Annotated in this window: 50 protein-coding genes, 1 tRNA gene and 1 pseudogene; 19 read left to right on the plus strand and 33 right to left on the minus strand. The window is 60.7% G+C overall.

Annotated elements, in window-relative coordinates:
* Window positions 1–10 precede the first annotated feature (10 nt).
* Together RG836_RS02060 and RG836_RS02065 are read right to left on the minus strand one after the other, a co-directional pair.
* Window positions 11–721, minus strand: a complete 711-nt coding sequence (locus RG836_RS02060; protein WP_310842796.1) for an HPP family protein — start codon at window positions 719–721, stop codon at window positions 11–13.
* A 149-nt stretch (window positions 722–870) separates the two neighbouring features.
* Window positions 871–2,052: an MFS transporter gene (locus RG836_RS02065; RefSeq protein ID WP_310842798.1), complete on the minus strand. Its 1,182-nt coding sequence runs from the start codon at window positions 2,050–2,052 to the stop codon at window positions 871–873.
* A 199-nt stretch (window positions 2,053–2,251) separates the two neighbouring features.
* Here RG836_RS02065 and RG836_RS02070 point away from each other — a divergent pair.
* Window positions 2,252–2,435: pseudogene (locus RG836_RS02070) on the plus strand (LysR family transcriptional regulator); the annotation flags it as partial.
* A gap of 260 nt (window positions 2,436–2,695) precedes the next feature.
* Here the strand turns inward: RG836_RS02070 and RG836_RS02075 are convergent.
* From RG836_RS02075 to RG836_RS02110, 8 genes are all read right to left on the minus strand, one after another.
* Window positions 2,696–3,412 carry a DUF4225 domain-containing protein gene (locus tag RG836_RS02075; RefSeq protein ID WP_310842799.1) on the minus strand — a complete coding sequence of 239 codons (717 nt, stop codon included), beginning with the start codon at window positions 3,410–3,412 and terminating at the stop codon, window positions 2,696–2,698.
* On the minus strand, window positions 3,400–3,894 hold the full coding sequence (locus RG836_RS02080) for an Hcp family type VI secretion system effector (protein WP_310842801.1): 495 nt from the start codon (window positions 3,892–3,894) through the stop codon (window positions 3,400–3,402). Before RG836_RS02080 ends, RG836_RS02075 begins: the two co-directional genes overlap by 13 nt.
* Window positions 3,895–4,006: 112 nt before the next feature.
* On the minus strand, window positions 4,007–5,386 hold the full coding sequence (locus RG836_RS02085) for a UDP-glucose dehydrogenase family protein (protein WP_310842803.1): 1,380 nt from the start codon (window positions 5,384–5,386) through the stop codon (window positions 4,007–4,009).
* A 258-nt stretch (window positions 5,387–5,644) separates the two neighbouring features.
* Window positions 5,645–5,896, minus strand: coding sequence for a transmembrane sensor/regulator PpyR (locus RG836_RS02090; protein ID WP_310842804.1), 252 nt, complete (start codon window positions 5,894–5,896; stop codon window positions 5,645–5,647).
* A 78-nt stretch (window positions 5,897–5,974) separates the two neighbouring features.
* Window positions 5,975–7,177, minus strand: coding sequence for an NAD(P)/FAD-dependent oxidoreductase (locus RG836_RS02095; RefSeq protein WP_310842805.1), 1,203 nt, complete (start codon window positions 7,175–7,177; stop codon window positions 5,975–5,977).
* A gap of 236 nt (window positions 7,178–7,413) precedes the next feature.
* Window positions 7,414–7,788, minus strand: coding sequence for a response regulator transcription factor (locus RG836_RS02100; protein WP_310842806.1), 375 nt, complete (start codon window positions 7,786–7,788; stop codon window positions 7,414–7,416).
* Window positions 7,789–7,887: 99 nt separating this feature from the next.
* Complete coding sequence (locus RG836_RS02105) at window positions 7,888–8,538, minus strand: response regulator transcription factor (protein WP_310842808.1); 651 nt, start codon at window positions 8,536–8,538, stop codon at window positions 7,888–7,890.
* A gap of 101 nt (window positions 8,539–8,639) precedes the next feature.
* Entirely contained in the window at window positions 8,640–10,184 is a 1,545-nt protein-coding gene (locus RG836_RS02110; RefSeq protein ID WP_310842810.1) for a sensor histidine kinase, read from the minus strand.
* A 512-nt stretch (window positions 10,185–10,696) separates the two neighbouring features.
* On the opposite strand from RG836_RS02110, the gene RG836_RS02115 reads away from it, so the two are divergent.
* Together RG836_RS02115 and RG836_RS02120 are read left to right on the plus strand one after the other, a co-directional pair.
* Window positions 10,697–11,635, plus strand: coding sequence for a LysR family transcriptional regulator (locus tag RG836_RS02115; protein ID WP_310842812.1), 939 nt, complete (start codon window positions 10,697–10,699; stop codon window positions 11,633–11,635).
* Window positions 11,636–11,653: 18 nt separating this feature from the next.
* On the plus strand, window positions 11,654–13,084 hold the full coding sequence (locus RG836_RS02120) for a mechanosensitive ion channel family protein (RefSeq protein WP_310842815.1): 1,431 nt from the start codon (window positions 11,654–11,656) through the stop codon (window positions 13,082–13,084).
* Between the two features lie 124 nt (window positions 13,085–13,208).
* On the opposite strand, the gene RG836_RS02125 is transcribed toward RG836_RS02120, so the two are convergent.
* A complete protein-coding gene (locus RG836_RS02125; protein WP_310842817.1) occupies window positions 13,209–14,228 on the minus strand; it encodes a GlxA family transcriptional regulator in 1,020 nt (339 codons plus the stop codon).
* A gap of 348 nt (window positions 14,229–14,576) precedes the next feature.
* Between RG836_RS02125 and RG836_RS02130 the strand changes: the two genes are divergently transcribed.
* Complete coding sequence (locus RG836_RS02130; RefSeq protein WP_310842820.1) at window positions 14,577–15,746, plus strand: patatin-like phospholipase family protein; 1,170 nt, start codon at window positions 14,577–14,579, stop codon at window positions 15,744–15,746.
* Between the two features lie 60 nt (window positions 15,747–15,806).
* Here the strand turns inward: RG836_RS02130 and RG836_RS02135 are convergent, their stop codons facing one another.
* Complete coding sequence (locus tag RG836_RS02135) at window positions 15,807–16,370, minus strand: helix-turn-helix domain-containing protein (RefSeq protein ID WP_310842822.1); 564 nt, start codon at window positions 16,368–16,370, stop codon at window positions 15,807–15,809.
* Window positions 16,360–16,767 carry an AraC-like ligand-binding domain-containing protein gene (locus tag RG836_RS02140; protein ID WP_310842825.1) on the minus strand — a complete coding sequence of 136 codons (408 nt, stop codon included), beginning with the start codon at window positions 16,765–16,767 and terminating at the stop codon, window positions 16,360–16,362. Before RG836_RS02140 ends, RG836_RS02135 begins: the two co-directional genes overlap by 11 nt.
* A gap of 323 nt (window positions 16,768–17,090) precedes the next feature.
* On the opposite strand from RG836_RS02140, the gene RG836_RS02145 reads away from it, so the two are divergent.
* Together RG836_RS02145 and RG836_RS02150 are read left to right on the plus strand one after the other, a co-directional pair.
* Entirely contained in the window at window positions 17,091–17,867 is a 777-nt protein-coding gene (locus RG836_RS02145; protein WP_310842827.1) for an alpha/beta hydrolase, read from the plus strand.
* 109 nt (window positions 17,868–17,976) lie between these two features.
* Complete coding sequence (locus RG836_RS02150) at window positions 17,977–18,519, plus strand: cupin domain-containing protein (RefSeq protein ID WP_310842828.1); 543 nt, start codon at window positions 17,977–17,979, stop codon at window positions 18,517–18,519.
* Window positions 18,520–18,593: 74 nt separating this feature from the next.
* On the opposite strand, the gene RG836_RS02155 is transcribed toward RG836_RS02150, so the two are convergent.
* From RG836_RS02155 to RG836_RS02165, 3 genes are all read right to left on the minus strand, one after another.
* Window positions 18,594–20,879: an Orn/Lys/Arg family decarboxylase gene (locus RG836_RS02155; RefSeq protein ID WP_310842829.1), complete on the minus strand. Its 2,286-nt coding sequence runs from the start codon at window positions 20,877–20,879 to the stop codon at window positions 18,594–18,596.
* A complete protein-coding gene (gene potE, locus RG836_RS02160) occupies window positions 20,876–22,285 on the minus strand; it encodes a putrescine-ornithine antiporter (RefSeq protein WP_310842831.1) in 1,410 nt (469 codons plus the stop codon). Before potE ends, RG836_RS02155 begins: the two co-directional genes overlap by 4 nt.
* Before the next feature lie 81 nt (window positions 22,286–22,366).
* Window positions 22,367–23,269: a LysR substrate-binding domain-containing protein gene (locus tag RG836_RS02165; RefSeq protein ID WP_310842832.1), complete on the minus strand. Its 903-nt coding sequence runs from the start codon at window positions 23,267–23,269 to the stop codon at window positions 22,367–22,369.
* A 157-nt stretch (window positions 23,270–23,426) separates the two neighbouring features.
* On the opposite strand from RG836_RS02165, the gene RG836_RS02170 reads away from it, so the two are divergent.
* Together RG836_RS02170 and RG836_RS02175 are read left to right on the plus strand one after the other, a co-directional pair.
* Window positions 23,427–24,731, plus strand: a complete 1,305-nt coding sequence (locus RG836_RS02170; protein ID WP_310842834.1) for an MFS transporter — start codon at window positions 23,427–23,429, stop codon at window positions 24,729–24,731.
* A gap of 37 nt (window positions 24,732–24,768) precedes the next feature.
* Window positions 24,769–25,626, plus strand: coding sequence for a class II aldolase/adducin family protein (locus RG836_RS02175; RefSeq protein ID WP_310842835.1), 858 nt, complete (start codon window positions 24,769–24,771; stop codon window positions 25,624–25,626).
* A 109-nt stretch (window positions 25,627–25,735) separates the two neighbouring features.
* On the opposite strand, the gene RG836_RS02180 is transcribed toward RG836_RS02175, so the two are convergent.
* On the minus strand, window positions 25,736–26,365 hold the full coding sequence (locus tag RG836_RS02180) for a LysE family translocator (protein WP_310842837.1): 630 nt from the start codon (window positions 26,363–26,365) through the stop codon (window positions 25,736–25,738).
* 99 nt (window positions 26,366–26,464) lie between these two features.
* On the opposite strand from RG836_RS02180, the gene pdxR (RG836_RS02185) reads away from it, so the two are divergent.
* The gene (pdxR, locus tag RG836_RS02185) at window positions 26,465–27,934 is read left to right on the plus strand and encodes a MocR-like pyridoxine biosynthesis transcription factor PdxR (RefSeq protein WP_310842839.1); all 1,470 of its coding nucleotides are present in this window, start codon (window positions 26,465–26,467) and stop codon (window positions 27,932–27,934) included.
* 37 nt (window positions 27,935–27,971) lie between these two features.
* Here pdxR (RG836_RS02185) and RG836_RS02190 read toward each other — a convergent pair whose 3' ends face one another.
* The 5 genes from RG836_RS02190 to RG836_RS02210 all read right to left on the minus strand — a co-directional run bounded on the left by RG836_RS02190 (window position 27,972) and on the right by RG836_RS02210 (window position 33,789).
* Window positions 27,972–28,976 (minus strand): hypothetical protein, encoded by a 1,005-nt coding sequence (locus RG836_RS02190; RefSeq protein ID WP_310842841.1) that lies wholly within the window; start codon window positions 28,974–28,976, stop codon window positions 27,972–27,974.
* Window positions 28,977–29,139: 163 nt separating this feature from the next.
* On the minus strand, window positions 29,140–30,303 hold the full coding sequence (locus RG836_RS02195; protein ID WP_310842843.1) for an XdhC family protein: 1,164 nt from the start codon (window positions 30,301–30,303) through the stop codon (window positions 29,140–29,142).
* A gap of 17 nt (window positions 30,304–30,320) precedes the next feature.
* Window positions 30,321–31,010: a hypothetical protein gene (locus tag RG836_RS02200; RefSeq protein WP_310842844.1), complete on the minus strand. Its 690-nt coding sequence runs from the start codon at window positions 31,008–31,010 to the stop codon at window positions 30,321–30,323.
* Window positions 31,011–31,012: 2 nt separating this feature from the next.
* Window positions 31,013–33,301 (minus strand): xanthine dehydrogenase family protein molybdopterin-binding subunit, encoded by a 2,289-nt coding sequence (locus RG836_RS02205; protein ID WP_310842845.1) that lies wholly within the window; start codon window positions 33,299–33,301, stop codon window positions 31,013–31,015.
* Window positions 33,298–33,789 carry a (2Fe-2S)-binding protein gene (locus tag RG836_RS02210; RefSeq protein ID WP_310842894.1) on the minus strand — a complete coding sequence of 164 codons (492 nt, stop codon included), beginning with the start codon at window positions 33,787–33,789 and terminating at the stop codon, window positions 33,298–33,300. Before RG836_RS02210 ends, RG836_RS02205 begins: the two co-directional genes overlap by 4 nt.
* A gap of 375 nt (window positions 33,790–34,164) precedes the next feature.
* Between RG836_RS02210 and RG836_RS02215 the strand changes: the two genes are divergently transcribed.
* A complete protein-coding gene (locus tag RG836_RS02215) occupies window positions 34,165–35,040 on the plus strand; it encodes a LysR substrate-binding domain-containing protein (RefSeq protein ID WP_310842846.1) in 876 nt (291 codons plus the stop codon).
* A gap of 99 nt (window positions 35,041–35,139) precedes the next feature.
* On the opposite strand, the gene RG836_RS02220 is transcribed toward RG836_RS02215, so the two are convergent.
* A complete protein-coding gene (locus RG836_RS02220; RefSeq protein WP_310842847.1) occupies window positions 35,140–36,147 on the minus strand; it encodes an NADPH:quinone reductase in 1,008 nt (335 codons plus the stop codon).
* 117 nt (window positions 36,148–36,264) lie between these two features.
* Between RG836_RS02220 and RG836_RS02225 the strand changes: the two genes are divergently transcribed.
* From RG836_RS02225 to RG836_RS02245, 5 genes are all read left to right on the plus strand, one after another.
* Window positions 36,265–36,627: a winged helix-turn-helix transcriptional regulator gene (locus RG836_RS02225; protein WP_310842848.1), complete on the plus strand. Its 363-nt coding sequence runs from the start codon at window positions 36,265–36,267 to the stop codon at window positions 36,625–36,627.
* A gap of 439 nt (window positions 36,628–37,066) precedes the next feature.
* Window positions 37,067–37,141 (plus strand) — tRNA-Lys (locus RG836_RS02230).
* 55 nt (window positions 37,142–37,196) lie between these two features.
* A complete protein-coding gene (locus tag RG836_RS02235) occupies window positions 37,197–39,485 on the plus strand; it encodes a hypothetical protein (RefSeq protein WP_310842850.1) in 2,289 nt (762 codons plus the stop codon).
* Between the two features lie 383 nt (window positions 39,486–39,868).
* On the plus strand, window positions 39,869–40,168 hold the full coding sequence (locus RG836_RS02240) for a DUF7693 family protein (RefSeq protein ID WP_310842851.1): 300 nt from the start codon (window positions 39,869–39,871) through the stop codon (window positions 40,166–40,168).
* 621 nt (window positions 40,169–40,789) lie between these two features.
* On the plus strand, window positions 40,790–44,056 hold the full coding sequence (locus RG836_RS02245; RefSeq protein ID WP_310842852.1) for a hypothetical protein: 3,267 nt from the start codon (window positions 40,790–40,792) through the stop codon (window positions 44,054–44,056).
* Between the two features lie 50 nt (window positions 44,057–44,106).
* Here the strand turns inward: RG836_RS02245 and RG836_RS02250 are convergent, their stop codons facing one another.
* The 3 genes from RG836_RS02250 to pdxR (RG836_RS02260) form a co-directional block, all read right to left on the minus strand.
* Window positions 44,107–45,573, minus strand: a complete 1,467-nt coding sequence (locus RG836_RS02250; protein ID WP_310842853.1) for an ATP-binding protein — start codon at window positions 45,571–45,573, stop codon at window positions 44,107–44,109.
* Window positions 45,574–45,822: 249 nt separating this feature from the next.
* Window positions 45,823–46,023 carry a YbdD/YjiX family protein gene (locus RG836_RS02255; protein ID WP_310842854.1) on the minus strand — a complete coding sequence of 67 codons (201 nt, stop codon included), beginning with the start codon at window positions 46,021–46,023 and terminating at the stop codon, window positions 45,823–45,825.
* Window positions 46,024–46,153: 130 nt separating this feature from the next.
* On the minus strand, window positions 46,154–47,566 hold the full coding sequence (gene pdxR / locus RG836_RS02260; protein WP_310842855.1) for a MocR-like pyridoxine biosynthesis transcription factor PdxR: 1,413 nt from the start codon (window positions 47,564–47,566) through the stop codon (window positions 46,154–46,156).
* Between the two features lie 141 nt (window positions 47,567–47,707).
* Between pdxR (RG836_RS02260) and RG836_RS02265 the strand changes: the two genes are divergently transcribed.
* From RG836_RS02265 to RG836_RS02275, 3 genes are read left to right on the plus strand one after another with little or no spacing between them, the layout of a single operon-like run.
* Window positions 47,708–48,193, plus strand: coding sequence for a carboxymuconolactone decarboxylase family protein (locus tag RG836_RS02265; protein WP_310842857.1), 486 nt, complete (start codon window positions 47,708–47,710; stop codon window positions 48,191–48,193).
* Window positions 48,186–48,638 (plus strand): GNAT family N-acetyltransferase, encoded by a 453-nt coding sequence (locus tag RG836_RS02270; protein ID WP_310842859.1) that lies wholly within the window; start codon window positions 48,186–48,188, stop codon window positions 48,636–48,638. The genes RG836_RS02265 and RG836_RS02270 overlap by 8 nt, the downstream gene beginning before the upstream one ends.
* Window positions 48,635–49,237 carry an FMN-dependent NADH-azoreductase gene (locus tag RG836_RS02275; RefSeq protein ID WP_310842861.1) on the plus strand — a complete coding sequence of 201 codons (603 nt, stop codon included), beginning with the start codon at window positions 48,635–48,637 and terminating at the stop codon, window positions 49,235–49,237. The genes RG836_RS02270 and RG836_RS02275 overlap by 4 nt, the downstream gene beginning before the upstream one ends.
* Window positions 49,238–49,437: 200 nt before the next feature.
* Here RG836_RS02275 and RG836_RS02280 read toward each other — a convergent pair whose 3' ends face one another.
* The 7 genes from RG836_RS02280 to RG836_RS02310 form a co-directional block, all read right to left on the minus strand.
* Window positions 49,438–50,736 (minus strand): MSMEG_0569 family flavin-dependent oxidoreductase, encoded by a 1,299-nt coding sequence (locus tag RG836_RS02280; protein ID WP_310842862.1) that lies wholly within the window; start codon window positions 50,734–50,736, stop codon window positions 49,438–49,440.
* Window positions 50,737–50,781: 45 nt separating this feature from the next.
* The gene (locus RG836_RS02285; RefSeq protein ID WP_310842863.1) at window positions 50,782–51,105 is read right to left on the minus strand and encodes an MSMEG_0570 family nitrogen starvation response protein; all 324 of its coding nucleotides are present in this window, start codon (window positions 51,103–51,105) and stop codon (window positions 50,782–50,784) included.
* 1 nt (window position 51,106) lies between these two features.
* Complete coding sequence (locus RG836_RS02290) at window positions 51,107–52,120, minus strand: sll0787 family AIR synthase-like protein (RefSeq protein ID WP_310842864.1); 1,014 nt, start codon at window positions 52,118–52,120, stop codon at window positions 51,107–51,109.
* Window positions 52,113–52,673: an MSMEG_0567/Sll0786 family nitrogen starvation N-acetyltransferase gene (locus RG836_RS02295; protein WP_310842865.1), complete on the minus strand. Its 561-nt coding sequence runs from the start codon at window positions 52,671–52,673 to the stop codon at window positions 52,113–52,115. The genes RG836_RS02290 and RG836_RS02295 overlap by 8 nt, the downstream gene beginning before the upstream one ends.
* Window positions 52,674–52,684: 11 nt before the next feature.
* A complete protein-coding gene (locus RG836_RS02300; protein WP_310842867.1) occupies window positions 52,685–53,767 on the minus strand; it encodes an MSMEG_0568 family radical SAM protein in 1,083 nt (360 codons plus the stop codon).
* Entirely contained in the window at window positions 53,754–54,719 is a 966-nt protein-coding gene (locus tag RG836_RS02305) for a Nit6803 family nitrilase (RefSeq protein WP_310842868.1), read from the minus strand. The genes RG836_RS02300 and RG836_RS02305 overlap by 14 nt, the downstream gene beginning before the upstream one ends.
* 191 nt (window positions 54,720–54,910) lie before the next feature.
* On the minus strand, window positions 54,911–55,393 hold the full coding sequence (locus RG836_RS02310; RefSeq protein WP_310842870.1) for an MSMEG_0572/Sll0783 family nitrogen starvation response protein: 483 nt from the start codon (window positions 55,391–55,393) through the stop codon (window positions 54,911–54,913).
* A gap of 249 nt (window positions 55,394–55,642) precedes the next feature.
* On the opposite strand from RG836_RS02310, the gene RG836_RS02315 reads away from it, so the two are divergent.
* Window positions 55,643–57,535 (plus strand): sigma 54-interacting transcriptional regulator, encoded by a 1,893-nt coding sequence (locus RG836_RS02315; RefSeq protein WP_310842872.1) that lies wholly within the window; start codon window positions 55,643–55,645, stop codon window positions 57,533–57,535.
* The last annotated feature ends 136 nt before the right edge of the window (window positions 57,536–57,671 follow it).

The following is a 57,671-nucleotide window of genomic DNA, read 5'->3' on the forward strand; positions in this document are numbered from 1 at the left end:
ACTCAGAAGCTCAAACGCCCCTGCCGGCCAATACATCGCCGATGATCCGGCGCTTGGCATAGCGCTCACTGGCGTGGATCACTTGCTCCAGATCTTCCGGGGTGACGTCGATAAAGGCTTCCATCTCGGCCAGGGCCTGTTTCAGGTCTTGGGCGGTGATCGCCAGGGTGTCGCCAGGCGGGTGGTCGGCGGGGATCATCGGCACCGGCTCGTTTGGACGTTTCGGGTAGCGCACCCGCGTCAGGTTGTTGTACGCCAGGGCGCAGAGCAGCAGCGACGCCGCGCCGAGCATCACCGGGCCGAGTTCCTTCCAGTCGAGGGCGACGGTCAGCGGGTCGGCCAGCACCAAGGTCAGCGCCAATGCGCCGGCCGGTGGATGCAGGCAACGCAGCCAGCACATCACAATCAGCGCCATGCCCGCCGCCAGGCAAGCGCTGCCGAGGGTGCGGCCGAGCACGTGGGCCACCAACAGCGCAATCACCCCGGCACTCAGGTAGCCGCCGAGAATCGACCAGGGCTGGGCGAGGGCGCCGGACGACACGGCGAACAGCAACACCGCCGACGCTCCCAACGGGCCGACCAGGTGCTGGGCGATTTCAATGCCGAATACCTGGCCGCACAGCCAGATACTGAACATCGTGCCGAAGGCCATGCCGATCGCGGCACGGCTCCATTCCGAAGGGCGTGTGTTGATGGCAGCGGGGAACCAGCGTTTGAACATGGGCCGACTCAAAACTCAGGGCAAAAAAAGGGGGCTCGTCTGCTGTCCAGATAAGCCCCGCCAAAGGGTTCCAACTATTGGGGGAGGAACGAGGCACAGTCTGCCCAAGGCCGAGGCGTTGTTCCAATGCATATTAGTGCAGGTTGAATTCACGAATTCTGATGCAAAGCCACTCGACGCCCGCTCATGTAGCACAGGCAACCGCCGACCGCGGTCAATGCGCTCAGGGCATAGAACATGGTCGGCGCTGGCGTGTGCATCAGCAGGAAGCCGCAGATCACCGGGCTCAAAGCGCCGCCGAGGGCCGCCAGGTTCTGCGCGCCGTAATAGCTGCCGCGCAGTTCTTCCGGGGCCAGGGTGTCGACGAACAGGAATTCCGCCGGATAGATGATCATCTCGCCGAGGGTGAACACGAACATTGCCACGCACCACGACACTAGGCTATCGGCGACGCTGAAACCGATCATGCCGAGGATGAACAGGCTGGTGCCGCCGGCGATCCAGTAACGCAACTGCTCGCGCTTGAGGAAGCGCCCAATCTGGTATTGCAGCAGGATCACGCTGATCGCATTGCAAGCCAGCAACGCCGCCATGATCTGCAGCGCCCGTTCGCTGTTGTGGGTCACCAGCAGGTATTGCGACAGGTACAGGGTGTAACGGCCATGGACCACGGTGCTGAGCAGGCAACCGGCGGTGAACATGATCAGCGTGCGGTCGTTCTTCAGGGTGATCAGGGTCTTGAGAAAGCTCTGCGGCTGGCCGATGGCCGGGATTGCGGCCGAGTCCCGGGGAATGCCGACCATCAGGAAGATGCTGGCGAACGCGATGGCCCCGGCGATCAGGAATGGCGCAATCGGGTACACCCCGGCAATCACCACCCCGAGCATCGGCCCGGTCGCGTAACCGACATTGGTCAAGGTGTAGCGCAACGAGAACGCCTTGGCCCGCTGGCCCACCGGCAGGTTCTCGCTGAGAATGGCCTTGGAGCCAATCAGGAACAACGCCGAAGCGGTTTCGGTGATCACCAGCGTGGCGGTAGTCAGGTACAGGTTGCTGGCGAACGTCAGCAGCACGAAACCGATGCCGCTGGAGAGCATGGCAAGGATCAGCAAGCGGCGCTTTTCCAGGCGATCGATGATGTAGCCACCGTACAACGCCAGCAACGTGGCGATAAACACCGCAATCCCGAGCAACAGCCCGACGTCCTGCTGATTGAGGCCGAGCTTGGTGCTGAGGAACAGGGTCAGCAAAGGGCTGGTGATCGCGCGGCTGACGACGATGGTCAGCGAGCAAATCATCAAGCGGCGGATCACGAGCGAGTAAGTGGCCACGGTGGGGCGAATGTCCTTATTCAGTTTCTGGTGGTGTGTCGCATCGACTGACGCCTTCGCGGGCAGGCTCGCTCCCACAGGAGCCTGATGTCTCCGTGGAGCACTCAAAACACTGTGGGAACGGGCTCGCCCGCGATGAGGCCCGGACAGTCAATGCAACATTCACTGCAAGTAATCCCGATAATGCCGCTCATACACCGCCGCCTACAACAGCTTGTCCGCCTCGCACCCCCAAGTCGAGGCGGTGGCGTTGCTGATCAAAACGGACACTTCCTCGGCTTCCTGCCTCAACACTACGCCCAACGCCGTTCCACTTGATCCTGCGGCATAACGTTGTACGCAGCCCGTTGACCAAGACGTACGCTCGACAGTATGGAAGTTGATTCGTAGACGGCTATTTGAACGAGAGACTAATCTCGCCCTTCGAATTTCCGAAGCTTTCTTGGCATCGCTTTGAGGCCATAAGTTAATACAAGGGCGAAGCATATAATGCCAATAAGTTTATTGGTAAGAACGTCCGTATCGAAAAATTCAAAAATTATAAAAAGTATCCAGCATGTATGAAATATTGAGCATGCAACTATCAAGAGGTATAGCCGGATGTCTAACAGTATTACTATCAAGCGGTTTTTTTGTTTTGCGCTCACTTTTTGCTTTCCATTTGTTCCACCATATCTTTTACGGTAATGGTGTCAGCCGTTCTTTCCAGCAGAGAAATTGACTTCGGTGTGTTTTGGTACGCTCTTACGTAATCTTTACGAACGTACCGATATAGACGCCAGGCGTCAGGCTTCAAAACAAGCCTGCCCGCTCCATAGGCCGACATTATTAAATCAGCAGAGCCATACATCAAATTGCCTTCGACATCACTTTTATTAAGTCCCTTTGCGATCCGGTGATAAACCTTTCTGACGGGACCCTCGACGTCCGTGCGATTCTCCCAAAGATTTCTACCGTTCTCATAGATGTTGTTGCTGCCATGGAGCACCATTGGTGCACCTATGAATACACAGAGAGTACCTGCCGACCCATAACAAATTCCGGCACCGCCGACGACCTGAAGCGCGCCGGCAATTACGCCGACACCTCTCTGAGCTACTTCCTTTGACTGGCTCAGCAAGCTCCGCTGTTCCGCTTTGATGGCGTCGAGACCCTGCTCAGCGGTTTTCCGCCCTTGTGCCACGTCATTGACAATCCCCCTCGCGTAATAAGAAACCTCACGGTTGAATTGCAGGCGCAAGGATCCATCAGTGATATGCCGGGCGGCAACAGTACAGGCCTGGTTGGAAAGTGCTACCGCCGCTTTGCTTACCGCCCAGTAATCGCAACTTCCTGGTTTGCAGTCCTTTAACTGTCCCATTCGTTGTTACCCCATATGCCGTAACCGCTGGTTCCGGCGATATGGTGCGTCCAGGTGATTTCGCGATAGCGAATGGCGACGTGCTCTTGAGGTTCGGTGTCGTTCTGCAGAATGACGTGAGGCATATCGAGGGTCAGGTCGGCGATAACGCCGCCCTCGATTTCAACAGTGAAGAATTTCTCCTGGAAGCCAAACGAAGAAATCCGATAAAAACTGATGGAGCAGTTTAATTCTTCTTGAGTGGACAGGGCCTGCGCCAGTAACGGCGATGATTTGTCGACGTTTTTGGTGATCACTATGGGGTTATGAGTGGGTTTGTTGATGTTGCCAATGTTGGCCATGTTATGGCTGTAAGAAAGCACCATGATTTCATCGGTATGGCCCAACTGACACTTATTGCCGATGGACGCTTGCGTAGAACAACCTGCTGATATCAGCCCTTGAGCTTTGCCTTTGATCGTCATGTAACCGTAATTCGCCATACCGCCACTCCCTTCATTTGTCGGCGAATCCTAGTGCAGGCGATCTACGGAATATGTAGGGCGTTTCTGAATTTCACCGAAGAGCGGCGGCAGTCAACGCAAGGACGACTGATCAAGCCACGTCCGACGCCGCCTGCCACTGCTGATAAGGCATCGGCAGTTTGCAGGACTCGCCGCGGCCCATCGGGAAGTACAGGAAGCCGTTGCGCGCCAGGCGCTCGGCGTCGTACAGGTTGCGGCCGTCGAAGATGACCGGGGCGCTGAGGCGTTGGCGGATCAGTTCAAAGTCCGGGGCCTTGAAGGGTTGCCAGTCGGTGCAGATGATCAGCGCGTCGGCGCCGGTGAGTACCGATTCCGGGGTGCCCATCAGCGTTAACTGCGGTTGGTCAGGGTAGAGCTGCTGCGTGGCTTGCATGGCTTCCGGGTCGAAGGCGCGGACGTGGGCGCCGGCGGCCCACAATGATTCCAGCAGAACCCGGCTCGGGGCTTCGCGCATATCATCGGTATTGGGTTTGAAAGCCAGTCCCCAGAGGGCGAAGGTTTTGCCGCGCAAATGGCCCTGATAGAACGCCTTGATCCGCTCGAACAGCTTGTGTTTCTGCCGCTCGTTGATCGCTTCCACGGCTTGCAGCAGGTCGCTGGAACAATGCGCCTGTTCCGCGCTGTGGATCAACGCGCGCATGTCCTTGGGGAAACACGAGCCACCATAGCCGCAGCCGGGGTAGATGAAGTGATAGCCGATCCGCGAGTCGGCGCCGATGCCCTGGCGTACCGATTCGATGTCCGCGCCCAGGTGCTCGGCCAGTTCGGCGATCTGGTTGATGAAGCTGATCTTGGTCGCCAGCATGCCGTTCGCCGCGTACTTGGTCAGCTCGGCGCTGCGCAGGTCCATGAACAGGATGCGATCGTGGTTGCGGTTGAACGGCGCGTACAGATCGCGCATCACCTCGCGCACCTCTTCGCGGGCGCAGCCGATGACAATGCGGTCCGGGCGGCGGCAATCGGCGAGGGCCGACCCCTCCTTGAGAAATTCCGGGTTGGAGACGATATCGAACTGCAGCAGCCGCGCCTCGGCCTGCAAACGGCTGTCGATGTGCGCCCTCAGCAGGTCGCCGGTGCCCACTGGCACCGTGGATTTTTCCACCAGGATCAGCGGTTGTTCGCGATAGCGCGCCACCGCGTCACCCACCGCCAGTACATGGCACAAATCCGCCGCACCGTTCGCGCCGGACGGCGTGCCCACGGCGATGAACAACACCTGGCCATGTCGCACCGCCAGGCGTTCGTCAGTGGTGAATTGCAGACGCCGGGCTTCGAGGCCGTCCTTGACCAGACTGGCCAGACCCGGTTCGAAAATGCTCACCTGGCCCTGTTGCAGCAAGGCGATCTTGTGCGCATCGACGTCCATGCACACCACATCGTGACCGACTTCCGCCAGCACAGCGGCCTGCACCAGACCGACATAACCGCTACCGAACACACTGATTTTCATGGCGCTGCTCCTTCAGGCGAGAGGGTCGCGCATCAGTTCGCAGGTGTCTCAACGCTGGGCAGACGCCCGGCGAAGCTGACGGCACTGGACATGAGGGTAAGCAGGGCATGTTTCAGTTCGGTGATTGACACCGCGCTGGCCGGGGCCGTCGGTCGGCGTCCGGAATAAAAAAACGCCCGCCAGAATTCAAGTGGCGAGCGCTTGGGAAACACCCGGAGGCAAAGGAGGAAGCCGACCGGGAGGTGTGACGGAAACTGATTACAGCGCCGCGTGGTGCAACTGATCCACGCGCAAACGGTTGAAGGCCAGCAAGCGCATCACGTAGCCAATCTTGATCGCGGTCGGGCCGAGGATGGTCATGGCGTGCGAGCCCACCAGTGCGGGCAGCGACAGGTACTGATCGAGGCCGTAAGCCAGGACGATCCCCGCCAGCAACATCACCAGCCCTCCCACCAACAGCACGTGGGATGCCATCAGGACCCGATAGGGACTTTCGAAAAAATCCAGCATGTCGATCACCTCAGAGAGTGCGGTTGCAAGCCTTCAGCGGCGAGGACCGGGTTGCGGCCAGGTCCTCGCCGGAGTGCATCAGGCCACTGGGATCGATGGGTCGGCGGCCGCCAGGGCAATCGCGCGATCCGCTACCGGCGGGTAAATCCACACGGTATTGATTTGGGTCTTGAGGTCCTTGGCTTCCTGGCCCACCAGCTTCAACTGGCGGTCCCAGCCTTCGGTGAACACCGCGCCCCAGGCGCCGAGGTCGAGACACGTCACGTACTTCGGCTGGCTGTATTGGATCGGCTCGACGCCCAGCAGGTCGGCGGCGACGTTGTTGCCGGCGTAACGGCCCAGGGCAATGGCGTGTTGGCACGACATGGCGGCGTAGTTGCCGAGGTCGTCGGTGGCGGCGTAGGCCACGTCACCGGCGGCAAAGATATCCGCTTGGCCCAGCACTTTGAGGTTGCCATCGACATGCAGGCGGCCTTGCGGGTCGCGGGTGGCGTTGACGTGCTCGGTCAAGGCGTTGGCGCGGAAACCGACGGTCCAGATCACGGTTTTCGACTCGATGCGCTGGCCATCGGCAAGGGTCACGCCTTCTGCATCCACCGAGGCCACGGAGGCGTTGAGGATCCAGTCGATGCCCAAGTGTTCGGACGCCTCGACGATCGAAGGACGAATGCCATCACCCATGGACGCGGCGATTTGCGGGCCACGGTCGACCACGATCACCCGGATATCGGCGTCGTCACCCAGCACGGCGCGCAGACGGGCCGGCATTTCAGTGGCGGTTTCGATGCCGGTGAAGCCACCACCAGCGACGACGACGGTGTTGCGCGCGGCGCTGTCAGGCAAGTCCTTGAGCGACTTGAGGTGTTTTTCCAAGCGCGTGGCTTCTTCGATCTGGTCAACATCGAACGCGTGCTCGATCATGCCGTTTAGTGCTGGACGAATCAGTCGGCTGCCGGCCGCCACCACCAGGCGATCGTAGCTCAGGGTGCCTTTGCTGCCGTCGGCGGCGAGGTATTTCACCTGCTTGTTGGCAGCATCGATGTCATCGGCGCTGCCCTTGACGAACGTCACGCCGACGGCGGCGAACAGGTCATCCAGTGGGGCCAGCATGGTGTGCACGTCCGGCTCGTAGAAGCGCGGGCGGATGCGCAGTTCGGCCTGCGGCGCCAGCACCGTAATCTGCACACTGTGGTTGTCGTGTTTGTCCAACAGACGGGCAGCGCTCAAGGCGCTCCAGACGCCGCCGAAACCGGCGCCGATAATCAGGATATTCTTTTTCATTGTGTGCTCCAGATGCAAAAGAAGCCGACTGTGTTATTTGCTACGCCAGTTTAACGTTCAACCGTTTCAACAACTAGCGAGGCAACTAAGTGGGTCGGGGTTGGCGATGAGGTCATGTTAGGCAGGTCGCACTCTCTGCACACTTCTACACAAGGTCAGTTCAGGCATGCGTAAGTCTGATGGCGTAACACCAAAGTATTAAGGGAGGTTGTGCGGGCAAGACAGGGAAGGAGAGATCAACGAGCGCGGTGCAAGGCCCTTTCGATGCAGGCGATCAATTCGCCAGCCTGGAAGGGTTTGCTGAAATAGCCTTCGGGACGCCGCACGATGGGGTTCAGCACCGGCGGGGCGCCGGGGTTGCCGGTGATGAAGATGGTCGGGATATGAATGCCGCGCGCAGCCAATTCTTCATACATTTGCGTGCCGCACATACCGGGCATTTGAATATCCGAGACCAGGCACGCGGTAATGACCGGCCCCTCGGAGTCGAGAAACGCGAAGGCGCTCTCATAGACATTGACGGTGTAATCATGCGCGCGCAATAAACTGCTGACCGCTGTTCGAACGGACTCGTCATTATCGACAACGGAGATCACCGGCAGGGTGGACATAGCACAACCTTGTGTCAGGCGGAGGCGTTTAAAGAGCCAACCGTCGTTGCAAGATACGCTGTCCACCCGCGCGGCCTAGTATACGTGGGTATATAAGCCCTATTTGACTGGGGTTATTTCCAGGGCGCTGGCCATCAGCACCAGATCGGCAAAAGAGCGCGCATTCATCTTGCGCATGGCGTGGCCACGGTGGATCTTCACGGTGATTTCGCTCAGGCCGATCTCACCGGCTATCTGCTTGTTCATCAGCCCCGACACCGCCAGCGCCATCACGGTTTGTTCGCGGGCGGTGAGTGTCTGGAAGCGGCCGCGCAGTTCGTCGTTGCCGCGTTCCGATTCACGGCGTTGCTTGTCACGGTTCAACGCGGCGGTCACTGCGTCGATCAGGTCCTGCTCGCGAAACGGCTTGGCCAGGAAGTCCACGGCGCCGGCCTTCATTGCGCGCACGGTCATGGCGATGTCGCCGTGACCGGTCATGAACACGATCGGCACATGAATGTTCGCCGCCGCCAGTTCGTTCTGGAAGTCCAGGCCGCTGGCCCCTTGCAGACGCACATCCAGGACCAGGCAGCAGGGGCTGTCGGGGCGGCTGAATTTCATGAAGTCCGCCACTGACCCGAACAGCTCGACCCGCATGCCGATGGAGCGCAACAGGCTGCCCAGGGATTCGCGCAGCGGCGCGTCATCGTCGACGATAAAAACGAAAGGCTCGCGGTTGAGCGGTTTGTTCATCGGGTGGTTATCGTTCATCTGCAATTCCATTGGAGAAGTGTTCTGAATCGGCGAAGCGCGCCGGTGAGACGGGCGCGCTTCGGCAAAAAACAATCACGGCGCGCAAGGCGCGCGGGACGTCAGCCGTCCGGGCCGTCGCCCAGCAACGGCAGGGCGAAGCAGAACGCCGCGCCGACGGGCGCATGGCTGATGGCCCAGATCCGTCCACCGTGAAATTCGATAATCGACCGGCAAATCGACAGGCCCATGCCCAGGCCACTATCCTTGGTGGTGAAAAACGGGTTGAACAGCGAATCCATCAACTCGTCGGCGATGCCGCCGCCCTGGTCGAGCACCTCGAGGTGCGCCTGGTTGTCCTGCACCCAGGTACGCACTTGCAGGGTGCGGTCAGGCGCGTTGGCCGACACCATCGCCTGGCACGCGTTGATCAGCAGGTTGATGATCACTTGCTGCAATTGCACGCGGTCGACGTCGACCTGGGTGCCGAAAGTGGTCAGTTCGATCTGCGGGGTGATGTTGTGGTGAGCAATGTCGTGGCGCACCAGGCGCAGGGTTTCACTGACGATATCGTCCAGCGATTCGGTCTGGCGCACCGGCCCGCACTTGCGCGACAGGGCGCGGACGCCGCTGATCACGTCGTTGGCGCGGCCGGCAGCACGAATGATGCGGTTCAGCGCGTCGCGGGCCTCGTGCAGGTTCGGCTCCGGGCGGTTGATCCATTGCCGGCACGCTTCGCCGCTGCTGATGATGGCGGTCAGCGGCTGATTGACTTCATGAGCAATCGACGCGGCCAGCTCACCAAGGGAGGTGACGCGCGTGACGTGGGCCAGTTGCGCCTGGGTTTTCACCAGGGCTTCTTCGGCCTCGCGGCTGGCGGTGACGTCCATCACCGCGCCGAAGTATTCGCGGCGCGCAGGATCGGGGAATACCGGGCTGGCGATCATGTGGATGTGCTTGATTCGCCCGTCCGGCATCAGCAGTCGATGCTTGACCTCGATCAGTTGCTCGTTGCGTGCGGCCTGGGCGAACGCCTCATGGAACATCGCCACGTCGTCCGGGTGGGTGCGCGCCAGCACCATCGCCGCCGTGGGTGGCACGGCGTGCGGATATTCAAAGATCCGCGCGGCTTCCTCCGACCAGGACATGGCTTCACCGTCGCCGCAAAAACCGACACTGCCGGTCTGGCTCAGGCGTTGCGCGCCGGTCAGGTACGCCTGGTTATGCCGCAAGCTGTCGCCGGCGTATTTGCAGCGCACCGCCAGGATCGACATCGCCGCCAGGCCCACCAGGCAGCGGAAGTAACCGTTGGCGGCGTCCCAACTGTGGTAACCGCTGTCGATCAGGAACATCAGCGTCAGCAGAGCGATGCTCAACGCCGCCGCGATAATCACCAGGTTGATTGAAAACAGGTTGGCGGCCATCAGCAGGACGCTGAGGTAAAGCAGGGTCGGCACCAGGTCCGATTGCCCTGAATAGTTGACCAGCACAACGCCCAGCGCGACGACGATCGCGGCGATCAGGCCGATGGTTTTGTCCAGGCCTCGCAGGTTCAGCCCGAAAAAGGGCCGCGAAACATTGGGCGTCACGCGATAGCGAAGCGCGCTGAAGAGCCCTTTGGCGCGAAAGGGACTTTGGCGAATGCCGGCTGACCGGAAGATTTTCATGTCAGTCTCGCCCTTATTGTGAGTAGGGTTGCGGTACACCCGTGCCGAAGCGTGCGCTTCACACCAATCTGTGTGATTTTTCAGTCAGTTAGCGGCTCTTGGACATTGCCATCGTAGAAGCAGCGGGCCACGGTACATAGGACAAAAAACCCCGAATTACAGCCAAAGTCCTGCGCGGTGCCAGGACCGTCGAACATTTTTACCGGAATCGGCGCCCGGCTTCTTCATACCAAGGTATGAGCGACTAGCACTGAGGTAGGCCTGTGGCGCCACAGCTCCAGCGCTTACAGTGCGCAGGCCTGTCGAAACACTGGAAAGCGCCGGTCCAGCGGCCTCCAGACACGCCCGGCATACCCCGGTATAGCGCGGCACACCAAGGCATTAACAGGCTGTACCTATGTACAAGAGACGTACCCAGGCAGCCTGCCTAACCTGTTCTCACTGCGGATCTGCCTGGCGGATCGGCCATTCACCTTCACTGACCTCAATGGCCCTGGGCCTGGGTGGCGAAAATGATGAACAGAAATGACCTGCGTCGTGCCGACATCAATCTGTTGGTGGTCTTCGAAACCATGATGCACGAGCGAAACGTCAGCCGTGTCGGCGAGAAACTGTTTCTCGGCCAACCGACCATCAGCAGTGCGCTAGGCCGTTTGCGCCTGATGTTCAACGATCCATTGTTCATCCGCTCGGGGCGCTTGATGGAGCCGACCGCGCGGGCCGAAGAGATCTTCTTTAACCTCAGCCCGGCCCTCGACACCATGGCCGCCGCGCTCAGCCGCAGCCAGGCGTTCGACCCGGCCACCAGCGAGGCGACCTTCCACATCGGCCTGTCGGACGATGTCGAGTACGCCTTGCTCCCGCGTCTGTTGCAGTGCCTGCGCCGTGATGCGCCAAACATCAGGTTGGTGGTACGCCGCGCCGATCACTGGCAGATGTCGCAATTGCTGGCTGCGGGAGAAATATCCCTGGGCATCAGCCACACTCACGACTTGCCGGCCACCGCACGGCGCAAATGCCTTCGCACGATTCAGCCAATGCTGTTGCGTTCACACGGCAGTAACGGCGCGCTCAACCTTGACGAATTCTGCCGGCGCCCGCACGCAGTGGTATCGTCGATGGGCAACGTGATCGATGACACCGACCACGCCCTGGGCCTGCTCGGTCGCCAGCGCAAAGTGGTGCTGACGGTGCCACAATTCAGTGCGTTGCCGATGTTGCTGGCGGACAGCGAAATGATCGCCATCGTGCCGGATTACGTGGCGCTCGCCATGGCCAGCAAAGAAGGTTTGAAGGCCGAGTTTGCGCCCTTGCCGTTGCCCGTGCTGGAACTGTCGATGGTGTGGCGCGGGGTCACTCACGCCGACCCTGGCGAACGCTGGTTGCGTTCGCGCTTCAACCAGTTCCTCAGTGAAACACCCGCGCAACGCCCAGCCCTGGCCGTTGCCTGACGCGCCCAGGAGGTACCGATGCTGGCAACGTTGCAGGCCCATCCGCTGATTGTCGGGGTGATCCTGATCACCCTCGACCTGACCCTCTGGCAGTGCCTCGGCGCGCAGCGGCGTCATCTGCAACTGTGCGTGCGCTTGCTGATTTTCCTGGCGTTCTGCTGGGTGATGATGTCGGCCGGGATCAGCCCCTTGCAGCCGCCGTTGTGGCCGGACGACGCGATTCTCAACCTGATGGGTACAGTGCTGGGCATCGCCTGGTGGCTGTTCGCGGCGCGGACGATGACGGTGATCATGGCCCACGGCCTGATGTCGCGCCTGGGCCACAGCTCGCGCCTGCTGCACGATCTGATGGGGGCGGTGATTTTCCTGATCGCGATTGTCGGTGCTGCGGCCTATGTGCTGCAGTTGCCGGTCAAGGGCTTGCTGGCCACTTCCGGGGCGATGGCAATCATTGTCGGCCTGGCGTTGCAAAGCACCTTGAGCGACGTGTTTTCCGGGATCGTGCTCAACACCACCAAGCCTTATCAGCTCAATGACTGGATTTCCATCGACGGCATTGAAGGCAAAGTGGTGGACATCGACTGGCGCTCGACGCACCTGATGACCGAGATGGGGAGCATGGCGGTGTTGCCGAACTCGATGGCCGCCAAGGCGCGGATCCTCAATTTCAGCCGCCCGGGCAACAAGCACGGGGTCAGTGTGATCATCGCGATCCCCAGCAGCGTACGCCCGCGCCGTGCCATCGACGCGCTGGAAAAAGCCCTGCAAGGCACCCGCGCGTTGCTGCCGGGGTTCAAGCCGAAAGTGTCGGTAAAAGGCTCGCACTTGGAATACAACGAATACGAACTCAAGGGCTTCATCGAAAACATCAACCAGAAAACCGAGGTGCGCAACCTGATGTTCGACCTGGCGCACCGGCACTTGGAATCGTCGGGGGTGAGTTGGGCGGTGGGCCCGGATCACCAACCCTGGAGTCGCCAGCGGCGCCTGTTGGAGGACGTGCGGATCTTTCGTTCGCTGGGCATCGAAGAACGCGATCGCTTGGCGACCGACATGAAACCGGTGGACTACCAGGCCGACCAGGTGATTCTGGCGTTCGACGAGGTTGCCGATTGCCTGATGATCATCAGCACCGGCGTGGTGTCGGTGGCGATCCACGACGGCGAGAAAATGATCGAAGCCGGGCGCCTCGGGCCGGGCGAAGTGATGGGCGAAGAGGGCATCCTCAACAGCGCGCCGTCACGCGGCGAGTTCCGCAGTATCAGCAGTGGCCGGTTGTTCCGCATCGAAAAAGAAGCCCTCGGCGTGCAACTGGAACACCATAGCGAGCTGCAAGTGGCGCTGAATAATTTGCAGGAACAACGGGAAGACATTCGCGAGACGGTGGTGACGAAGAAACCGCTGGAAGTGAAGAAAGGCGGTTTTCTGCAATGGTTGCAGCGGCGTTGAACAGGTCTTTTCTGGATGAGCTTTCGAAGGGCGGGGCCTGCTGGGCAGGCCTCACCACAGAGTTAGGGGATGACGTCGCCACAGGGGTCCCCTCACCACAGGGGGCTGTTTGATTGTGTGCAGGTCAGCGGGAAAAGCGGTTGCGGTAGTCCCGTGGCGAGATCGACAGGTGCCGCTGGAAGGTGTGGCGCATCCGCTCTTCGTCACCAAAACCACAGAGCCGGGCGATCTGGTCAATGTTGCGCTCGGACTCTTCAAGCAGGCGCCGCGCCGCTTCCATCCGCAGCACCTCGACCGCTTTGGCCGGCGTGCGGCCGGTCTTGAGCTTGTAGACCCGGGCAAAATTACGCGGGCTCATTTGCGCCTGGGTCGCCAACCGCTCCACCGACAGGTTTTCGTCGGCCAAATGCTCGCTGATCCACAGGTGCAGGCTTTCGAACAGGGCGCTGTCCTGACTCTGCGATTGCAGTAGCACGCTGTACTGCGCCTGACCGCCGGGGCGTTTGAGAAACACCACCAATTCCCGCGCCACTTCCATGGCCACTTCCCGACCGCAATCGGCTTCCACCAGCGCCAGGGCCAGGTCGATGCCGGCGCTCACCCCGGCGCTGGTCCACACATTGCCTTGCTGGATGAAAATCGCATCGTGGTCGACTTCGATCAGCGGGAAACCGCTGCGCAGCATGTCGCACATCGCCCAATGAGTGGCGGCGCGGCGGCCATCGAGCAAGCCGGCCTGGGCCAGCAAGAACGTGCCGCTGCACACCGACGCGGTGCGCTGGGCCTTGGTCGAGGCGTCCCGCAGCCAGTCGACCAGGGCGACACACTCGTGCATCGCCTGTGTGATGTTGGGCGCGCCGGGGACGATCAAGGTGTCGATGGTCGCGGGGTCGAAGTTGTTGAGCGCTTCGGTGTTCACCGCCAGGCCTTCGGCGGTTTGCATCAAGCCGCCGTCCAGGCTGCCGGTGTGCAGGCTGTAACCGGGCAAACCACGGGCGGCCATGGCTTTGCCCGCGGCCCAGAACACGGTTTGCGCGCCGGTGAGGTCGAGCAGGCCCATCTCGGGATAGGCGAGAAACACCACCTTGCGTGGTTGATTGAATTGCAGCGCGCTGAGGGCCGGGGCATGGTTCATTTCTTTCATGGGAGACACTTCGCTGATCGACACATTCGGGCGTCGATTGGTTTTAACAGTGGCAAGGGAAGTCGGCCCTGATTTCACCTGCCGGTACAAAAAAAGCGCTGCTGAATAAGGCTTGGGCACAAGCCTTGTCAAGCAATCGCGGACCAATCGTCACATTTGCGGCAACACGCCTGCAGTCTGGCAGAAAATCCGGGAAAGTTGTCCTGTTTGGCGGCGATCTGGCGCGACGAGTTAAAGTGCGGCCCAACCGGGCAATTCTGTGCGCAGGCGCCATCGGCAGTGCGCCTTCATTGCGCTATTCTTGCTGCCTGTTTTCCAAACCAACCTGCCTTCATCGAGTGTTTGATCATGGGATTTCGTCCATTGCCCTGGCTCCTGTTGGCCGCCGGCTTGTCCATTGGCGCCTGCGGTTCGCTGACTCGGCCGATGATCGACACCGTCGCCACCCCGCAAGCCACCCGTGAGTTCTCTTCGCTGAAGCGCTTTCGCTTCGTGGCCGATAACGCCGAACAATCCCTGGCGTTCATGCAGGCCTGGGACGCCGACCGCAAGCGTGCCGGGCGCCAGCGCATCACCGCGCTGGCGATTTCCGGCGGTGGCGCCAATGGTGCGTTCGGCGCCGGCGTGCTGGTGGGGTGGAGCCGCAGCGGTACGCGCCCGGAGTTCGACCTGGTGACCGGTGTCAGCACCGGCGCGCTGATTGCGCCGTTGGCGTTCGCCGGCAAGTATTTCGATCAACGCCTGATCAGTGGCTACCGCAGTGCCGGCGCCACGCAGTTGACCGAACGCGGGATTGGCATGCTGGCGCGGCCGTCGCTGTACAGCGGTGAGCCCCTGGCGCAGTTGATCGAGCATTACACCAGCCCGGCGTTGCTGCACACCATCGCCGACCAACACAAACTCGGCCGCCGCTTGCTGGTGGCCACCACCAACCTGGACACGCAGGAAACCATCATCTGGGACATGGGCGCGATTGCCGCGTCGGCCCAGGAACCGGGCAACGAGCAACAGGCGCTGGCCTTGTTCCGCACGATTCTGACGGCGTCGGCCAGCGTGCCGGGGATTTTCCCACCGGTGGCGATTGCCGATGGCGAGGCCTCCGAAATCCATGCCGACGGTGGCATCAATGCGCCGTTCCTGCTGTTGCCGGAAGCACTGGTGCAATGGCAGATCAACCAGCCGTCACTGATGCCGGGGCGGATCTACATCATCATTAATGCGCCCATGAACCCGCATAACTCGCAGCTCAATGGTGGTGCGGTGGCGATCATGGGGCGTTCTTTCGACTCTCTGAGCCGCGCTAACCTGCGCATGCACATGGCCATGGCCACCGCGTTCGCCTATCGCCATCACGTGTTGATCAGCTATGCGGCGCTGCCCTCGGACATGCTGGACGCTGATCCACTGAATTTCGAAGCGACGCGCATGGCCCGGCTGTTCGATCTCGGCACCGAACGCTACACCGACCTCAGCCGCGAACGACTGTCCACCGTGCCCATGGCCGTCGGCGAGCCGTAAGTAAGCAAAAAGCCGGGCCCGCTGCGCGCGCCGACGGGGGCAAGCCCCCTCACCACAGGGCTATGAGTTATCGAGGCTGGTATTGCGCCAGTCGGTCGGTGACTTGCCGTAACGCGCCTTGAACACCCGGCTGAAATGCGCCAGGTCATTGAAGCCCCAGGCGTAGGCGATTTCGCCGATCCGGCGGTGAGCCTGGGCGCTCAGGCTCAAGTCCTGGGCACAGCGCTCCAGGCGACTGGCCAACAAATAATGCCGAAACGAAGTCTGCTCATCGGCCAGCAAACTGTTGACGTAGCGCCCGGATATGCCCAACCGCGCACCCACGCTGTCCAGCGACAGGTCCGAGTCACTGAGGTGCTGTTTGATGCAGGCCTTGACCCGGTACAACAGCGTCGAGCGATGGCTGGAGGGGCTCAACACTTTGGTGTGTTGCCCGTCCAGCAGCGACAGCGCCAGCAAATCCAGACCCTGGGCCATCAGGCGTTGGGTCAGTTCCGGCGCCATGTCCGCCGCGTTATGCGCCAAGGTCCGTAGAAAGTCATACGTCATGCGATGCACCGGCCGTTCCGAGGAAAACGGCGTTGCGGTGTAGTGGCCGACCGGGCCGATTCGATTAAGGATCATCTCGCGCGGTACCTGAAACACGATCTGCTCGCTGCCGACGCTGTTTTTCCAGCTCATAGCTGCGGAAGGTGTCGAACAGCACGAAATGCCCTGGTTCGACGCGGGTCTGGCGGTCGTTTTGAATCACCACGGTCGAGCCGCTCTCGATCAGTAGCACCCCGACGCAGTCCTCGCTGCCCCGGGCAATCAGCGCTGGCGTGCGCGACAGGTGCTGTTGCGCCGAAGCGTTGCGCGCGCACATGACCTCGCCGAGCATGGTCCGCTGCACCTGCATGCGAAACGCCTGGCGGTCCTCGGTGGTGGCCTCCAGCGCAACGAACAGCTCGGCCACGGCGTCCTGCCAATGTGCAAAACCGGTTTGACCGGTGGCTTGTCCAGAGTCGAAGACGTGTGACATGGCTGAGGCTCCTGCGGCTGACGCAGTGCGGGGATGAGCGACCACTAGACACCGCCGATGCCCGGCAAGTAAACCCCTCCAGTGAAAAATAACTGGCGCGCAAAATATTTGCGCAGAAATACAAGCCTTTGTTCCGGCGCGGACAAGTGCGCACCAGGAATCTGGTTAAGGTTTGATCCAACAGGGCCAGGCCTGTGCCGCAGCCCGTTAACAGCATCGAACCCTCAGTCATGGGCAATCCTCTTCAGGAGTCAACCGCACAGCGGCGCCCACTGAACCACCGATGCGCACCCCTTGATACTTTTTGCTTCTGGAGAATTAGCGTGTCGAAATCATTCTTGAAAACCGTACTGTTGAGTTCGTTCGCCTTATGGGCCGTTGGCACCGCGCAATTGAGCGCCGCGGCCAGCAACCCGTTGGCCGATACCACTGTGGTGCTGGTGCACGGTGCCTACGCCGATGGTTCGAGCTGGAATAAAGTCATTCCGCTGCTGCGGGCCCAAGGCTTGAAAGTGGTGGCGGTGCAGAATCCGCTGACCTCGCTGGCCGATGACGTGGCCGCCGCGCAACGGGTAATCGACGACCAGACCGGCCCGGTGATTCTGGTCGGTCACTCCTGGGGTGGCAGCGTAATCACCCAGGCCGGCACCAGTGCCAAGGTCAAGGCGCTGGTATACGTCGCTGCACTGGCGCCGTCCGCCGGGCAGAGCACGGTGCAATCCACCGAAGGCTACCCGACGCCGCCGGGGATCAAAACCGTGTTCGCCGACAAATCGGGTTACCTGTACTTGCCCGAAGCCTCGGTGGGTGTGAACTTCGCCCAGGATCTGCCGGCGGAAGACACCAAACTGATGGCGGTCACCCAAGGCCCGATCCGCGCTGCGGCGTTCGATGACAAGATCACCGTCACCGCGTGGAAGGACAAGCCCAACTACTATGTAGTCGCTGCCCAGGACCGGATGATCGATCCACCGCTGCAACAGGCCTTCGCCAAGAAACTCAACGCGCAGACCACTGTGCTGCAAACCAGCCACGTACCGATGTTGTCGCAACCGGGCAAAGTCGCTGACGTGATCATCGCCGCCGCGAAAAAAAGCTAAGCCACGCGGTGTATTGACGCCCGTCTGCAAGGTTGCAGACGGGCGTTTTTGCTTGTGCGATGTGCGTCGCGCGGGCAGGGTAGTGAGCCACATCGTCAGGAGATATCCCATGCACGAGGATTCGTCGCAGCCTTTGCTGCTGGTGCCCAACGGCTACCCACTGTGGATCGACGTGCCGCAAGCGAGTATCGACGGCGCTGGCACCGCGATGCGCTTTGAGTTGCCGCTCAACGGGCACAACTTGCCGCTGCTGCATCGGCGCGAACGCAAACTGGTGGTGGCGCTGCAAGGGTCGCTGGAACTGCGCGTAGGCCGGCAGTGCATCGCGCGCTTGCGGCCAGGCGAGGCGGTGTTGGTTCCGGCAGGTACGGCGCATCGCATTCATCAGCATGGGTCGCAGCCGAGTACGGTCGGCGCGGTGCTGTGGCCCGGCCGGGTGGAAGAGGCCTTCCGGGAATTGGCGACAGCTGCAACGGGCAGCGGTTATGGGCGCCGGACGATGGTGGAGATTCTGGCGTGCTACGAGGTGGAATGGACCGCCGGCGCGCATGACTCCGAGGCTGAGCCGTTGCAGGTGGTGACGATGGCAGAAGGGTTGGTGCACCTGCCCGAGGTGTTAGCGCGGGCAGTGGTGCGGGTTTGGGCAGATTGATCGTCGCCGGCCAACCCTACCGTTGCTGATCGGCGGGAGCCATGGCCCCCGCCGGACTCATTTCCACACCAGCATCATTTCAACACCAGCATCCGATAAACCCCGGCCTCGTTCTCGATCCCGTGGGTGTCATGGGTGAAGCCGGGGAAGGATTTGTCGAAGGCTTCCAGTGCCTTGAGATAAGCCAGTAACGGGCCGTCCGCCGGGCCAAAGTGCTCGCCGGGCATCAGCATCGGAATGCCCGGCGGGTAGGGCACGATGCCGGTGGCGGCGATGCGCCCGGCGGCTTCGTCGAGAGTGACCCGCTCGACGTCGTTGCGCACCAGTTTTTCGTAGGCTTCCACCGGGCTGAATTCGGCCTTGGGCAGCGTGCCGAAGGCCTGGGACATGTTGGCGGTGGTCTTGTGCAGCTTCATCGCAGCAAAAATTTCGTCCGCCAGATCCTTGAGGCCCATGCCGGCGTAGCGCGTCTGGTTGGCGGTCAGCAGGTCCGGCAGGCACAGTTCGAGTTCGACGTTGTCGTCATAGTCGCGCTTGAAGTCGAGGAGGGCGTTGACCAGCGTGCCCCACTTGCCCTTGGTGATACCGATCGAGAACAGGAACAGAATGGTGAAGTCGGTGGTTTTCTCGACCACGATGCCCTGGCGCCCCAGATACGCGGTGAGCACGCAGGCCGGAATGCCCGAGGCCAACAGGTTGCCATCGTCGCCCATGCCGGGGCTGAGTACCGAGACCTTGATCGGGTCGAGCATGCAGTAGCCGTCTTCGATATCGCCGAACCCGTGCCAGACCTCGTTCGGGTGCAGCACCCAGCAATTCGGCTCGGTTTTCAGCAGCGTCGGTTCTACCTCGTGGAACGGCACCGCCGCGCCGTCGACTTGCACGGTGGGCGGTTGCCAGCAGGTGAAGAACCAGTCGTCCTTGGCCTGGATCTCGTTGTGCATGCGCGAGATAACCTGGCGGAACGCCACGGCTTCTTCGATGGATTCGGTGGTGAGAATCTGCCCGCTCGGCGCTTCCATCATTGCCGAACTGACGTCGCAGGACGCCATGATCGCGTAATTGGGCGAGGTCGACGCGTGCATCATGAACGACTCGTTGAAGCGCCCGTGATCGATTGGATTGCGGCCATTGCGCACATGGATCATCGAGGCCTGGGAGAGGGCAGCCAGGAGTTTGTGGGTCGATTGGGTGGCGAATACGGTAGGCCGGGATTCATCGTGATCGTCCGGGTCGCCGTGCATGGCGTGGCGGTCACGGTACAACGGGTTGAACCGCGCGTAGCCGTACCAGGCTTCGTCGAAATGCAGGCGGTCGACACTCTGGCCCAGCAACTGCTCGACGCGGGTGACGTTGTAGGTCAAGCCGTCGTAGGTGGAATTAGTGACGATGGCGTGGACCGGCGTCGGGTCGATGCCGCGCTTGACCAAAGGGTTATTGGCAATGGCAGCCTGCACGCCTTCGGCGCTGAGGGTTTGCGGCAGGATCGGGCCGATGATGCCGTAGCGGTTGCGCGTTGGCACTAAGTAGGTAGGAATCGCCCCGGACAGGGTCATCGCGTGTTCGGCGGATTTGTGGCAGTTGCGGTCGCACAGTGCGATCTGGTTACGGGTGACGCTGGCCATCAGGATGACCCGGTTGGAGGTCGACGAGCCGTTGGTCACGTAATAGGTGCGATGGGCGCCGAACACCTTGGCCGCATAGCGCTCGCCCTGGCCGATCGGGCCGCTGTGATCGAGCAAGGAGCCGAGTTCGCCGACCGATATCGAAAGGTCGGAACGCAGCAGGTTTTCGCCAAAAAACTCGTAGAACGCACGCCCGGCGGTGCTCTTCAAAAACGCCGTGCCGCCGGCGTGCCCCGGGGTGTGCCACGAATATTCATAAGAGCGGGCAAATTTCACCAGCGCGCCGAACATCGGCGGCAGCGCGGCCTGGCGGTAGCGTTCGATGGCGGCGAGGATGCGCCCGCTGAGGAAACGGCTGGTGTCTTCCGGCAGCCAGATAAAGTCATCGGCGTGCTGCATTACCACCAATGGAATGCCAGACGCGGTACTGCGGTCGCTGATCAGGAACACCGGTACGCGAGTGTTGCGTTCGCGCAGGCTGATCAGCAGCTTGATGCATTCTTCGTGGTTTTCGCTGTCATCCATCTCCCAACTGAGCAACACGCATTGAATCGCCGGATCGGAGCGCAGGATCGCCGTGGCATCGCTAAGAGTTTCCGACGCAATCAGGTGGACGTCCCGTTCTTCGACATCGTTGATCAATTGGATCAGCGCACGGCCGAACACCGTGCGTTTGTCTGGCGGGCTACTGATCAGCAGCGTCAACATGCCGAGGGTGTGTCGATGTTCCGTCATGGTCGAGCCTCCAGGGCAGCGGATTGCAAATGATTGACCGGCACCGGTTCAGCGGTGAGGTGCTGGGCGCTGACAGTTTGCGTCGGCACGCTGTTATTCAGGGCTTCCAGGCGAATCAAGCGGTTGTTGACGAAACCGAACAGCGTGTAGCCGAAGATGGTGGCGACGCCGCCGAGCATTAGCGCCTGCTCACCGGAACTGTACAGCGCCAGGTAGCTGTAGGCCGCCGCGACCCAGGCGATGATGTTGGTGGCCAAGGCTTTGCCAGCGGGGACGTTGGAGACTTTCTGCATGGTCATCAGCGCCGCCATGGACAGGATGTACGGCACCAGGTTGGTGACCACCGCCAGATTGACCAGGGTGTCGAACTGTTTGCTCAGGTCCGGGCTGATGGTCAGAAAACCGAGCGCGGTCTGCCCGGCGAGCAGGATCAGCATGCCGACAATCGGCGTCCCGGCCTTGTTAGCCTTGGCAAAGATCGGCAGGAAGTAACCGGTGTCCGCCGAGCTTTTGAACACTTGGGCAATGGTGAACTGCCAACCCAGCAGCGAACCAATGCAGGCCAGGACCATCGCGGCCATGACGATGTCGCCGATCAGCGGCGTGAACATCTTGGCGAACACCAGGCCGAACGGCGCGGTGGAGGAGGCCAGTTCCGGGTTATCGACAATCCCCGCGATGACGTTGGTGGAAACGATGTAGATCACCGCGGCCCCCAAGGTGCCGCCGAGTACCGCAATCGGCACGTTCTTCTCGGGATTTTCTACGGCGTCGGTGTTGGCGCAAGCTGATTCCAGCCCGAGGAACGCCCACAAGGTGATGGCCACCGAAGCGCCCGCCGCTTCCATCATGCCCATGTTGTGCGGGTTCCAGCCGGCGGCGTAGACGCTGCTGTCGAACCAGAACCAGCCGATGGTCGAGACCAGCACCACCGGGGCAATCACGCCCCAGACAGTGACGGCGCCAATCCGCCCGGTAATCCGCGCGCCACCAAAATTGGCGAAGGTGGTGATCCACAGCAGGGCGATGGTCGCCAGGCCGACTTGCAGGGAATCGAGTTTGACCCCGAACAACACCTGGATATAGCCGACCGCCGTGATGCTGATCGCCACGTTGGCAATCAACAGCGAGACGCCGTAGGTGTAGTTGGTCAGGTAGTTGCCGGCCTTGCCGAAGGTGTACTCGGCATAACCGCCCATGCCGCCGGTCTTGCGACTGAGCATCCCGCAACGGGCGAAGGCGTAGGCCAGGGCCAGCGAACCGGTGGCGGTGATCAGCCAGGACAAGATGGAAATTCCGCCGACTTCGGCCAGTTTGGTGGGCAACAACACGATGCCGGAGCCCAACATGTTGACGGCGGTCAACATCGTCAGTTGCCCCACACTCATCTTCTTCGCGACTGACATTCCGTTGCCTCATTCCATTGCGTTAGGAACCCTTAGCTATAGCAAAGGATTGAAATCTCGCAAGAAATTGGCCGCTGGCCTCTAGTTGGAGGGGGCGCTGCCGCTGGCAAGAATCCACTGACAAAACTTTTGCACTTTGGCCGAGTTCTGGTCGCGGGTGCGGTAGCAGAGAAAGTGCAAGTCACGCTGGATGCTGCGCACCTGCTCGCCGCCAAACCGCACCAGACTGCCGTCATCGACTTCGGCCTGGGCGAAGCGCAGAGTCTCGAGTGCGACGCCCAAGCCTTGCACGGCCGCCGCCACCACCAGTGAACCGCGATCGAAGGTCGGACCGTTTTGTGAGCCGGGCGCCGGCAGACCATTCAAGGCAAACCAGTCGGCCCAGCGCACCGGGCTGAAGGACGAATCGAGGCGGATCACCTTGTCCAGTTGCTCCGGCACAAACCGCGCATTGGCGCGGGCGAACTCGGGTGAGCACAGAGCGACCAGTTCTTCCTGGCCGAGGGACTGAACGGTGAGCCCCGGCCCCTGCGGCGCACGACCGTAGGCAATGACAATGTCGATGCTCTCGTGGCGCAGCAGGTCGAAGGGCTCGGCGTTGGACGACAGACGAATATTGATGTCGGGGTGTTTGGCAATAAAGCTCGGCAGCCTCGGCCCCAGCCACTTGGCGGCGAAGCTCGGCGTGCAATGGACTGACAGGCCTTGGGTTTGCTCCGGCGGGCTCAGCTCGGCACAGATGCCATGGATCGAGCTGAAGGCCTGGCTCAGCACCACGAACAGCCGTTCGCCGTCGGGTGTCAGGGTCACTTGGCGATTGGCCCGTAAGAACAAGCCGCGACCGAAGTGCTGTTCCAGGGCGCGCACTTGGTGACTGATGGCCGAGGGACTCAAGTGCAGCTCTTCACTGGCGCGGGCAAAGCTGCCGAGGCGGGCGGCGGATTCGAAGGCGCGCAGTGCGTGCAGGCTGGGAGGCGGTCGCATGGTGAATCGTGCTCATTGAAGAATCTGGTTCACGTATGCGTGAGAATTGGCCTTTTGTCAAAGTGCCGCGGACCGACAGATGATCTCTCCAGCGCTCATGACTTGATTCAACTCAGGCAAGCGCGCCCTTAACAATAACAATATGAGGTAACTGGTGATGGCCGTTGATATTGCCGCCCCGCGAGGGGAAGTGGTTGACGAGGCGACGCGACTGTACCGCAAGGTTACGTGGCGTCTGATTCCGTTTTTGTTTGCCTGTTATGTGGCCGCGTACCTGGACCGGGTCAATGTCGGTTTCGCCAAGTTGCAGATGCTCAATGACCTGCAATTCAGTGAGACGGTGTACGGCCTGGGCGCCGGGATCTTCTTCCTGGGTTATTTTTTCTTCGAAGTCCCGAGCAACATCATTCTGCACAAGGTCGGCGCGCGTCTGTGGATCGCCAGGGTGATGCTGACCTGGGCGATCATTTCAGCCTGCATGATGTTCGTCACCACCCCAACCATGTTCTACGTGCTGCGCTTTCTGCTGGGCGTCGCCGAGGCGGGACTGTTTCCCGGGGTAATCCTGTATCTGACTTATTGGTATCCGGCGGCACGGCGCGGCGGGATCATTGCGATGTTCATGACCGGCATTCCGATCGCCGGACTGATCGGCGGGCCGTTGTCGGGCTGGATCATGCACCACATGTCCGGGGTGCAAGGCCTCGCCGGCTGGCAATGGATGTTTGTGATCGAAGCGCTGCCTTCCTTCGTCCTGGCGTTCTGTGTCCTGGCCTTTCTCGACAACGGGATTGCCGGCGCGAAATGGCTGACGGCAGAGGAAAAGGCCGTGCTGATCCGCAATATCGAAGCGGACAACGTCGGCGCGACCAAACACCGTTTGCGTGATGGCTTCACCAGCCCCTGGGTCTGGTTGCTCAGTGTCATCTATCTGTTCTTCATCATGGGCCTGTACGGCGTTGGCTTCTGGCTACCGACCCTGATCAAAGGCGCCGGGGTTACCGACCCGTTGAGCATCGGCTTGCTGACCACCATCCCCTACGGCGCGGCGGCGATCGCGATGATTGTGGTGGGGCGCATGTCGGACAAGGCCCGCGAACGGCGCTGGCACATCGTCGTGCCCGGTGTCATCGGCGCCATTGGCTGGCTGGTGAGTGTCCAGTTCAGCACCCATTTGTTGATCGCGGAGGTGGCCTTGACCGTCGCCACCATCGGCGTGCTGGTGACGCTGGCGCAGTTCTGGTGCCTGCCGACCGCCGTGCTGGCCGGGGCTGCTGCCGCTACCGGGATCGCGGTGGTGAACTCGGTTGGCAACCTGGCCGGCTTCGTCAGCCCTTACCTGATTGGCTGGATCATCGACACCACCCATTCGATCAACCTCGGCGTGTACACCCTGGCCGCTTCATTGCTGATCGGCAGCTTCCTGGTGCTGACCATGCCCAAACGCCTGGTTAACCGCTAAACCCAACTCAACTGATGCACTGCTGTGAGGAACAATCATGTCAGCCCTGAAAGAACGCACCCTGCCGCACGCACTCGCCCCCGACAGCCTTGGGCGCCCGCGGATCTCGCTGTACCAGCCGGAACAGACCGGCCTGATTTTCCCCGAACTGCCTGAGTTCACCAGCCACGAGCAAGCGCGTAAATACCGCAAGGAGCACCTGGTTGCTGCGTGCCGGGTGTTCGCCCTGCACGGTTTCGACTACGGCTTCGCCGGCCACCTTACGGTTCGCGATCCGGAGCGTCCGGAGCTGTACTGGACCAACCCGATGTGCGTGCATTTCTCTCAGGTGAAGGTCTCGAACCTGATCCTGGTGGACCACAAGGGTGACGTGATTGAGGGCGATTACGCGGTCAACCGCGCCGGTTTCGTGTTGCACGCGGCGGTTCACGATGAATACCCCGACATCATGGGCATGTGTCACGCGCACACCACCTACGGCACCGCGTGGTGCGCCACCGGCCGGCCGCTGGACATGATCAGCCAGGACGCCGCCGCGTTCTACAACAGCCACGCGGTGATCGGCGCTTCCGCCGGCGCCGTGGCGGTGGAGAAGGAGAGCGGTTCGTCAGTGGCCAAGCAAATCGGCCGCAACCGTGGCGTGTTGCACCAGAACCACGGCCTGCTCACCACCAGCCGCCACAGCATCGACGATGCGGCGTTCTGGTTCATCGCCCTGGAGCGTGCCTGCAAGCAGCAGTTGCTGGTGGAAGCCACCGGCATCACGCCGCAACTGTTGTCGGAGAAAACCGCGCAATACAGCCGCGAGCATGTCGGCAGCGACTACATCGGCTGGTTGCATTTCCAGACCCTGTATAGCCACATCGCCACGACACAGCCGGACATGTTCGACTGAATTGTCGCGCCTAACCTGCAACGGCTCGGTCTACCGGCGTTGACGAAGAGGTTCGTCGATACCATAGACCGGGCCGTTCTGGTTCAAGCGAACGCCGCGCAACGTTGATCTACTCAAACGCATTGAAGCCCATCACCAACCCGAACACCATCAACACGCCGCCGGTGGCGCGTTTGCCCCAGACCGCTGCGCCGGGCCTGGCCAAACGGCGGGCCATGGTTTTGGCGCTGACCGCGTAACCACTCGATACCAGCAGTTTGATCAGCACGAACAGCAGGATCAGCGACAGCAGCGAGCCGAGATGGGCGTCCTGCGGGTTGCCAATGAACTGCGGCAGCAGCGACGAGAAAAACAGGATCGCCTTGGGGTTGCTGATGCCAACCATGAACGATTTGCCCCAGAGCACCAGCGTCGCTTCGCGGGGCACGGGCTGTGCATCGTTGACGCGACGGCTTCGAGCCTGCAGCAACTGCTGGAAACCGAGCCACAGCAGGTACACCGCGCCGGCAAACTTGACCAGGGTGAAGACCCGGGGGTTGTCCATCAGTAAGGCGTCGATTCCCAGCAGCGAGCACGTCGCGAGGACGGCGATCGCCACCAGGTCACCGGTGAGAATCCACAACGCGCGACCAGGGCCATACACCAGGGCGTTGTTGATCAGGAAAATCGTCGATGGCCCCGGTGATCCCACCTGGACCACGGCGATCAGTGCAAACAATAAATAGTCGGTGAGTGACATGATGAACCTCTGAAAACACTTAGCGAGCAGATGTCGCTAAGGTAGGTGTAAAGTGGTTCAGGCGGCAGGGCCATTTGAGCCGCTTGGATATGGACCATTATGAGTAAAGGCAAATTTACCTCGGGCATCGACTTGCCGCTGCCAGCGGATACGGGCGGCGCTACCAAGCAGGAGCGCGCGTACCAGGCCCTGCGAGACGCGATCCTCAACGGCTTGCTGGCGGCCACCGAGCGCTTGCCGTCGACCCGGGTATTGGCGCAGCGCTGGGGGATTGCCCGGGGGACGGTGGAAGGAGTGTTCGAACGTTTGCAGCTTGAGGGCTACATCACCCGTAAGGTGGGTTCCGGCAGCCTGGTCAGTGCGGTGATCCCGGACAGCTACCTCAAAGCCCTGAACGACACGCGAAACGCCGAAGCGGCGCGACCGCCCATTGGCACTAGCGCAACACCGGAACCGGCCAGGGCAGGGCGGGAATACCAGGCGCAGGTGAACGTGCCCTTCGTCGCGCGCCTGGCCAATCCGCAATTGCTTGCCCCGGCGGAGTGGGCGGCGAATCTGCAACGGGCGATGGCGGCGATGCAGCCGGAGCAAATGTGCGCCGTCGAGCCGCAAGGGTCATTGTTGTTGCGTGAACAGATCGCTCGCTATTTGCGCGTGCACCGTGGCATCGATTGCCATGCCGAACAGTTGCTGATCACCAATGGCATCCGCCACGGCATCGACCTGGTAGCGCGCTGCGTGCTGTCTCCCGATGATTTCGTCTGCGTCGAAGACCCCGGTTACCCGGCGGTGCAGCGGATTTTCGAGGAGGCGGGCGCGCGCTTGCTGCACGTGCCGACCGACGAGCAGGGCCTGGACTTGCGCGGTGTGCCGGACTCGGCCGTGTGTCGCCTGGCCTATGTCACGCCGGCGCACCAGTCACCCCTGGGGGTAATCATGTCCGCCACCCGGCGCCTGGAGTTGCTGGACTGGGCGCAGCGCCAGGGCGCGTGGATTATCGAGGATGACTACGACAGTGAATTCAACTACCAGAGCGCGCCACTGCCGGCGCTGAAATCCATCGATACGATGCAACGGGTGGTGTACTGCGGCAGTTTCAATCAGGCGCTGTTTTCCAACTTGCGCATTGGTTACTTGCTGGCACCGCCGGTGCTGCACGAGCAAATCCTCGCGCTGTGGCACAAGGTCGGGCGCAGTGTCGGCGTGTCGGAGCAACTGGGGCTGGCAGAATTGATGCGCGGGCCGGGGTTCCTGCGGCACTTGCGCCGAGCCCGGCAGGAATATCAGACCTTGCGCGATATTGTCCTCGACACCCTGGCGGCAGAAGCGCACGGGCGTTACCGCATCAGCGGTGAACACGCCGGTTTCCACTTGATTCTGTGGCTGTTGCCGGAGCATGACCAAGACGCGTTGAACGAAGCCGCACGGCCATTGGGGCTGGTGCTGCAACCGCTCAGCCAATCCTGCCGTCAGATCAGTCTGGCACCGGCCTTTGTCCTGGGGTTCGCCGCGCTGAGCCGCGCACAGGCCAAGCACGCGGCACGGCAATTGGCGCTATTGCTGCGTTGAGAGACCGCGCGGCGCTGCAGTGGCGCCGCGCGATTCATCACAGGCGTTGTTCTTCAATCGTCACGCCAGAATGAGCGAGTTGCTCGAGGTAATCGTCGGGTTGCCACAGCAATTCCGGGAGGGACATCCCGGCTTTGAGCGCGGACCGGCCCTCGAGCCCCAGCGCCGCGCCAACTGCCAGCGCGACACACAACCCGGTCAGCGAGGCGAGGCCTTCCTTGAATTCCAGAGTGCCGCGCACACGCTGGGCTCGGCCATCAATGTCGCCCTCCACCTCGACGACAATTTCCGCCGCCGGCTCACCGCCCGCTTCACGGCTGGACGAGGAGCCCGAGGCCAGGTCGAAGCGGATGTTCCGCGCCCCGGTGGCGACGTACAGGCTGGCGGTGTCGAAGGTCGAAAAGGCACTGGCTTCCAGCGATCGCCCGTCAATGGCGCGCAGTGGTGCCTTGACCGCATCGCCGGTCAGCCAGGTGCGGCGCCCGTCCTTGAAAATCAGCGCGGGAGGCGCGGATTCATGGACGCGCTCCATGTCCTCGAGTGCGGTAGGCCCGGCCTGGTCATTTTCATCGATTATCGCGCCGAGGGTGATGCTGCGCGTGACCTCGAAGCGTTGGGCAAGCTTGAGCGCCAGGAAGGTCGCGGCGCCGCCCATCCAGTGACTGGCGAGAATCACTGGAGCGGCCGAGGCATTGTGGGCGAACAGGGCGATTTCCGGCCCCACTTCCACCAACCCGTTAACGATGCTCAGGAACGGCACGCCTTGGTCCTGCGCGTAAGCCAGGCCGTTGAGCCCGTCATCCGGCGCCAGCATGACCACCGCCGACACCTTTACGTCGTCGGCCAAGCCCAGGCGCGGTTTGTCCATGTCGATTTTCAGCGGTCTGGCGTTGCCGACCTGTTCGGCGATGGCGCCGGCGGTGTCCATGTTGCGGCCGCCGATCAGCAGCGCTGCATCGGGTTGTCGTTGACGTATCCAGCGGGCGGCCTGACGGCCGACGACGCCCGACCCACCGACCAGCAATATTGATCCACTGTGCATAGAGGTGCTCTCCAGGAAGTGCTTGAAAGTGACAATCGACGGCGCACAATCCGCCCGCCGAACGCCTGGTTTTCACTCGTGTGCTGAAGGGGCCAGGCACACGGCTTGAGCTTTTTGTGACAGTGGAGGCAGGGCTGGGGTTTCGTCGAAATACTGATGGGATTCAGGGTGGCATCGGCGTGTGGATCGGCACCGGGCGATGTTTCAACATGCCGCCGCTGCGCTGATTCAGCGCTGCGGTCATCTCCGCGAGGATCGCGGTGGCCACGCTTTCCGGGGTGTCGCCGCCGATGTCGAGGCCGATCGGGTAGTGCAGGCGATCCAGTGCGCCAAGCGCCGGAGCTTGGCCTGGTAGGTGAGCCGCGATCTCGTCGAGCAGCCGTTCGGTGCGTTCCCGTGGCCCGAGTTGGCCGACGTAGGCGGGATTGCCGCGCAGCACGCCGCCCAGCCAATGACGATCCTGGCTGTAGCTGTGGGTCATCACCGCCACCAGGGCGCCGTCGATCAAACCGTCCAGGGCATACGGCGACTGGGCGGGAACGTGCAGCACGGCGTCGGCCAAGGGGAAGCGCTCGGCGCGGGCGAAGTGCGCGCGACCGTCGATCACGCTGACGTGCCAATCCTGCAGCTTGGCCATGTGCACCAGCGGCTGAGCATCGTGGCCGGCACCGAATATCACCAGGCGCCGCTGGGGGGCCAGGTATTCGAGGAACACTTCGACCTCGCCGCGCACGTCCGGATAACGTCGCAGCGATGAACGACCCTGGGTGAGTGTGGCGTGGAGGTCGGCGCGTACTTGGGCGTCGAGTGGCGCGTCGAGCAGGCGGCCGCTGTCGGTGTTTTCGGGATGCAGCACCAAGCGGTCACCCACCCGCACACGGGTATGGCGGTGGCTGGCAATCACCGTGGCCTGCGCGCCGGCGCAATGGCTGGCGCGCACCTGTCGCAGCAGATCGAGCAGGGGGAGTGGTTGTTCGGCGCTGTGGCGTTCGAGCATTACGTGCACGGTGCCGTTACAGCCCAGGCCGAAGGTGAGGGCGGCCTCCTGGTCGTCGTCCTCCTCATCGTTAAGTGCGGCGGTGCTGTAACGGCTGACTACCGCGTCCCCGGTCTCGGTCAGCCACCAGGCTTTCTTCGCCACCTCTGACTCCAGGCAGCCGCCGCTGAGGGTGCCCACGGTGACGCCGTACAACGGAATCAACATGCGCGCACCGGGGCGGCGGTAGGCCGAGCCTTCAACCTTGACCACGGTGGCAAGCACGGCTTGGCCGCTATCCTGTTCGAGTGCCGTCACAGCGTTCAGCAGTGCGCTGGTTCCTGAAAGCATGAGGTTCTGCCTTTTCGTTAGCTCTCGGCAGCCGTCGGGCAGGGCGCCCCGGCATCGATCCACAGTTTCATCGCCGCCACCAGATCCTGATGGGTGCCCGGTGCGGCGGTTCGGCCAGGGCCCGGTTGCCAGGCCCAGATCACCAACGGGTCGTCGCTGACGTGGTGCACAAACTCTTTCTTGAACGTGGCCATGTCATTGCGCCCGCCGCGATAGGCCAGGAAGCTGTTGCGCTTGGGGTCCAGCAATTGCTCGCACAACTGGGCAGCCGTCATGGTCCGCGAGAGGATCATGGTCGGCGGCGGCATGTGCCAGACGAAGCCAGGCATCAGGTTGTTGGCGGCGCCGGGGGGCATGCCGGGGGCGGTGCCATTGCTGTTCTGATGGCAACTGCGGCAGTTGACCGGCTGCGACGAGTTGGCGATCTCCACGAACTTTTTCCCTTCCACCTGCAGCCGCAGGTTGTGCACGGCGGAAATGTTCATCGGGTGCAGGCGGCTGTCATCGCCGACCAGCGGGCGCTGGACGCCGTCCTTCATCACCCCGTGGCAGTTCACGCAGCGCGGATGAGTGGTGACCTGGTGAATGTACTTGAAGGCGTTCTCGGGGGAGGGCGCCTGGGTGAAGTCTTCGTAGGGCGCGGCGTGTGCGGCGCTGTGAGTACCCATGATGGCCAGCGCCAACGTGATCCAGTGGAATTTGCCCATGGTTAATTTGCCTTGTGTGCCAGCGCATTGAGGAGGTTTGCCGGCTTCATGGGAAGGTCCCGAAGCCTGACGCCCACTGCTTGATAAACCGCGTTGCCAATCGCCGGCGCGATGCCGACCACGCCCGGTTCACCGAGGCCCACGGGCAGTTCGCTGCTGTCGATCAGCACGATGTCGATCGGCGGGATTTCATTCATGCGGATTGGCGTGTAGCTGTTGAGGTTCTGGTCTCGCACCTGGCCATTGACGAATTCGGTGTGCTCGTTCAGGGCCAGGCTCACGCCCCACAACGCGCCGCCCTCCAATTGAGCGCGGGCGCCGTCGGGGTGGATGATCACGCCGGCGTCCACCACCATGGCGACCTGCTTGACCTGAATCGCACCGGTCTGGCGATCGACACGAACATGCACCGCCGTCGCGATAAACGCCGCGTTGGTGCGTTCCTGGCCGGCGGACAGGGCGATGCCGATGCCTTCATCCGCCGGCAACGCGGCGCCGTAATGAATCCGCTGTTTCAGTACTTCAAGGGCATGCCTGAGCCGCAGGGCGCCGCCGACAGTCTCGGGGGCAATGCCCGCTTGTTTGCCTTGGCCATCGAGCATGCGCAGGCGGAACTCCAAAGGATCGACGCCGGCGCGGTGCGCGGCTTCATCGATAAAAGATTCCACCCCCCAAACGATCCAGCCCTGGCCGACCGATCTAAGCCACCCCGGCAGGAATGTCCGTTGCGCGAGGTCGTTGTTGACCGCCCGGCTGCGGTGGTTGGCCACGCTGTACCAGTGGTCCGCGCCACTGGTGGAGAAAGGGTCGAGCTTGCCTTTTTTATCGACACTGTCGGCCATGGCCTCGGGGGACATGGTCAACGTCGGCCAGCCTGCGGAAAACGCGTGATCAATGGCCATCAGTTGATTGGCCTGGTTGAAATTCGCCTGGAAGCGTTGCACCGAGGCGGACCTGACTTGATCAAAGCGCGAGTCATCTGCCCGGGTGAAAATCAACTTCACCGGTTTGCCAAACTGCTTCGCAGTGAGCGCGGCGGGGATCATGTAGTCGCCCCACAGTCGGCGACCGAAGCCACCGCCGAGAAAATACGAATGGATGATCACGTGCTGCTCATCGACTTCCAGCGCTTTGGCCACCGACGACAGCGTCAGGGTTTGCCACTGGTTGCCACCGTGGATGTGCCACACGCCATCCTGCACAAGCGCGGTGGCATTCAACGGCTCCAGGGCGAAATGCAACGCGGTGTGGGTTCTGTAGGTGCCTTCGATGGCGTCTGGGTGTTGCTGGACGGCGCTATCGACATCACCGTCGTCCACAAACAGGTAACCCTCGCGAGGATCGTTCACTTGGCGTTCGCCTTCACGCAGGATGTCCGCCTCGCTCACGGTGGCGGTCGCCCCGGCGACGTACTGCACCTTGATCAGGTCGCCCGCTTTGATCGCCGCCGGATAGTGCGTGGCGAGGACCGACACCCAGCCCTGAATCAGATTGCTTGGGTCTTTCAGGACCTCGTAACCCAGGTAACCGGGGATTTTTTTTGCCAGGCTGTCATCGACGCTGACCACTCGACTGCCATAGCGGGTGGGCGGCACGACAGGGCGCGCATACACCATGCCTTCGATTTCAAGGTCGATGCCGTAGACTGCCGTGCCGTTGGTTTTCTTCGGGATGTCCAGGGCCTTGTAATCGGCGCCGATCAGCAAGTGTTTGCTCTTCGGTTTAGGCACGAACTGGCTGAGTTGTTCCGGGGTGAAAGTGCGATCGAAGGCGCCTTTCTGCACGACCTCGGCGAAGCTGAGGCTGCCTTTGGGGGTCAGTACCAGGCTGTTGCGGGTGTCGCACTGCGAGGGCGGGACGTTCATCAGCCGTGCCGCCGCTTCAATCAGCGACTGGCGTCCGGCGGCACCGGCCTGGGACAACGTCTTGAAGGAGCTATTGACCGACCACGAACCGCCCGTGATCATCATGCCCCACTTGGGGTCGGTGTCGACATGCACGATGCTGACGCGATTCCAGTCCGCGCCCAGTTCCTCCGCGACGATCCGCGCTAACGCGGTGCCGACGTGTTGGCCCATTTCCGCTTTGGTGATGTTGATCACCACGTCGCCGGTGGCGTCGATCTGAAACCAGATCGTCGGCGCGAACAGTTTGTTTTTCAGCGCTTCTTTCGCCGGCATCGCCAACGCCGAGAACGCGGGGCTAAATGCCATGACCACGCTGCCCGCCACCGATCCCACGAGAAAATGCCGGCGCGACACCGAGCCTGGCATGTTATTTTTATTGATCATTTAGCACTCCCGCCAGCATTGACCACCGGCAGGGCATACGCCAGTTTGTCGAGTTGCGAGGCATGTTTAATCGCCGCCTTAATTCGGCTGTAGGTCATGCAACGACATAAGTTGGAACTCATGTGGTTGACGATTTCTTCGTCGCTGGGGTTGGGCGTATGTTCAAGTAAGGTCACCGCTTGCATGATCTGGCCGGACTGGCAATAGCCGCACTGCGGTACTTGCAGTTCCACCCACGATTGCTGCAAGGGATGATTGTCCAGGCCCTCGATGGTGGTGACTTTGGCGCCGCGTACCATGCCAACGGGAAACGAGCAGGACCGAATCGCCGCGCCATTCACGTGCAGCGTGCAGGCGCCGCACATGGCGATCCCGCAGCCGAATTTGGTGCCCATGAGCTTGAACTCGTCGCGGATGATCCACAGCAGCGGTGTATCGTCATCGGCAGTTGACTGGACTTTTTTGCCGTTTAAATAAAATTCAATCACGGTCATCTCCACGAACAAAAACATAAAAATCAGGCAAAAAAATCCTTGTTATTTGCTCTTTCAAAGCAAATAAACCAGACGTGTGAGTGTTGAAAATTCGCGGCGTATCGTTATTCAGTCGGTCGGCGGCCAAATGAATACATTAGAGGTTGTTATATGCGCCTTGCTGTTTGTTGTGTTCTGCGCCAGCGGGGATTTTAGATAAAGAATAGTGATCAGCAAAAGTTGCGGCAATGTCATATACGCAATGATTTCGGACATGGTTTCCTCAGCAGTGGCAAACGCAATAGTGGGCGATGGGCTTAATGTGATTGAACAGGATCGCTCACTCAAATATATTGATTTGATTATTTAATCAGTTCGAGTGATCAATTCATGGAGCTTCGGCACTTAAGGTATTTCCTCGCGGTGGCGGAGGAAGGGCACTTCGGTCGCGCTGCGGCCAGGCTGCACATCGTTCAGCCAGCCTTGAGCATGCAGATACGTGCACTCGAAGAAGAACTGGGCACGCCACTGTTCGCCCGTACCAGTCGCAAAGTGATGCTCACCGAGGCTGGCGAGGTATTGGTGAACGAAGCGCGGCGCACGCTGGATCAGGCGCAGCGCGCCAAGGAGCTGGTGCAGAAATCCGCGCGCGGGGAAAGCGGCTCTGTACGGATCGGGTTTTCGGGTAACGCTTCTTATGCGGGCAAACTCGCCAGCGACCTCGGCGACTTTCACCGCCAGTTTCCCGAAGTGGAGATCACCTTGCGCGAGGCCTCGCCGCAACAGCAAGCCGAGGCCATTCTGGCGGGCGAACTGGACGTCGGTTATTGCCCGACCTTTGACGTCGGCGTACATGCCGACCTGAGCTCCGAGCGCATCGGCGCCTGGCCCTGGGTCGTCGCCATGAGTTGCGATCACCGGTTGGCGCAACGCAAAGAGATCACATGCGCTGACCTGCGGGAGGAAAACTTCGTGGTGTATGCCGCCCACGGTGCCGAGGTCACGCAATTGAATTTCCTGCGGCAGATTCTCGGCAAGGAACCGCATGTCTCGCACTACGCCGGCAGCACCCTCGCGGTACTGACCATCACGTCCGCCGGACTGGGCCTGGGCCTGGTGCCGGCACCGTTGAGCACCCTGGCGTTCCAGAACGTGCAGTATCGGCCGCTGGCGGATGTCAGCGCGACGGCGGACCTGGTGCTGATCTACCGCACCCAGGAAACCTCCGGGGCCATCAAGCGGTTTTTGCTTCAGGCGCGGACTTGAGAACCCGCGCTGCCGGGGCCTAGAGCAACTATGCTCGTCGGCCGGCGCTGGGTTGATCGTCTCCGTGCTCGAGAGAATCGTGGCAACGGGCAGGATTGTTCAATCACGGGCCGGAGGACTCGAATCAATGCTTACCAAGACTTTGCCCTTGACGCCACGGGCGTCCAGCGCGTCGTGGGCCTGGGCGATCTGTTCCAGTGGAACGGTCAAACCCATCGTGGGCCTGTACGCGCCCCGGGCGAGGCACGAGGTGACGTCGCGAATCGCACGACGCTTGGCTTCATTGGGAATGTTGTAGACCAGCACGAAGCGCAACACCGAACAATTACCCATGGATTTCATTACAGGCACGGACAATACGGCGTCTGGCGTGGTGACCGCGTAGATGCTGATGGTGCCCCCTTTGGCCAGGCACGCGGTGTCGATGTCCAGGTTGGCGATTGGGTCCACCTCGACGATTCGGTCGACGCCACGGCCATGGGTGGCAGCATTGATCGTCGCGTCGACATTTTCTTCGCGCATGTTAATGACCAGATCCGCACCGGAAGCTTTCACCGTTGCGCAGTCGTCGGCATGGCGAATGGTAGTCGCCACCCAGGCACCGGCCCATTTCGCTAACTGAATCGCGGCTTCACCTACAACGCCTGCGCCACCTTGAACCAACACCCTTTTTCCGCTGAGCTCGCCATCGGCGAACAGGCAATAGTGGGCGGTGAGGGCAGGGATGCCGAGACTGGCCCCAGTCTCGAACGATACGTGATCGGCCAGAGGCACCACGTTGCTCGCAGGCAGCACCACGAATTGTGCTGCGGTTCCGAATGGGCGACCGTTTTGAGCTTCAAACATCCACACCCGTTCGCCGATGCTTGCTTCCGAGACGCCTTCGCCGACCGATTCGATGACCCCGGCGCCGTCCTGATGAGGAATGATACGTTTGAAGGGCATGGGCCCCTTGAAGCCGTTGCGGCCTTTGATGTCGCTAGGATTCACCCCGGAGATGACGACACGAACCCTGACTTCTCCCGGGCCCGGAACCGGTGTCGGCACATCGCCGATCTTCAACACGTCGAGGGCTGTTCCCTGATGTTCGTAATACGCAGCTTTCATACAAAGTGTCCGTCCATAATAGGCGTGCCAACGACTCATCTTCACCGATCCGGGCGATTTCACAAGTACGCACATCACTGATATATAGGGAAAAAATGTATACCAATGGGGCCGCAAATGACTGAAACAACAATCTATCGCTGTGGCGTGAAGGTGATGCTCGAGGTGACCGGAGGGAAATGGAAACCGCTGGTCCTGTACCACTTGCTCAGTGGCACAAAGCGCTTCGGTGAGCTGAAGAGCCTGATCGGCGAAGGCATCACCCAGCGTTCACTGACCTTGCAACTGAGAGAACTGGAAGCCCATGGCGTGCTCAAGCGAAAGGTGTACGCGCAAGTGCCTCCACGGGTGGAATACACGCTGACAGAGATAGGGCTGACCTTGGCGCCAGTGATGCATGCGATGAAGGATTGGGGAGTTGCCTATCAGGCGCACGCGGGCATTTTCCCGCCTGGTTCGGCATTGGTTGATGGTCAGTGAGTGTCTTGGGTTGTAATACCTGCGAACTCTATTGATGGATAACTGGCAGCGATTGAAATCAGCTAAGCGGCATGTGGGGGAGCAGGCAAAGCAGTGTGCGTGAAGATTCCTCGAAAACCGATTATGGAAGTTCCGCTCTGACACATCGTTTAAAAAGTGGGCGATGTCAGATGTTCATGGCTCCAATAAGACTTTTAAATTAAGGGTTTGGATTAAAAAAACAAAGCGCATGCTCTCCAAAACTTGTTCATCACCGACTGTTCAAACCGCAGCGGTGCAAACAGCGGTTATCTGCGCAAATCCAGTTGCCTCAGGCATTGCAGCGGGGGGAGGAGGTTACGCCAATATTTTCGAGGGGAGTAATCTCTATATGCGTCACGAACGGCAACCTTTTCAATCTTCACATTCGTTCGTGGCGAGTAGACAATGCGCGCTCTGTTCCGGGGTAGTTCAGCGGTAGAACACTCGGCTCTTAACCGGGTGGGCGCTGGTTCGAATCCAGCCCCCGGACCCACTACATCGCAGGGTCAGAAGGACATATGTCCAGGCACGATAGGGAATCGGATGCAATGGCCGGCATAAACGCCGGTTATGCGGTCTTTCAGTTATCTCGAGCATTGAACGAATCGGGTCTAGACACTGAGAAAGCGCGCGAACGGATTGAGCGCTGGCAGCAGGTGGTCGAACACATGGTGCAGGGCACCGCGTTGTATGGCTCGCGTATACCACTCGTGGATGTGCCTGAATGGGTCACACTGGAGGTAGTCACGGGTGGTTTGGCCACTGGACAGTATCTGGCCGGTGGTGCACTGACCGAGTACGAGCGGCGGCTGGCCGCCTCAATCCCAGGCATCCGCCCTGGTTTTGAACGACTTGATCTCAACACCTGGCACCTTACGGATGAGGGGATCGAAGCACTGCAAAAGCAACTGCTGAACAGCGACTATCGGATCGATGTACCAGAAGAGGCAGCGCTACTGTACGTGGCTTGGCTATTGGGACAGCAGCGAACGGAGGAGGCACGCAGACTGATTGAGTCGATCGCAACTTTTTTTGAGCAACTGCGTTTCTTTCCACTGGCTTCAGACGGGCTACCGCTCTCCGCGGTGGAAGTGCAGATCTTCGATGTCGGCGATATCAAAAAGCTGCTTTCAAAACTCCCTGCGCAGCAGCGTCTGGCAGTGCAAAAACATGTGGTCGAGACTCGGTTGCCTTTCTACGATGCAGCTATCTCGCTCTTCCTCTTAACGTACCAGGATGATTGGCCTTGTCGGCAATATCCTGAAGGCTGGCTTGAGCAGGCGAATGAGTTAAGTAGTCAGTTCGATGCTACCGGTAGCAATGACATCCTCAACGGTGAACCTTTCAGGGGCCGGGTAGGGGAGTTGTACACGTTGCTAAGGCTCTGCTCCCGTGACCCAACCTCGCTGACAGGGCGTCAAGTCGGACGTATTCGGCGGATCGTCGATGATTTCGTGTGCAAACATGGTCATCCCGAATCCGACGATCATCTACAAAACCGAGCCATACAGCGCCATCAGGTGGACGCGCCCGAGCATCATCTTATCGCCAAGGCGGTTTCTGAGCGTCTGAACAGCTATACGAGCTCGGAAGGCATCTCTGATTTTTCGTCCTTGTTGGAACCGATTACCAGTGAGGAGGCGAAGGTATATTCGCTGAAAGCAGGTGTCGCCATTCCACCAGCAGTTCGCCGACGCCTCGAGCGTTGTCGAAAGGGAACCATCAGTCAGTTGATTGACAAGGGATTGATCACATCTGGGGATACCGTGGCGCGAGTACTGCCAGCGATGACGGCCGAAATCTGCAGTGCTGGATTTCGCGATACGACACTACGCACGTTGTCTATCGCAACGTATCGTGCTTTTCGGCGACGCCGTTCATTGCTGCTGCTCAACCTACAGAGCCAAGTCAAAATCAGTGAGTTGCCTTGGGTGGCGGCCGTTGAAGGTGAACGAGAGGCACACACTGTCGCCGTTGAGGGAGCCAGACAAGCCTTGATCGATTCCTCGGCAACAACCCTCGCTGCTTTCCCTCAGGCAATCCTTCCGAACAAGCTACTTCAGGAGTTTGGTTCGCTTGCGGTCACGGCGAAGCTGGATCTTCCTTTTGTGGAGGAGGTCGCGGCGGACATTTTCATGGGAACCTTTTCGAATAAATTCGTGGAAACAGCCAGGCGAGCGGCCTCGTTGATAGATGGCACCCTTTACGCCCATTATTACGACATCGACACGAACCAACTGGCGATCCTTCCCGATAAGCCGAAATCAAAGAGCAGAAACTATTTCCGGCGCGACTTGGATACCAGTGATGCATTGGCGAACCTGTGCGCACAGCGGGCTGATGCCCCCTTGGGTGGATGGCATTCAGCAACCAACGGCAGGATCATCGAGCAGCAACAGATTTTGACGACGCAAAACCTTTCCCTTCTATTTGGTGATCTCGGTTTGAAAGCGCTGCTACATCATCGCTTGGGTTCACTTGCTCAGGAGTGCTTCCAATGGATATGCATGCGGCAGCAGATGAAAATCAAGTTCTATCACTCAAGCTTGGTGATGCTCAAAAATACCGCTTATGCCTGGCGCCAGATGGTGTTTTATTTATCCATGCAGGATGACGCCGAGAGGCGTTGCGCAATCGATAGCATCGAAGCTCATTTCGCGGCTCAACCCATTGCATTCCGGGAGAGATTTCTACCGGCAATTATGGGGTTGCGTGTGGCAGCTTCCGGGCTCCCGTTGACCCTGAACCGCCAGAAAAGTGAGGGGGCTCAGGTTTTTCTCGGGTGGACCACCGAACGACATTGGTTGTTACCGCCGCAAACGAGTGACATCAGTTAAACGCTCGGCTGTATCGATGATGTGTGCTTGAACGCCTCAAAAGCGATATCTGTATATCTGGCTCGATTTCTTGTACTGACGGGGCAAAACTTTCATGCATACATCAGGGACCGAAGGCAGGAAGGACGTCCAACGAGAAGAGCCTGAACGTCTGCAAAAATCGGAAAGAGGTGGCGCTTAACCTTAAGCACAAGCATAGAAAGTTCCGCTCTGACACATCGTTTAACATAATATACATTACACGTAACAAAGTATTACGCAATCAGCCCTGACTTTCCCAGTCTGAAATCTGTAAACCTCGCCTCAAGCTCAATTCCAGGATTGGCAATGCCCACATTTCCAACCACCATCCGCAATACCAGCCAAACACCCTGGAATCCATCGTGAACACATCACTCGCGCTCACAGCCCGTGAGGTTTATCAATTGCTGAAGGACGTCGCCCTCGGTACGCGAACGCTGTACCGACTCCAAGCACCGACCGGCAGTAATTCCGTGCACGTTGCGATCGATGATTACACGCTTACGTTACAGATCGATCACCATCGGATCATCCACTGCGCCGATTGCCATTCCTCGGATGGCAGGTTCGCGACGCTCGACGATTGGCCGCGCCTTGGCACTGACCCCGTCGAATTGCTGAGCGCCTGGGAGCGGCGGCAGCTTGAGCATCTAATGCTGTAGATCCGCAATCCAGTGAACACCCACCCGCCCACGGTCATGTCGCGATGGAAACACTGTCAGTGTGTCGACGATTAGTTCACCGCAGCCACTGCAATTAGCTGGCTATAAATGATATTGGGTTGACATTAACTCGGCCCAAAAACTGTGCGCCTGTTAACAACTAGGCCAGTCAATTCTAACTTCCCGTTAAACGCCGTTAAATCTTGTGAATTATCCGGTGATGCGCCGTGATTTATGACAGTTTTGTTTATGCTGCTGATCTTGAACCCCAGCCCGCAGCGGGATCTACGGGGGTTAAATGATTTTTCTCAGGACGATTCTCAAGGAGCATTGAATTTGACCACTGTTAATTCTGCCGATAATTCTGGCCGTCCAACCTCAAGCAACCGCAACTTCGACAGTCATGTTTCACGGGCAAAAATACTGGCGAGCACCGGTGGCCCGCAGCCTGAGAACGCCGCGAAAGATCAAAAAGCCCCCGAATTCTATGCATACCAAAGTATTGAATTGTCCCCCAACAAACAAACGATCGTGTACACCACCCACGACGGCAAAAAAATCTCGGTCGACAAAAATCACAACCCCGAACTTTATAAGGCTGTCGTTCGCGATTATTGGACCATGGAAGCGATGAAATCGGGACATACATTGTCGCTGGATAACGAAGACAAACTTGCATTGCTGGATTACAACGACCCGAGCAAGGTCGATCGCAGCCATCAAGCTGATGGCGTGATCACTTTCGAATTCGGCGCCAATAAGATTGTTATCAATAACGCTAGGACCCCGGACACCTTCGCGCTCTTCGACAAACTGCACCAAGTGCAGCAATTCAAGGACAACGGCAAAATCGTCAGCCCGGGCCAGGAATTGCCGGTGGCCACCACTGCTTACAAGGATGTACGCGTGCAGGCGCCAGGCATTCTGGTGGCGCAAACCACCTCGGGCGAGCAATACGTCATCTCAAAAGACCTGGCACCAGAACTGTTCAAACAGCTCGACGGGATCAAGAACAGCAAAGCGGCGCTGGCTGACGGCAAAGCCGAGGGTTATGAAGCCGTGACCGAACTGCCCATCGACCTGGATCCCGGCAAGTTGCTCGTCGACAAGATCGATAAAGACTCGGGGGTCATTCTTTTTCAGTACGACGGCAAGAAATATGCGCTGTCCGCGGAGGACGCGCTGGACTGGGATCACACTACGCAGAAGAACGCCGACACCCTCCCGGCGATTTATTTCGACGGTTATACCCATCTACCCAAGCCCATCACCACCATTGGCGGTGGCGAGTTGTACAACACGCTGTTTATCGCCGACAAAGTCAAAGGCAAACCCGGCGAACAGGCACTCAAAGATGCGTACCGCGACAAGCAAACGGTAATCAGCGATGATCAGCCTCTGCCCAAACTTGCGGAAATCGAAGCGATCGATGCTACGGCTGACGGCGTCCTGAAGGTTAAGTGGAAGCGCGGCGACACCCAAATAGTCATCAAAGAAGTAGCGCCCAAAGCCTTCAAGCAATACGCGGATTTCGACAAAACCCTGGACGGCGTCAAGGCTGCCGAGGAGAAAGGCTTCAAGTTAGTAGGCAGTGACGAATACCTCTCCTCTACCGAAGATGTGAAGCAGGTAGGCACCCCCGATGAGTTTGGCCCCGGACTCATCACCTACGTTTATCAGAAGCCCGGTGGCGAAGAGCAAAAACTGGTGGTGTCGAAGGATTACAACCCGGAACTGTACAAACAGATCGTCGACACCCACGTCGAGAAAAATAGCCCGACGGCCAAGCAAGATGAACTCCGGAGCAAACATGGTCTGCCACCGGAGAGCCAGACCACCGTCGACGCGCTACTCACCAATCAGAAAGATGAAAGCGGCAAGCAGCTGACAGTTCAGGACCTTGAGCTGAAGATGATGTTTGACGAATACCGTGCTGGGATCAAGGACGGCAGCATTGGCCGTGACGACCCTCGGGCCAAACTGGTTCGGGCGCTTGAGGCCAAGATGAAAGTCGAGAACGGCATGGCGATCATCCCCAATGGCAGCACAGACACAATTTTTGTCGCGCCCGGCGAACCGACCTGGCTCAACTCGCGGGATGTGCGGGACCATATTTTTGATGCCAAGGCCATCGACGAAGCCATCGGCAAAGGCATGAGCGATCCGAAAATCCAGGAGGACATGAAACGCTTCCAAACCAACGCGAAGTCTCAGGTCGAGGGCGGCGAGGAAAAGATCAAGTCTACCGAGCAGGCGCTGGAAAAGATGGCCAACTCGGATGAATTCCGGCGTTACATCAAGGATCTGCAGGACAACGGCATGAAAGACTTGGCCGAGAGCGAGATTCAGAAGACCTACGTCGGGCTGGCCCAACTTGATCCTCAGAAGGCCGATAAATTTCTCCAGGACCTGAGCCGCGACGGGATGCTCATGGAACTCGACAAAATCATGGGTGATCCCAACCTTGTCAGCCCGGAAAACGCCGCGGCGGCGGGCACTGACATCACCAATTTTGTCCTGCGAGGCATGCGCGCAGCCGGTGATCTGCCGTCGCACTTGATCAATGCCTACGAAACCAGTTTTCAGAAAATCTACCAAAACAAAAGCACCGCTGCCGACATCGATAAGGTCTGGCTGGAGTTGGGGGACAAAGCCAAGACTAAAGACCTCACCTCCGCCGATATCAAAGAAGCATTCGATAAGACCGAAAGTTTCAAGCAAGGCGGGGTTTCGTTGCTCTCGGAGTCTGACAAGAAGAACGTCTTCTCAATGTTCGCCAACATGAAAGATGCCGGTGTTCTTGGCTCGATCTCCGGGACCATGGGGCTGATCCGCGGCGTTTACCAATTAATCGGCAACCCCACCAACCTGGCCGCCACCGCCGAAGGACGCCTGGCTATCGCGTCGGATTTCGTCACCTTCTTGAGTTTCTCCAACGGCTTCACGACGCTAGGCAGCAAGACTTACGATCATCTGTTCAAAACCAAGACCAACGCCAAGTTTGGCCTGAGCACGCCGGTGCCGGACTTGCTCTGGGGCAAGTCCCCTGCCCTTGACGATCCCCTCAAAGGCGACAGCACCAGCAAGCTCAACAAGGCGCTGAACGATTCATTCTGGGATGACGTAGCCGAACACCAGACGCTGACGCCTGAGGAGCTGAACAACCGAAAATCCAACGTGCCTTTTTCAGTGGGTCCTGACGACAGCAAACTCATCGATAGCTTTGCCAAAGGTATACGCGATGGCGCTGGCGCAAAGTATTCCGTCTCCTCCGGCGCGGCCTTCCGCATTGCCGGCAGCGTGTCCCGTGTACTGGGCGCCGGTGGCGACTTCGCGGGCGGGATCATGGGTATCGTCTTGAGTGCCTTCGGCATCCGTGACGCGGTCAAGTCGGGCGACAAGCTGCAATTGGCGGCGAGTTCTTTGGGCATCGTTGCCGGGGTGGGTTCGACCATCGGTGGGATCGCCAGCATCAATGGTGCGTTTGCGGTGGTGGGCGGCACCATCGGCCGGGCGATTTCCTTTGCCGGGCCGGTCGGTTTCATTGTCGGTGCGGCGATCAGCTTCGTCGGCGCGTTTATCAACATCGCTCGCAGCTACCAGCTGCAAAAGGTCTCGCAACAGGACTGGAAGAACATCCAGGATTTCAAACAGGACGGCCTGCTGAAAGAGCACGGCGACGAAGCCTACGCTTGGGTGCAGACCTACATGCACAACTGGGGGCAGCGCGACGCGCCGGAAGACCAAAGCATTTTCGATTACCGCGCCGATGAGTGGAACGCGCGCCAGACTCACCGTGGTCTGGAACACGAAAACTACGAAGGCGACGGTGAAAACGCCTGGCAAAAGGAGTTCCCCGAGCCGAGCGCGGGCAACTTCGTGCAGTGATGTCGAGATTGCCCTGGGCCCTAGGCCCAGGGTGATTCGCGTGTATCCCCTCAGCCGCTTTCCATCAGCATCGCACGCTTTTCAGCGGCATAGGCCCGCGTTGTTTCAGGCAGGCGGAAGTGCCGCAGATCCCCTCTCCCGCAGGCCATCAGCATTGACTTGTCGACCAGGCCTTCGAGCAACACCACGGTTTCGCAAAAATCGAAACATCCATCCAGCAGCCTTGCCCTGACGGCCGTCAACGTGAACACATCATCGAATGTCGACAGGTGCTGCAACATCGCTTGCTCATCGTCGGACAAGGTCGAGTAACTCCAATCGAGCAACGCGTTGAGCGAACGATGACGCGCCACCGAGGTGCGGCGGCCGGTCATCTGCAAGCGGAAACGACTGTCCAGCAGCTCCAACAACCCTTGCAAACCAAAGGCCCGCACCCGCGCGCTGGCAATGTCGATGGCGAGGGCGTTGCCATCGAGCTTGCGACAAATGCTGCAGACCAGGTCGACGTCTGCCTGCTTGAAAACGAACCGTGGATCGCTGGTGGTCACGCAATGCACAAACAGGCGTACCGCCGAAAACCCCAGCGCTTGCTCCACCGTCAGGCAGGCATCCGCCGTCGGCACCTGTAAGGCCGGGAGTTCGCAAATGTATTCGCCGACGCTGCGCAACGGTTCGCGGCTGGTCACCAGGAAGCAGCAATGCGGTGCCCGGGCCAGCAGGGTCTCGACGGTGCTGGCGACAATGTCGATGGCGTGTTCGCAGTTGTCCAGCACCACCAGAAACGGCATCGCGCGGAAGCTGTAAGCGAGTTCTTCCAGCGGGTCATCATGGCTGGAGGTGATGCCCATTGCCGAGGCCAGCATGCCGGGAATCAATTGCGGCGAACTGACCTGCGCGCAGTCGACGAAACAAATGCCCCTGGCCAGCTCGGTAAGTTCGTATTGGGTTGCCACGGCCAGCGCCACTGCTGATTTGCCGATGCCGCCGGGGCCGGTGATGGTCACCAGCCGGCGGGTCATCAATTGCTCGGCCAGTCGGCGGATCTCCGGGCTGCGACCAATCACCTGAGTGTTGATCCTGGGTAAATCTTTCATGAAGTCCTGGGCAGGCTCGACCATGCTGTCATCGACCCGCTCGTTCATTTGCGAGCTCACCGGCGCTACGAACTGATAGCCCCGCCCTGCCACGGTCTTGATGTACAGACCATCGTCGTGTTCCGCCAAGGCGCGGCGCAACGCGACCATCTGCGCGCGCAAGTTGCATTCTTCGACGACAATTTTCGGCCAGGTGATGGCGATCAGTTCCGACTTCTCGATCAACTCGCCGGGGCGCATGGCCATGGTGGTCAACAGGCGCAACGCCCGGCTACCGAGCTCGACGGGTACGCCGTTGCACAGCAGCAGGTGTTGCCGGGGAAACAACACAAAGGGCCCGAAGCACAGCGGTGTTTCCGCTTGCTGGATTTCCGACAATGTCGCGCTGGACGCTCTTTCAGTCATGACGGGGCGTTGGTGCATGAGCAAACCTTTCGTAGAAGTTTTTAGGCTTCGCGAGTGGCTACTGCGTGCCGAAGCGCTCAAGCGCTTCAGTACAAGACTACGCGGGCGTGTGACGCTCTGATGACGGTCATCATCCTGTCATCATAAGGGGTGACGGATTCAGAAAAGTGACCGGGTAGTCATAATGGTGAAAAAGTCGGAAAAACGCGCAACCCCCCTTTTTGGTTATCGTGACGCCAACGGCATTGCGAGGCGTCACGCCCGGGCTCAGCAGCACCGCGTGGTGCACTGACGACCGCCATATCGGGCCTTCTGCCGTTCCTGGAAGAACTCTGTTTGGCTCATCACCGGTTCATCGGGATGGGATTTTGCGCGCAGGGCCACGTAGTTGTCGTAATCCGGCATGCCCACCATCAAGCGTGCGAACTGGCGCGCCAGGTTGATGCCACGGTTCAGTCGGTTATTCATCGCGATGTCCTCCAGGGTGGCCGTTGCGGCCGGTGCTCTGATCCTGCAAGGGTTTTGTATCGGCGATGTGTCGGCAACGGGGGTCGATACAGTGCGATACAAAAAACCGTGGTGATTTCTTCGGCAGCGGCTAACTCGCCATCGTTTGCTGGATCACCTCGCGCAACTGCTGCGCGATCGCCATCGCCTGTTCCTGGCTGGCGACGTTGGTAAACCCCATCAACAAGCCGCGTTCCTGGTCCGCTTCCAGACTCCATGCCGAGATCGCTTGAATCGCCAGACCTGCGGCCAGCGCCCGTTGGGCGATCCGTTGATCGCTGACCTCGACCAGCAGACGCGCCAGCAGGTTGATCCCGCCGGCTTGCGGGTCGACCCGTAGCAGATCGGCGCAGTGGACCCGCAGAGCGTCCACCAGCAAACCGCGGCGCACGGTGTACAACTGGCGCATTTTCTTCAGGTGCCGGGTGAAGTGACCTTGCGCCAGGAACGCGGCGGCGGTGGCTTGCAGCAGTTCGGCGTTGCGATTGTGCAACTGCCCCGCACTGCGCTCGAAACGTTCGACCAGTGCCTGCGGCACCACCAGATACCCGAGGCGCAAACCGGGGAACAACATTTTGCTGAAGCTGCCCGCGTAGATCACCCGGTCGTCCAGGTCGAGGCTTTTCAGCGCCGCCAGAGGTTGGCCCTTGTAGCGGAATTCGCTGTCGTAATCGTCTTCGATCACCCAACTGCCCTGCGCTTGCGTCCACGCCAGCAATTCGCGGCGCCGGCCGGGGCTCAGCGGCACACCGAGGGGGCTCTGGTGCGACGGCGTCACTACCGCCAGCCGTGCCTGAGGTTGCCGACGCACGCCCTCCTCCACCTGCAATCCGTCCTGATCGACCGGCACCGGGATCAACTCGACCCCTTCATGTGCCAAGAAATCCCGCGCGTGCAGGTAGCCCGGATCCTCGAACCAGCAGCGCTGCCCGGCCATGTCCAGTGCATCGCACACTAAACCCAGGCTCGCGCAGTACCCGGCCGAAATGAACACCTGCGCCGGCGCGCAGGGCACGCCACGGTACAGCGCCAGGTAGTCGGCAATGGCCTCGCGCAACGGCGCATAACCGCACACATCCGTCAGCGCCAAGCTTTGCGGGTCGGCCTGGCGCACCTGCCAGGTCACCAGGCGCGCCCACAGTTTTCGCGGAAAGGCATCCAGCGCTGGCAGCCCCAACTGCAGTGGCAAGCTCACCCCGCGCTGTGCAGCGGCAGGCACTTCGGGCAATGGCGCGCTGATCGAGCGTTGCGCTGACCATTCGGCGATCACGGTGCCGGCCTGGCCACGGGCCTGGAAAAACCCTTCGCTGGTCAGCAACTGATACGCGGTTTCCACCGTGCCACGGGCCACTTTCAGTTCCTCGGCGAGGGCGCGAACCGACGGCACCCGCTCACCCGCGCGCAACTGGCCCTGGTCAATCGCGGCGCGAAAACGCCGGTAGATTTCCAGGTATTTGGGCAACGGACTGGCCGCAAGACTGGGCGGCAACTCGGGCAACGACATGGCGATCCTGGGCTGGAGACTGGGCGCGCCAGTCTAACCCATGCGGATCATGTCCCAATCAAGTTGGCCGAAGATGGCCCTATAGACGCGAGCCTGCACGCCAGACAATGGCTCATCACTTCACGTATCACGGAGTTCGTCATGTCTCATCGTCTCGATTACACCCAGGCCGCACCACAGGGGTACAAGGCTCTGGGTAGCGCACACAGTTACCTGCTCGGCTGCGGGTTGCCGCTCGCGTTGATTGATCTGGTCTACCTGCGCGTCTCGCAACTCAACGGCTGTGCCTATTGCGTCGACGCCCATTCGCGGGACCTGCTGAAGGCCGGCGTCAGCCTGGAGAAAATGGTGATGGTGCCAGTCTGGCGAGATGCTAAAGGCCTGTTCGATCGTCGCGAAAGCGCCGCGCTGGCTTGGGCTGAAGTGGTGACCGGTGTCGCCGACAGCCAGGTGCCCGACGCCGATTACGCCGCGATCAGTGCGGTGTTCAACGACAAAGAACTGGCCGACCTGACCCTGGCCATCGCCTTGATGAACGCCCTCAACCGTGTCGCTATCAGCTTCCGCAAGGTGCCCGCCAGCGTCAAGGCACACCTTGAACGCCAAGAGGGCCAGAGTCATGAGTGAGCCCATCGAGTTTGTGCGGATGGAAAGCGAGCAGCAATGCCTCGCGTGTTTTGCGGTGATGAAACAACTGCGCCCGCACCTGACCGACGCCACCGAATTTGCCCGTCAGGTGCAACGGCAAACGGCCCAGGGTTACCAATTGCTGGCAGCGCGGCAAAATGGCGAGGTGCTGGGCCTGGCGGGTTATCGGCTGACGGAAAACCTGTTGTACGGGCGGTTTGTCTACGTCGACGACCTGGTGGTGAGCGCCGACCTGCAGCGCCAGCGCCTGGGCGAGCAACTGCTGGAACAGGTGCGCCAGCACACTCGCGAGTTGGGTTACCGTTTCCTGGTGCTGGACACCGGCATGCACATGTCCTTGGCTCAGCGCTTTTACTTTCGCCAAGGCCTGCTGCCGCTGGGCATGCACTTTTCCCAGGACCTGGGCCAGGGTGTACGCCCATGAAGCGCGTGTTATTGCTCAGCTTCAGCCCCCACGGCAGCGCTGCCCGGTCGTTCCAACTGGCCAGGGATTTGCTCCGCGAACACCTGCCCGACGCCACGATCATCGAACGGGATTACGGCAGCACCCCGGCCGCGCCGATCTCCCGCGAGTACGCCATGGCCGTCACCACCCGCGCGCTGCCGGATCCAGGAGCTGTCAGCATTTCCGAGCAGTTAATCAATGAAGTCGAGGCCTGTGATCTGCTGATCCTGTGCACGCCGCTGCACAACTTCACCGTACCGGCCACGCTGAAAATCTGGATCGACCAAGTGGTGCGCATCCAGCGCAGCTTCGCCATCAATGAGCGCCAGGAAAAGATCGGCCTGCTGGAAGACACCCCCACTTGGGTGCTGGTCAGCTCCGGCGGCGCAATCAAGGGGCACCCGGCGCACCAGGCAGACTTCCTGTCGCCGTACCTGCGGGTGATCCTCGGCACGGTGGGCATTCACTCGGTGGAATTCGTCTACCTCGCTTCGTTGCTGCACGGTGAACAGTCCGCCGAGCAGAGCCTGGCACAGGCCCGTGCGCAGTTGTCGGATCTGCTGAGGTATTCGGTTTAGCGCGACGGGTGCAGACGCAAACCTTGCAGGGCCTGACACTCAGTCATCGCTGGCAAGCCAGGCTCCCACAGGGTTATCTGGTGTTCACGCAAGGTTCGTTCACTGCAAAACCCTGTGGGAGCTGGCTTGCCAGCGATGGCGCCCTGCCAGGCAACACATCTCCAAGAAACCCTTCGCTAACAGGCTCGCTCCCGCATAAGTCACCGAGCACCAGCCTGTAGCGCCGGCATCGACTCGGCGCGCCCCTCGACAATCCGCTCCACCAGATACTGCGCATCCCGCGCCACCCCAGAGAAACGCCCCGAGCCCCAGGTGTACAGCCACGGCAGTCCGAGGAAATACAGCCCCGGTTGCGCCGTGACCCCGCGCTGGTGCCCCGGCTGGCCCCGACCGTTGAACACCGGCGCTTCGACCCAGGTGAAGTCCGGGGTGAAGCCAATGCACCAGATGATGCTGGTGATGCCCTCGGCGTGCAGGTCCAGTTCGCGGCGTTCTTCGCTCGGCGCCCAGACCGGTTGATACACCGCGCCGGCCGGCGCATCGATGCCGTGTTGCTCGATGAATGTGTCGATGGATGCGTTGATCCGGTTGTACACGGCGTCCGCCGCTTCGAGGCTGGCGTTGAGGTTGCTGGCGAAGGTCAGGCAACCGTGCTCCAGGCCTTCGAGGCGCCCGAATAATTGCATGCCGTCGCGGGCGAACGCACGCAGGTCGATATCACGCCCACCGTCGCGGCCAGTGACGTAGTGGTTGGTGTTGTCGCGCACGCCTTCGCGCAGCGGATGGGTGTCGACGCCGATGTCGTAGTAGCCCATTTCCGCTAACCAATCGACCACGTCCTTGCCGCGATAGAACCGCGCGCAACGCGGCGCATCGCCTACGGCCAGGTAGACCTTGCGCCCGGCCAGGTGCAAGTCTTCGGCGATCTGCGCGCCAGACTGGCCGGAACCGACCACCAGCACATTGCCGGCCGGCAACGCCTGGGGATTGCGGTATTGCTCGGAGTGCAATTGTTGAATGTCCGCCGGCAGCCGCTCGGCCAGGCGCGGAATGATCGGCGTGTGATAGCCACCGGAAGCGACGATCACTTCGTCCGCGGTGAACTCACCTTGTGAGGTGTGTACTTCAAATCCTCCAGTCGCGCGTGGCACCACCCGCTGCACGCTGACCCCTTCGCGGGCCGGGGCATTCACCGATTTGACGAAGCCGGCCAGGTACTGGTTGATCTGCTCTTTCTTCATAAAACCGTTGGGCTCGTCGCCCTGGAATTCCTCGCTGTAGCGATAACCCGGCAACGCGCATTGCCAGTTTGGCGTCACCAGGCTGAAAGCGTCCCAGCGCTGGTTGCGCCAGGTGTGGGTCAAGCTGTGCTTCTCCAGCACCAGATGGTCGATGGCCTGCTGCTGCAAGTAGTAACTGGCAGACAAACCGGCCTGGCCGCCGCCGACGATGATCACGCTGTGGTGTGGAGGTTTGATGCTGGTGAGATGGCTGCCCATGGGACGCTCCGTCAATCAATGTAAAAGTAAAGAATTCGCGTGGCGTCAGAACGAACTCCAGCCGCCGGTGACCTTGCCCGCGCCTTCGGTGCGCATGGCCAGCACTTCAACCTGGGCGCCGGCGGTATCCAGCCCGCTGGCCTGGTACTTCAGCGAACTCAAGGTGTCCATCGCCGAGCTGCAGTAGAAGCCCTTGACCTGCTTGACCCGTTCGGAGGCGTTGTTCAGCGCGCTTTCCACCCGCTGCATGAAGTCCGGCAGCGCGTAGCTCGCGCCCTCCTCCAGGTGTTCGTAGATCACGGTCGAGGGTGAATAACCGTTGGCTTCCCGGCCGTTGGGCCAGCGAATCTTGAAATTGACGGCGGGCATGTCAGTGCTCCTGTTGGACTGGGCTGAGGTCGAGATGGGCATAGCTGAAACCGGTGAAGGGCTGCTCGCGCAGGTCCCAGAAACTGGCCTGCTGCGCGCCGCGCGCGACCTGCAACACGCCACCAGGGTTGACCTGGCCGATGCGTTCGCAGCGCAGGCCTTCGAAGGCGAATGCGGTCTGCACGTCGGGCCAGTGGCACTCGTCGAAGGTCATCAGAAAGCCATAGCTGGGGAACACCTGCAGCCAGCGCGCCGGATCGGCGTTTGCCGGTGACGGCAAGGCGTCCAGCTCGATCGTCGCGCCGCAACCGGTGCTTTCCAGCAGCATCAGCAAGCTGCCGAGTACGCCGGCGTTGCTGATGTCCTTGGCGGCGCGCAGCAAACCGGCTTCTGCCAGGCGCGGCAGCACGTCGAGTTTGCTGCGCAAGCGTGCGGCGGGCACTCCTTCGAAGGCTTTCCAGTAGGCGCTGTCGGCGTGCCATTGGCCTTCGAGGTCGACCGCCATGGCGATCACCTGCCCCGGTGCCACGTGCAGCGATGACAACAACCGCGTGGCCACACCAGTAATCGCCACCGCCAGCGCCGCCGGGTTGTACGGCGCCAGGCTGGTGTGCCCGCCGGCCAGCAGCAAACCGTAGGCGTCGCAGGCGGCGCGGATACCGGCCAATACCTGCTGCGCGGCATCTTCCTGGTGATGCCAGTAAGCATTGACCACCGCCGTGGCGCGGCCACCCATGGCGGTGATGTCGCTGACATTGGCCATCACCGCCGACCACCCGGCGAACCACGGCGCGGCCTGGACGAACGCCGGCAACATGCCTTCGATGGCCAGCAATTGGTAGTGCTCGCCACAAGCGATCGCCGCGGTGTCATCCCCCGGCAGCGCGTACAACTGCGCGCGGGTCAGTGGGTGCTCAGTGCTGCCGATGATTGCTGCCGGTTGCTGGATCGCTTGTTTGGCCTGCATCGCCGGCGTGTTACGCAACGCGTGGAGTAACGCCGTGAGGTCATGCATGACGGTTGCTCCGCAAGGGCAACAGCGACACCTGACGTGGCATCAACGGGTAATCCACCAGGCTGGCCTGCATCAAACAATGGGGTTGGCCGAGCAATTCGAGCGGGTCGAGGGTCTGCCAGTGCAAGGCGTGAAAGTAAGCTTCGTTCTGCGCCTGCACGGTGGCGCGGAATACCTCGCAACCCAGTTCCTTGGCCCGCGACACCGCTTCATTGACCAAGGCCTTGCCGATCATGCTGTGGCGGCGATAAGCCGGGGCCACGCACAAACGCCCGCCGAACCACAAACCCGGTTCCGCCTGGTAGATCCGCACCGCGCCGACCACTTGATCGGCCATGCCGCAACTGCCCGCCAACGCGACGATGGCGATGGCCTGGAAGTCGTGGTGGTCCTTGTCTTGCGCCAGCAGTTGTTGCTCATCGGAGAACACCGCGCGGCGCAACGCGAAATAAGCCTGCTTCTCCCACGACTCGCTGGCCGGTTTGACCAGCAGTTCCCCGGCACGAAAGGGTTCGAACGTGCTGTCGACAAGCGCAAAGGCAAGGTTGGCCATGGGACGTGCTCCTATTCGTGGCTTTTCAGCGCCGAGCACGCGCCACACTTGGCGCAGCCAGCCTTGATCTGTTCGGAGTGCAAGCCGTGGCGGCGCAGACTGGCGCCGATCTGCGGATAGAGCCGGGCCATCATCGCGCTGTCGGGTTTCGGGTGATGGGCCAGCGGTGTGCCGTCGATGGGCACGAACGGCACCACGAACGGGTACACGCCCATGGCCGCCAGGCGTTCGCTCATCTCGCTGATCGCCTCTTCACTGTCGCCGAGCCCGGCCAGGATATAAGTGCTGACCTGGCCGCGACCGAACACCTCGACCGCCGCGCTGAAGGCCTCGAAATAGCGGCTCAACGGCACTTCCGCCTTGCCTGGCATGATCCGTTGGCGAACGTCATCGGTAACCGCTTCCAGGTGCATGCCCAGCGACACCACGCCGCTATCGGCCAAGCGCTGGAACCAGCGGTCATCGTCCGGCGGCTCGCATTGCGCCTGGATCGGCAGGTCGACGGCGGCGGTTACCGCAGCGGCCGATTCACACAGAATGGCTGCGCCACGGTCGCGGGTTTGCGGGGTGCCGGTGGTCATCACCATGTGCTTGACGCCGTCCAGTTCGACCGCGGCTTTCGCCACTTCCGCCAGTTGCTGCGGCCGTTTGCGGGCGATGGTCTTGCCCGCCGCCAGCGACTGACCGATGGCGCAGAACTGGCAGGACGTGGCGCGATCATTGAACCGAATGCAGTGTTGCAGCACCGTGGTGGCGAGCACGTCGCGGCTGTGCAGCGTGGCGATTTTCCAGTAGGGAATGCCATCGGCGGTGCTCAACCCGTAGAAGTTCGGCACGCCGGGCATTTGCACCTGGCCGACCTGAATGCCTTCGCGAAAGATTAACGCCTGGCTGCCATCGCTGGACGGCTGCGCCTGGTACGGCGAACTTTGCGAGGCCTGGTTGAGAATCGGCACCATCAGCGTTCGGCTACCCAGGCTCAGCGCCTTGTGGTCCGACGGCCCGGCGCCGCCCTGGCGCGACAAACCGTTGTGCGCGGCGGGCCAGCGCAGCCCCTGGATTTGCAGGTCGGCGAGCAGTTCATTGGTCTGCATGGACGGCCTCCTCGGACAGCAAGCTGTTGCGCTCGTGGACATGCGCGGTGGGCGTGCGATCGATCAGCAAACTGAGCAGTTCCGGGCGGCTGTAATGTCCGACCGAATCCATCATCCGTTTGCGTTTGTCGATCAGCGCCAAGTCGAGATCGGCGATCAGCACGCCCTCGCCGCTGCGCAGCGGTTCGCCGAGCAACTTGCCTTCCGGCGAGACGATGGCGGTGAAGCAGCCACCGGAAATCGGCCCGATGGCGCATCCGGTGTCCTGCATGATCTGTCCTTGCTGGTCGGCATCCAGCCACGCGGTGGCGTTGACCACGAAGCAGCCCGATTCCAGGGCGTGATGGCGGATCGTGACTTCGATCTGCTCGGCGAAAATGTCACCCACCAGCGAGCCGGGAAACATCGCCGCGTGAATCTGCTCGCCATCGGCCATCAAGGCATAGCGCGCCAGCGGGTTGTAATGCTCCCAACAGGCCAGCGAGCCAATGCGTCCCACGCTACTGTCGATGGCACGCAGGCCGGAACCGTCGCCTTGCCCCCAGACCATGCGTTCGTGGTAGGTCGGGGTGATCTTGCGCCGATGCTGAATCAGGCTGCCGTCGGCATCGAACAGCAACTGCGCGTTATAGATCGTGCCGCCGTCGCGCTCATTGACGCCGATCGACACCACCATCCCGGCTTGCTTGCAGGCTTCGCCAATGGCCAGGGTCGCGGCGGACGGCACGGCGACCGATTGCTCGAGCAATTTCAGGTGTTGCGCGCCCATGGCGAAGGCCGGCTGGACGAAGGAAAAATACGGGTAGTACGGCACCACCGTTTCCGGAAACACTGCAAACTGAACCCCTTGCCGCCCGAGGGCGATGATCTGCTGGCAGACCTTGTCCACGGTGCCCTCGCGGCTGTAAAGCACCGGGCTGAGTTGTACGGCGGCTGCGCGGATGATGGGCATGGTTGGGGTCCTGAAGTCAGTGATAGTGCTTTGGTGTCTGGCTGTTGCTGTTGCTGTTGTGGCGAGGGAGCTTGCTCCCGCTCGGCTGCGCAGCAGTCGCAAAACCTGCCAGCACGGTACGACTGAACAAACCCCAGGGCTGCTTCGCACCCCAACGGGAGCAAGCTCCCTCGCCACAGGACGGCGTCGAATCACGCCGTCCAGGTATCAATGATCATCGCGCCCTCACGGCGCATCAGCAGGCGCAAATCCATCACGTCCAGCGGGTTGATCGGACGAATGCCCTCGATCAACGCCTTCTCGGTCTGGCCATACAGCGCTTGCAGCGCGAAGCGGCAGGCGTACACCTCACCGCCCTCCTCCATGAACTGGATGATTTGCTTGTTCACCGCCAAGTGACCGGGGAAGGCTTCGGCGCCCAGGGTCGGGAAGCCCCGTTGCACGCCCAGCTGCACGCCCGGCCCGTACAACAGGATTTTGGTTTCGAAACCTTTGCGCAGCAGGCGCTTGGCTTGCAGCATGTTGACCAGGCCGATGGACCCTTCGAAGGCGATGGTGTGGAAGGTGATCAGCACTTTCTCGCCGGGCTCGGCTTTGACGTCCTCGAAGACTTTCTCTTCGTAATTGACCAGGAAGTCGCCGTCTTTGTAATGAGCAATGTCCACGCTTGGCATATCGATACTCTCCGTTGCTGCTTGACTGAACGTCGGCCTGGATCGGCCGCTTTCGTTGTTGAGTGACAAGGGAGAGAGAGCGAACACCGTGCCAGAAAAATAAAGTATTTACCGTGGCTGGCTAAGCGCTTGAATTGCCTTGTTTTCCACATCTGAGCCGGTTTTTTAACGACTAACTGAGACTATCGGCGCGCCACGCATTCCCGTAGAAATACGAATCTTCGTAGCGCTAAATCACGAGATCTCGTAATGACCGCCGACAGCGATTCCATCAGTGGCTGGGCCGACCTGGCCTACTCCTCGCGACACATGGTGTTCGAGCATTGCGCCGAAGCCATTGCCTTGCTCAACCCGTTCGCCGATCGCCTGGAAGACCTCAATATCGCCACCTGCACCCTGCTCGGTTACCCGCGCCAGGAGTTGCTGGAATTGCCGGTGAGCAAGCTGTTCGGGCATCAACTGGCGGACCTGATCGTGTTCACCCAAGGCGTGATGGACAAGGGCCGGGGCTGGACCGACAGCCTTAGTTGCAACTGCAAGACCGGCGAGCGCATCGAACTGGCGATTTCCGCGACCACGCTGCAGGTCAAGGGCCAGCAGCAGTTGATACTGGTATTGCGCGAACTCAGCCACGAGCAATACCAGCGTGACCAGGCACACACCGAGCGGACCATGCGCGGCGGGCTGATCGAATGGCGCAACATCCTCAACCTGTTCCAGGAGACCGAGCGCGACAATCAGTTGCTGCTCAGTTCGGTGGGCGATGGCATCTACAGCATCAACAGCGAAGGCCTGGCGACCTTCGTCAACCCGGCTGGCGCGCGCATGCTCGGTTGGGAACCCAAGGACATGATCGGCAAGAACATCCATCGCATCCATCACCACACCCACGCCGATGGCAGCCATTACCCGGTAGAGGAGTGCCCGATCTACAAAGCGGTGCGCGACGGGGTGATGCACGAAGGTCGACAGGAAGTGTTCTGGCGCCGTGACGGCAGTTCGTTCCCGGTGGAATTCACCAGCACCCCGGTGATCGCCGACGGCCGGATCGTTGGCGCGGTGGTGGTGTTTCGCGACATCACCGAGCGGCGCAGCACCGAGAACCAGTTGCACAATGCCCTCGAAGAACTTAACGCGCTCAAGGAGCGCTTGCAGGAGCAGAACGCCTACTTGCAGGAAGAGATTCACATCGAGCACAACTACCGCGAGATCGTTGGGCAGAGCGAGCCGATCCTGAAGATCATCAAGCAGATCGACGTGGTCGCACCCACCGATGCCAGTGTGCTGATCAATGGCGAGTCCGGCACCGGCAAGGAGCTGATCGCCCGGGCCATTCACCAAGCCAGCCGGCGTAATGCGCACCCGTTGATTCGGGTCAACTGTGCGGCGATTCCCACCGAGTTGTTCGAGAGCGAGTTTTTCGGCCATATCCGCGGTGCCTTTACCGGCGCCGTGCGCGACCGGGTCGGGCGTTTTGAACTGGCGGACGGCGGCACGCTGTTTCTCGACGAGATCGGTGAGATCCCGTTGGAACTGCAGAGCAAACTGCTGCGGGTGTTACAGGAAGGCCAGTTCGAGCGGGTGGGCGAAGAACGTACGCGCAAGGTCAACGTGCGGATCATCGCCGCCACCAATCGCGACCTTCGCCAGGAGGTCGGGGCCAAGCACTTTCGCGAGGATTTGTACTTTCGTTTGAATGTATTCCCGATCCAGTCACCGGCGCTGCGCGAGCGGCCGGTGGACATCGCGCCACTGGCCGCGCACTTCCTCAAGCAGACCGCGAAACGCCTGAACATGCCGGGCCGGCGCTTGCGCAACAGCGACATCGAGCGCCTGCAACGTTATTCGTGGCCGGGCAACATCCGCGAATTGCAGAACGTCATCGAGCGCGCGCTGATCACCTCCAGCGGCGCCGACCTCAACCTCGACTTGCCCGATGAATCCCCGGCGCAACCGACTGCTATCGGCCTGCCCGCCAACAGCATTCTCACCGACGCCCAGGTCCGTGACCTCGAACGCGCCAACATGCTCGCCGCGCTCAAGGCCAGCGATGGCAAGCTGTTTGGCAAGGACGGCGCCGCCGAATTGCTCGGCCTGAAACCCACCACCCTAGCCTCGCGGCTCAAACGGCTGGGGCTCTAAACCCCATCCCCAACCCAGAAAAAATCCCTGTGGGAGCTGGCTTGCCAGTGATAGCGGACTGTCAGGCAAAGATGCACTGACTGCCAGGCCCTCATCGCGGGCAAGCCCGCTCCCACAGGTCCGGTGGTGGGGCTGT

This window comes from Pseudomonas rhizozeae, assembly GCF_031583775.1.
Taxonomy (GTDB): domain Bacteria; phylum Pseudomonadota; class Gammaproteobacteria; order Pseudomonadales; family Pseudomonadaceae; genus Aquipseudomonas.

Coding starts and splice junctions, on each gene's coding strand:
- RG836_RS02130 (WP_310842820.1), top strand. CDS start 14,577: ATGGGATTTCGTCCATTGCCCTGGCTCCTGTTGGCCGCCGGCTTGTCC.
- RG836_RS02090 (WP_310842804.1), bottom strand. CDS start 5,896: ATGCTGGATTTTTTCGAAAGTCCCTATCGGGTCCTGATGGCATCCCAC.
- RG836_RS02105 (WP_310842808.1), bottom strand. CDS start 8,538: ATGAACGATAACCACCCGATGAACAAACCGCTCAACCGCGAGCCTTTC.
- pdxR (WP_310842855.1), bottom strand. CDS start 47,566: ATGTCGTTGCCCGAGTTGCCGCCCAGTCTTGCGGCCAGTCCGTTGCCC.
- RG836_RS02245 (WP_310842852.1), top strand. CDS start 40,790: ATGGAAGCGATGAAATCGGGACATACATTGTCGCTGGATAACGAAGAC.
- RG836_RS02120 (WP_310842815.1), top strand. CDS start 11,654: ATGCTGGCAACGTTGCAGGCCCATCCGCTGATTGTCGGGGTGATCCTG.
- RG836_RS02100 (WP_310842806.1), bottom strand. CDS start 7,788: ATGTCCACCCTGCCGGTGATCTCCGTTGTCGATAATGACGAGTCCGTT.
- RG836_RS02150 (WP_310842828.1), top strand. CDS start 17,977: ATGCACGAGGATTCGTCGCAGCCTTTGCTGCTGGTGCCCAACGGCTAC.
- RG836_RS02235 (WP_310842850.1), top strand. CDS start 37,197: ATGGCCGGCATAAACGCCGGTTATGCGGTCTTTCAGTTATCTCGAGCA.
- RG836_RS02060 (WP_310842796.1), bottom strand. CDS start 721: ATGTTCAAACGCTGGTTCCCCGCTGCCATCAACACACGCCCTTCGGAA.
- RG836_RS02180 (WP_310842837.1), bottom strand. CDS start 26,365: ATGTCACTCACCGACTATTTATTGTTTGCACTGATCGCCGTGGTCCAG.
- RG836_RS02165 (WP_310842832.1), bottom strand. CDS start 23,269: ATGCGACCGCCTCCCAGCCTGCACGCACTGCGCGCCTTCGAATCCGCC.
- RG836_RS02075 (WP_310842799.1), bottom strand. CDS start 3,412: ATGGGACAGTTAAAGGACTGCAAACCAGGAAGTTGCGATTACTGGGCG.
- RG836_RS02265 (WP_310842857.1), top strand. CDS start 47,708: ATGTCTCATCGTCTCGATTACACCCAGGCCGCACCACAGGGGTACAAG.
- RG836_RS02170 (WP_310842834.1), top strand. CDS start 23,427: ATGGCCGTTGATATTGCCGCCCCGCGAGGGGAAGTGGTTGACGAGGCG.
- RG836_RS02250 (WP_310842853.1), bottom strand. CDS start 45,573: ATGCACCAACGCCCCGTCATGACTGAAAGAGCGTCCAGCGCGACATTG.
- RG836_RS02280 (WP_310842862.1), bottom strand. CDS start 50,736: ATGGGCAGCCATCTCACCAGCATCAAACCTCCACACCACAGCGTGATC.
- RG836_RS02175 (WP_310842835.1), top strand. CDS start 24,769: ATGTCAGCCCTGAAAGAACGCACCCTGCCGCACGCACTCGCCCCCGAC.
- RG836_RS02300 (WP_310842867.1), bottom strand. CDS start 53,767: ATGCAGACCAATGAACTGCTCGCCGACCTGCAAATCCAGGGGCTGCGC.
- RG836_RS02135 (WP_310842822.1), bottom strand. CDS start 16,370: ATGATCCTTAATCGAATCGGCCCGGTCGGCCACTACACCGCAACGCCG.
- RG836_RS02255 (WP_310842854.1), bottom strand. CDS start 46,023: ATGAATAACCGACTGAACCGTGGCATCAACCTGGCGCGCCAGTTCGCA.
- RG836_RS02115 (WP_310842812.1), top strand. CDS start 10,697: ATGATGAACAGAAATGACCTGCGTCGTGCCGACATCAATCTGTTGGTG.
- pdxR (WP_310842839.1), top strand. CDS start 26,465: ATGAGTAAAGGCAAATTTACCTCGGGCATCGACTTGCCGCTGCCAGCG.
- RG836_RS02155 (WP_310842829.1), bottom strand. CDS start 20,879: ATGACGGAACATCGACACACCCTCGGCATGTTGACGCTGCTGATCAGT.
- RG836_RS02190 (WP_310842841.1), bottom strand. CDS start 28,976: ATGCACAGTGGATCAATATTGCTGGTCGGTGGGTCGGGCGTCGTCGGC.
- RG836_RS02275 (WP_310842861.1), top strand. CDS start 48,635: ATGAAGCGCGTGTTATTGCTCAGCTTCAGCCCCCACGGCAGCGCTGCC.
- RG836_RS02095 (WP_310842805.1), bottom strand. CDS start 7,177: ATGAAAAAGAATATCCTGATTATCGGCGCCGGTTTCGGCGGCGTCTGG.
- RG836_RS02315 (WP_310842872.1), top strand. CDS start 55,643: ATGACCGCCGACAGCGATTCCATCAGTGGCTGGGCCGACCTGGCCTAC.
- RG836_RS02310 (WP_310842870.1), bottom strand. CDS start 55,393: ATGCCAAGCGTGGACATTGCTCATTACAAAGACGGCGACTTCCTGGTC.
- potE (WP_310842831.1), bottom strand. CDS start 22,285: ATGTCAGTCGCGAAGAAGATGAGTGTGGGGCAACTGACGATGTTGACC.
- RG836_RS02195 (WP_310842843.1), bottom strand. CDS start 30,303: ATGCTTTCAGGAACCAGCGCACTGCTGAACGCTGTGACGGCACTCGAA.
- RG836_RS02085 (WP_310842803.1), bottom strand. CDS start 5,386: ATGAAAATCAGTGTGTTCGGTAGCGGTTATGTCGGTCTGGTGCAGGCC.
- RG836_RS02285 (WP_310842863.1), bottom strand. CDS start 51,105: ATGCCCGCCGTCAATTTCAAGATTCGCTGGCCCAACGGCCGGGAAGCC.
- RG836_RS02305 (WP_310842868.1), bottom strand. CDS start 54,719: ATGCCCATCATCCGCGCAGCCGCCGTACAACTCAGCCCGGTGCTTTAC.
- RG836_RS02270 (WP_310842859.1), top strand. CDS start 48,186: ATGAGTGAGCCCATCGAGTTTGTGCGGATGGAAAGCGAGCAGCAATGC.
- RG836_RS02225 (WP_310842848.1), top strand. CDS start 36,265: ATGACTGAAACAACAATCTATCGCTGTGGCGTGAAGGTGATGCTCGAG.
- RG836_RS02200 (WP_310842844.1), bottom strand. CDS start 31,010: ATGGGCAAATTCCACTGGATCACGTTGGCGCTGGCCATCATGGGTACT.
- RG836_RS02220 (WP_310842847.1), bottom strand. CDS start 36,147: ATGAAAGCTGCGTATTACGAACATCAGGGAACAGCCCTCGACGTGTTG.
- RG836_RS02140 (WP_310842825.1), bottom strand. CDS start 16,767: ATGTCACACGTCTTCGACTCTGGACAAGCCACCGGTCAAACCGGTTTT.
- RG836_RS02295 (WP_310842865.1), bottom strand. CDS start 52,673: ATGGCCAACCTTGCCTTTGCGCTTGTCGACAGCACGTTCGAACCCTTT.
- RG836_RS02080 (WP_310842801.1), bottom strand. CDS start 3,894: ATGGCGAATTACGGTTACATGACGATCAAAGGCAAAGCTCAAGGGCTG.
- RG836_RS02125 (WP_310842817.1), bottom strand. CDS start 14,228: ATGAAAGAAATGAACCATGCCCCGGCCCTCAGCGCGCTGCAATTCAAT.
- RG836_RS02110 (WP_310842810.1), bottom strand. CDS start 10,184: ATGAAAATCTTCCGGTCAGCCGGCATTCGCCAAAGTCCCTTTCGCGCC.
- RG836_RS02290 (WP_310842864.1), bottom strand. CDS start 52,120: ATGCATGACCTCACGGCGTTACTCCACGCGTTGCGTAACACGCCGGCG.
- RG836_RS02215 (WP_310842846.1), top strand. CDS start 34,165: ATGGAGCTTCGGCACTTAAGGTATTTCCTCGCGGTGGCGGAGGAAGGG.
- RG836_RS02205 (WP_310842845.1), bottom strand. CDS start 33,301: ATGATCAATAAAAATAACATGCCAGGCTCGGTGTCGCGCCGGCATTTT.